Genomic DNA, 56709 nt, shown 5'->3' on the forward strand with positions numbered 1-56709 from the left:
ATCGCCCGGCGGCGCTGCGCTTGCACGGGCCTACGGGGTGTGAGCCTGTGAGAGGATCCTGTAGGCCGGGTCAGGCGCCACCCGCCACCCGGCAGCACCACGGGTACCGTGCATGATGCCATCGCCCGGCGGCGCTGCGCTTGCACGGGCCTACGGGGTGTGAGCCTGTGAGAGGCTCCTGTAGGCCGGGTCAGGCGCCAGCCGCCACCCGGCAAAATCACGGGTACCGTGCCTGATATATCGCCCGGCGGCGCTGCGCTTACCGGGCATTAGGAGATGCAACTCTTTGATATTAAGAGGTTAGCGGCGGTTGCCCATAATACGCAGCAGCATCAGGAACAGGTTGATAAAGTCCAGGTACAGCGTTAAGGCCCCGAGGATCGAGTATTTACGCAGCGTGGCGCTGTCGCGGGTGTCAATCTGCTCGCCGATGTTTTTCAGCTTCTGGGTGTCATACGCCGTCAGACCGACAAACAGCACCACCCCAATGTAGGTCACCGCCCACATCAGCGCCTCGCTCTTCAGCCACAAGTTGACCAGCGATGCCAGCACGATGCCAATCAGCCCCATAAACAGCATGCTGCCGAAGCCGCTCAGATCGCGCTTCGTGGTGTAACCATACAAGCTCATCGCCCCGAACATCCCGCCGGTGACCACAAAGGTGCTGGCGATCGATGAGTAGGTATAGGCGATAAAAATGCTCGACAGCGTCAGCCCGGTCAGCGCCGAGTAGAGCATAAACAGCGTGGTGGCCATCCCGGCGCTCAGCCGCTGCACCATCCCCGACAGCACAAACACCAGCGCCAGCTGGGCAATAATCAGCCCGAAGAAAGTGATTTTGCTCGAAAAGACGAACATCATCACCGCCGGGGTATTCGCCGCAAACCACGCGATAAACGCCGTCAGCAGCAGGCCGACCGTCATCCAGCCGTATACCTGCGCCATGTAAGTCTGCAGGCCGGTACGGCCCTGCACGATTGAATCGGAACGCGGATATCTGTCCATGACTCTCTCCTGATTAACAAAGTTTCACCCTGTAAGCGTATCACACTACCAGCGCTCTGCCGCCTGACGATCGCTGTCGCGGGCGTCGACCCAGCGTTCGCCTTCCGGCGTCGCCTCACGCTTCCAGAACGGCGCGCGGGTTTTCAGGTAGTCCATAATAAACTCGCCGGCGGCGAAGGCGCTGCCGCGGTGGGCGCTGGTGACGCCGACAAACACAATCTCTTCCCCCGGCCACATTTCGCCGATGCGGTGGATAACCGTCACCCGGCCCAGCGGCCAGCGCTCGCGCGCCAGGTTGACAATTTCCGCCAGTGATTTCTCGGTCATCCCCGGATAGTGCTCGAGGGTCAGCGCTTTTACGCTGTCGCCAAGATTGTGATTGCGCACTTTACCGGTGAAGGTAACCACCGCACCGTCTTCATCGCGCTCGGCCAGCCACGGATACTCATCGCCGACGCTAAAGCGTGCCGGGCTAACCACGATACGAGTTTGCGTCATCTTAGCCTCCGGTCACCGGCGGGAAGAACGCCACTTCGTCGCCGCTGGCGACAGGATGGTCAAACGCGGTCAGCGTCTGGTTGACTGCCGCCAGCAGCTTGCCCTCTTCCAGGGCCAGCGCCCAGCGGTCGCCGCGCGCGGCAAGCTGCTGGCGCACGGCCTCGACGGTTGCCAGGTCGCGGGCGTCGAGTGTCAGGGCATCGGTGCCGACCAGTTCGCGCACCTGGGCGAAAAACAGAACCTTAATCATGGCGTTCGTCCACCTTAAAATCGCCGGACTTGCCGCCGCTTTTCGCCAGCAGGCGCAGCGGGCCAATGACCATATCTTTTTGCACCGCCTTGCACATGTCGTAGATGGTCAGCGCGGCAACGGAGGCGGCGGTCAATGCTTCCATCTCAACGCCGGTTTTACCGGTCAGACGGCAGAGCGACTCAATGCGCACCCGGTTATGTTCCGGCTGCGCCTGCAGATTGACTTCCACTTTGCTGAGCATCAGCGGATGACACAGCGGGATCAGCTCCCAGGTACGTTTTGCCGCCTGGATCCCGGCGATACGCGCGGTGGCGAACACATCGCCTTTGTGGTGGCTGCCGTCGATAATCATCGCCAGCGTCGCCGCCTGCATTTCGACATAAGCCTCGGCGCGCGCTTCGCGCACCGTTTCCGCTTTGCCGGAGACATCCACCATATGGGCTTCGCCCGCGGCGTTAATATGGGTCAGTTGTGACATAGATTATTTCTTCAGGTGAGGAATGAAGTTACACGGACGGGTGCGGGCATCCAGCTGCGGGGCAATGATGTTGTCCCACGCCGTGCGGCAGGCTTTGGTCGAGCCCGGCATGGCAAAAATCAGCGTGCGGTTGGCGACGCCGGCCACGGCCCGGGACTGCAGCGTCGAGGTGCCGATCTCTTCGAACGACAGCATGCGGAACACTTCGCCAAAGCCTTCGACCTCACGGTCAAACAGCGGCAGCAGCGCTTCCGGCGCCTGGTCACCCTCGGTGAACCCGGTCCCGCCGGTGATCAGCACCACCTGCACGTCATCGCTGGCGATCCACGCCGACACCTGGGCGCGGATGGCGTAGCGGTTTTCTTTCACAATCGCCTTATCGACGACATGGTGTCCCGCCTCCTGCGCCGCCTCGCGCAGCCAGTGGCCGGAGGTATCATCCTCTTCGCCACGGCGGCTGGAAACAGTAAGAATAGCAATACGGGTCGGAATAAACTCAGCGCTAGCCTGGCTCATCTGAATGCTCCTTTCGAAAACGATTAACCGCCAATATAGGACAGGTTCTGCGTAATACCGGTGTTGCCCTGATGCAGGAAATGGGTCTGCTTTTTATGGGTCAAGGCTTCCGCTATCCGCGCTTCCAGCTCGGCCTGTTGTTCGTCCTCAGCCATCAGGTCGCGCAGGTCGACGCCGCCTTCGCCAAACAGACACAGGTGCAGTTTGCCAACGGATGAGACGCGCAGACGGTTGCAGGTGGCGCAGAAGTCTTTTTCATACGGCATGATGAGGCCGATTTCACCGGCGTAATCCGGGTGACAAAAGACCTGCGCCGGGCCATCGCTGCGCTGGCGGATCTGGTGGATCCAGCCGCGGCGCAGCAGCTCGTCGCGCAGCACCATGCCGGAAAGATGGTGACGGCGGAACAGATCGCTGCCCTCTCCGGTTTCCATCAGCTCAATAAAACGCAGCTGAATACGACGGGGTTGGATCCACGCGAGAAAGGTATCGAGCTGGTGATGATTAACATCACGCATCAGCACGGTATTGACCTTCACCTTGTCAAAGCCCGCGGCGAAAGCAGCATCAATGCCGTCCATCACCTGGTGGAACTTGTCCTGGCCGGTGATGGCATGAAATTGACGGGCGTCGAGGCTATCAACGCTGACGTTAATCGCCGTCAGCCCGGCATCGCGCCAGCGTTCGACATCGCGCGCCAGGCGGTAACCGTTGGTGGTAACCGCAATCTGACGGATCGCCGGGTTTTCACGCACCGCGGCAATGATTTCGGTGAAGTCGCGACGCAGAGAGGGTTCCCCACCGGTGAGGCGAACTTTTTCGGTGCCCAGCGCGGAGAAAGCGCGCGTGACGCGGCGCACTTCGTCTACGCTGAGAAAGCCGTTGTTATTGACGGCGCCGGGTTTGTAGCCGTCCGGCAGGCAGTAGGTGCAACGGAAGTTGCACACATCGGTAATCGACAGACGCAGGTAAAAAAACTTACGCGCGAATGCATCGGTAAGCTGTGAGGCCATATACACCTTTCCAAATACGGGAGGCGCGGTCATTTCTTCCCACGCCCTGGCGACACCCGGAGGGGTCGCGGCCAAACCGCCATATCTTTTGACACAGGCGAAGAGGCTAGAGTGTTAACAGGTTATGCCGATAGTAGCGCGTTACGGACGGTTTCGCCATTTGCGATTTCGTTATATAACATTGTATATATCGCTACCTTCGTGCATTTTCGCTACAGAATAGCCATAAATCATTTTTTTGCCTTGATGTCGGTCAGTTTGTCGGGCTCCTCCCATCGTCTTTTAGGGGTAGATCGGGTAGTGTGTGGCCGTTTATGTGAAATAAGGAATTTCTATGCGCAATCGTACATTCGCTGACCTCGATCGGGTGGTCGCGCTCGGCGGCGGGCATGGTCTGGGCCGGGTGATGTCCTCCCTCTCCTCGCTCGGCTCGCGGCTGACCGGCATTGTCACCACCACCGACAACGGGGGCTCCACCGGGCGGATCCGCCGCTCGGAAGGCGGCATTGCCTGGGGCGATATGCGCAACTGCATCAATCAGTTAATTGCCGAGCCCAGCGTGGCGTCGGCGATGTTCGAGTATCGTTTTAGCGGTAATGGCGAACTTTCCGGGCATAACCTCGGAAATCTGATGTTAAAGGCGCTGGACCACCTGAGTGTGCGGCCTTTAGAAGCTATCAATTTAATCAGAAACCTGCTCAAAGTAGACGCGTTTCTTATCCCGATGTCGGAACAACCGGTGGATTTGATGGCGCTCGATCATGAAGGCCATGAAGTTTACGGCGAAGTGAATATCGATCAGCTCGACAACCTACCGCAGGAGCTGATGCTTACCCCACCGGTACCCGCCACCCGCGAGGCGGTGGAAGCGATCGCCGAAGCCGATCTGATCCTCATCGGCCCGGGCAGCTTTTACACCAGCCTGCTGCCGATCCTGCTGCTCGACGAGATGGCCCAGGCGCTGCGCCGCACCCCGGCGCCGATGGTGTTTATCGATAACCTCGGCAAAGAGCACAGCCCGGCGGCGAGGCTGTCGCTGGCGGAACGCATTGCGATTATGGAGCGCTATGTGGGTAAGCGGGTGGTGGATGCGGTGATCGCCGGGCCAAAAGCCGATATCCGTGGCATCAACGACCGGCTGGTGATCCAGACGCCGCTGGAGGCCAGTGACGTGCCCTATCGCCATGATCGGGCGCTGCTTCGCGGCGCGCTGGAAAAGGCGATTCAGCTTCCTGGCTGACGCTGCGCGCCGGAGGGCCAACCTTCGGTGCACCTTAAAATCTTAAGGTTGTCTTAAAATAGGGCTGGCACTATACGCTTATCTCTTTCTGTGGGTAGGTATTATGTCGTTATTGCCTCTGCGTCGGCCGCTCTTCAGCCGCACGACTTATTTGATTCTCTTTGCTTGCTATATCGGTATCTTTCTCAACCTGGCTTTTTATCGCCAGGTATTCCCGTTACTGCCGGTAAACAGCCTGCATAACTGGCTGGTATTCCTCAGTATGCCGATCGTGGCCATTAGCGTGATGAATATCATCACCACCCTCGCCTCGTTCCTGAAGCTCGATCGGGTGGTCATCAGCCTGTTTATTCTGCTCAGCGCGTCGGCGCAGTACTTTATCTGGAACTTCGGGGTAGTGATCGACCGCAGCATGATCACCAATATCCTCGACACCACTCCGGCGGAGAGCTTTGCTCTGCTCTCCGGCGAAATGATCGCCGTCCTCGGCCTCTCGGGGGTTTTAGCGGTATTCGTCGCCTGGTGGGTGAAAATCCGTAAGCCCGCCACGCGGTGGCGCGGCGCGGCGATGCGCCTGCTCAATATCGCCGTTTCGGCGCTGCTGATTATTCTGGTGGCCGCGCTGTTCTACAAAGATTACGCCTCGGTGTTCCGTAACAACAAAGAGCTGGTGAAATCCCTGAGTCCCTCCAACAGCATTGTGGCGCTGAACTCGTGGTATGCGCACAACCGCATGGACAATCTGCCGCTGGTGAAGATTGGCGAAGATGCCAGGCAGAAACCGGTGATGCATAGCGGCCCCCGCAAAAACCTGACGATTGTGGTGCTGGGCGAAACCTCGCGCGCCGGGAACTTCTCGCTGGGCGGCTACGATCGGGAGACTAACCCACGCCTGCAACAGGACGACGTGGTGTACTTCCCGAAAACCACCTCCTGCGGCACGGCAACTGCGGTTTCCGTCCCCTGTATGTTCTCCAATATGCCGCGCGCGCATTACGATGAAGAACTGGCGCACCATCAGGAAGGCGTCCTGGATATTCTGCAGCGCGCCGGTGTTCAGGTGCTGTGGAACGACAATGACGGTGGCTGTAAGGGCGCCTGTGACCGCGTACCGCACCAGAACGTCACCGATCTGCACCTCAGCGGTCAGTGCATCGACGGCGAGTGCTACGATGAGGTCCTGTTCCATAATCTGGACAGTTACATCGACAACCTGAAACAGGATGGCATTATCGTACTGCATACTATCGGCAGCCACGGCCCGACCTATTACAACCGCTATCCGGCTGAATTCAAAAAATTCACCCCGACCTGCGATACCAATGAAATCCAAAGTTGTACGCAACAACAGTTGACCAATACCTACGACAACACCATTCTGTATGTCGACTATGTTGTTGATAAAGCGATAAAATTACTACAATCCAAACAGGATAAATTTACCACTAGCCTGGTTTATTTGTCCGATCACGGCGAATCGCTGGGTGAAGATGGCGTCTATTTGCATGGTCTGCCGTACTCAATTGCGCCGGATACGCAAAAACACGTGCCCATGCTGCTGTGGCTGTCGCCGGATTACCAGCAACGTTACGGTGTCTCCAGCCAGTGTTTGCAACAACAGGCCAAGACGAAGGATTATTCACAAGATAATCTGTTCTCCACCCTGCTCGGCCTGCTCGGCGTCAGCACCCACGAGTACCAGGCAGCAGATGATATTTTAACGCCATGTAGAGAGGCTGGTTGATGAAAATCTTAGTCATTGAAGACGATGCGCTGCTGTTGCAGGGGTTGATTCTGGCGATGCAAAGTGAAGGATACGTATGCGACGGCGTCTCCACAGCGCACGAAGCGGCGCTATCGTTGGCCAGCAATCACTACAGCCTGATCGTACTCGACCTCGGCCTGCCGGATGAAGACGGTCTGCATTTTCTCACCCGCATGCGGCGGGAGAAGATGACCCAGCCGGTGCTGATCCTCACCGCCCGCGATACGCTTGAGGATCGCATTAGCGGTCTCGATACCGGCGCGGATGACTATCTGGTGAAACCCTTTGCCCTGGAAGAGCTGAATGCGCGCATTCGCGCCCTGCTCCGCCGGCATAATAACCAGGGCGATAACGAAATCAGCGTCGGCGATCTGCGCCTCAACGTCACCCGCCGCCTGGTATGGCTGGGTGAGACGGCGCTGGAATTGACGCCAAAAGAGTATGCCCTGCTGTCGCGGCTGATGATGAAAGCCGGTAGCCCGGTGCATCGTGAAATCCTCTACAACGACATCTACAGCTGGGACAACGAGCCGGCGACCAATACCCTTGAGGTGCATATTCATAACCTGCGCGAAAAGATTGGCAAATCGCGGATCCGCACCGTCAGGGGTTTTGGCTATATGCTGGCTAACCACATCGACACGGAATAGACCATGGCTCTGTTTGCAACCGAAACCTGGACCATGCGCCACCGGCTGCTGCTGACCATTGGCGCCATCCTGGTGGTCTGCCAGCTGATCAGCGTCTTCTGGCTATGGCATGAGAGCAAAGAGCAGATCCAGCTGCTGGTGGCCAGCGCCATCGAAGGCCACAATAACCAGAAACATGTGGAGCATGAGGTACGGGAAGCGGTCGCCAGCCTGCTGGTGCCGAGCCTGTTGATCGTTGGCCTGGCGCTGTATATCAGCATGCTGGCGGTGCGCAAGATCACCCGCCCGCTCTCCCGACTGCAAAGCGAGCTGGAGAGCCGCACGCCGGACAACCTCACCCCCATCGTGCTCAGCGAATCGGTGCCCGAAGTCACGGCGGTGACCACCGCCCTGAATCAGCTGGTTTCCCGCCTCAATCTGACCCTCGACCGTGAGCGGCTGTTTACCGCCGACGTGGCGCATGAGCTACGTACCCCGCTGGCCGGCCTGCGGTTGCACCTCGAACTACTGGCGAAAGTGCACGGCGTGGGCGTCGACCCGCTGATCCAGCGCCTCGACCAGATGACCACCAGCATTTCGCAGCTGCTGCAGCTGGCGCGCGTCGGACAGTCTTTTTCCGCCGGCAGCTATCAGCAGGTGCTGCTGCTGGATGACGTGGTCAAACCGCTGCAGGATGAGCTGGAGACCATGCTGGCGCAGCGTCAACAGCGGCTGCTGCTGACGGATGTCGAAAGCGAGGCCATCGTCTCTGGCGACGCGACGTTAATCCGTGTGATCCTGCGCAATCTGGTGGAGAATGCTCACCGCTACAGCCCGGAAGGGTCAACTATCCGCGTGTCGGTGAAAGCGGGCCTGATGCCGGTGATGGCGGTGGAAGATGAAGGCCCAGGGATTGATGAGGCGAAAAGCGGCGAACTCAGTAAAGCGTTTGTGCGCATGGACAGTCGCTACGGCGGCATAGGCCTCGGACTGAGCATCGTCACGCGCATTGCTCAGCTGCATGACGCCCAGTTCTTCCTGCACAACCGCCAGCCGGGGCCCGGCGTCCGCGCGTGGGTGTTATTCCCGCGGCGCGCGGGTCAGAACGTCAGTACCCACTGATGGAAAAAGGCAACAATAATAACCAGGGCGGTGGCGACCGCCAGATATTCACGGAAGTTGATTTTTTGCATGGGCGCTATCCTCATCATGGGGAGGTTAGTGTCGCCTGGCGAGATTAAGCAAACATTAAGAAGGCCGCAATGCGGCCTTTTTCTTCTCAGGAATTTGACTGGCGGGCGGCGAGACTCGGAAAACAGACCTTTCATCCGAACGTCCGGGAGTACGCCCCTGCCCATCAGGAGGCGGCGATAAACAGCTCGCGCAGCTGATGCAACTGGTCGCGAATTTGCGCCGCCTCTTCGAACTCGAGGTTCTGGGCGTGCTGCATCATCTGCCCTTCCAGCTCGTGGATCTTCTGCTGCAGCGCTTTTGGCGTCATCTCCACGGCGCTAAGCCCGGCAGGCTCAACGGCCTTCGCTTTACCGCGCCCTTTGGCTTTAGTTTTCGCCAGGCCCTGGCCCAACTGCAGGATATCCACCACTTTCTTGTTGAGGCCCTGCGGTACGATGCCATGCTCTTCGTTATAACGCTGCTGTTTCTCCCGTCGACGCTCGGTCTCGCCAATGGCTTTGGCCATGGAAGGGGTGATCTTATCGCCGTAAAGGATGGCCTTGCCGTTGATGTTTCGCGCCGCGCGGCCGATGGTCTGGATAAGCGAGCGTTCGGAGCGCAGGAAGCCCTCTTTATCGGCATCCAGGATCGCCACCAGCGACACCTCCGGCATATCCAGCCCCTCACGCAGCAGGTTGATCCCTACCAGCACGTCAAACTCGCCAAGGCGCAGGTCGCGGATAATCTCCATGCGCTCGACGGTGTCGATATCCGAGTGCAGATAGCGCACCCGCTCGCCGTGCTCCTCAAGATACTCGGTTAAATCCTCCGCCATCCGCTTAGTGAGGGTGGTCACCAGCACGCGCTCGTTGATGGCCGTGCGCAGGCGGATCTCTGACAACAGATCGTCTACCTGGGTGGCTACCGGCCGCACTTCGATGATCGGGTCAAGCAGACCGGTCGGCCGCACCACCTGATCCACCACTTCGCCGCCGGATTTATCCAGCTCGTAGGCGCCCGGGGTTGCCGAGACGTAGATGGTTTGCGGGGCCAGCGCTTCAAATTCTTCAAACTTCATCGGCCGGTTATCCAGCGCCGACGGTAGGCGGAAACCGTACTCCACCAGCGTCTCTTTGCGCGCCCGGTCGCCCCGGTACATACCGCCGATCTGCGGCACCGTAACGTGGGATTCGTCTATCACCAGCAGACCGTCTGCCGGCAGATAGTCAAACAGAGTGGGCGGCGGCTCGCCGGGCCCGCGACCGGAAAGGAAGCGCGAGTAGTTTTCAATGCCCGAGCAGTAGCCCAGTTCGTTCATCATTTCGAGGTCGAACTGGGTACGCTGGGTTAAGCGCTGCTCTTCCAGAAGCTTGTTGTTGGCCAGCAGAACCTTGCGCCGCTCCGCCAGCTCCAGCTTGATCTCTTCCATCGCCTGGACGATGCGTTCCCGCGGCGTCACGTAGTGGGTCTTGGGATAAATGGTGTAGCGCGGCACCGTCGATTCCACGTGGCCGGTGAGCGGGTCGAACAGCGACAGGCGCTCGACCTCTTCATCAAACAGCTCAATGCGCAGCGCGATATCGTCGGATTCCGCCGGGAAGACGTCGATCACCTCGCCGCGCACGCGAAAGGTGCCGCGCTGGAAGGCCTGATCGTTGCGGGTATACTGCAGTTCGGCCAGACGGCGCAGGATAGCGCGCTGGTCAATCAGCATCCCGACCGTCAGGTGCAGCATCATCTTCAGGTACAGGTCCGGGTCGCCGAGGCCGTAGATAGCCGAGACTGACGCCACCACCACCACGTCGCGCCGCTCGAGCAGCGCTTTGGTCGCCGACAAGCGCATCTGCTCGATATGTTCGTTTACCGAGGCGTCCTTCTCAATGAAGGTATCTGAGCTGGGGACGTAGGCTTCCGGCTGATAGTAATCGTAGTAGGAGACGAAATACTCGACGGCATTCTCCGGGAAAAACTCTTTCATCTCGCCATAGAGCTGGGCCGCCAGGGTTTTGTTTGGCGCCAGCACCATCGTCGGCCGCTGCAGGTCGGCAATCACGTTGGCGATGGTGAAGGTTTTACCGGAGCCGGTGACCCCCAGCAGCGTTTGATGCGCGAGCCCATCCTCCAGCCCCTCTTCCAGGCGGCGGATGGCTTCCGGTTGGTCTCCGGAGGGGCGAAAGGCGGAATGCAGAACAAACGATTTACTCATTGATCAAAACCTGAAGATGGATTTAGCGGCCGGTGTTTAATTCTACCCTCCGGCCCATTTTTTGCCAACAAATTATACTGGATATTTAAACAGTGCATCACTATGATAGCGTCAGTAAACGGCTTATTTTGCCGCCATGGTGCGCATAAAACGCGCGCCGGGTGGAATAATCCTCCGGCCGGCAGGGTTATCCCCAGAAATTTTTACCTTTTAACATTTGTCAAGCGGACGGGTGAAAGTTTTATGGCAGTAGATGACGCTTTTCTTACACCCATTGATTTTATATAACACGCTGATATTTAAGTACTTTAACAAAAAGACGCCTTTCGCGCCAATTCAGCCGCAGGCCGCGTACGCTCTAGCTTACCGCAGGTTTTCTAACTCTAATACACAAGGTTATCCACAGGAATAGTGGATAACTGCCTGCAGCCCAAGACCGCCGCCGCCCGGCGCAAATCGACTTTCGCTGTAAACCGTGCGGCGAAAAATTTTTATCGAACTATTTTTGATAACTATCCGTTTAAAGCCGCTCGATTTTTGCTGCTTTTTGCACCACCCTTTAGCGTCGGGCACCGGAAAAGTGCAGCGCCCGCGCTGACTATGCCCGATGGTGTCGGCGTTTCGCGGTTTTTTCCGAGCGTTCTTTTTCCTGGCAAGAGTTTTGCAGCATCTTTCTGTCGCCCTGACGCCAGGATAAGGAGAAAACGTCCATGTTGAATTTACAGGCAGTAAATCATTTTTACGGTAATCAGCACTCGCTGTGGAATGTCGATCTTGAACTACGCCCGGGAGAGTGCATTGGCGTACTAGGACGCGAGGGAATGGGAAAAACCACCCTGGTCAACTGCATTGCCGGCCATCTGCCGGTGGCCAGCGGTCGGATGACCTGGCATGACATTGGCGCCCCGCCATGCGATCTCACCCCCCTGTCCGCTCAGTCGCGCAGCGCCATCGGCATCGGCTACGTGCCGCAGGATAAACGCATCTTTTCCCAGCTCAGCGTGGAAGAGAACCTGCATATTGCCCTGGCGGCCGGGAAACCCGGGGCTAACGCCAGCGGCGGCGAAATTTATGACCATTTTCCCGAACTCTATGCGCTACGGCAGCGCAAAGGCGCTTCGCTAAGCGCCGACGATCAGTACCAGCTGGCGCTGGCCAGGGCGCTGATCGTCCAGCCACGACTGCTGATCCTTGACGAACCCTCACGCGGCGCAGGGCCGCGCTGCCTGCAAAAGCTGGCGGAATTGCTGCTGCGGTTAAATCGCGATATCGGTCTGACGGTGCTGCTCGCCGAGCAGCACCTGCCCTTTATCCGCCGGGTGGCGGATCGGTTCTGTGTCCTTCACCGGGGGCGTAATGTCGCCGAGGGCGATATTATGGCGCTGGATGAACCGCTGCTGGCGCAGTGGATGACGCCAGATCCAGCGCGCTGAGATCCAGATACTGGCCGAGATCGTCGCGCTGCGCGATATCGACAAGCCACGGTATTTCACCAAGAAACGGCGCGGCCAACCGGTTTTTCAGCGTCGCCAGATATTCGCCATGGCGCTTGCCCGGCGGCTGCACGTCATTGGCGATCCAGCCCGCCAGCGGCAGCCCCGCCTGGCGCACCGCCTGGGCGGTAAGCATCGCATGGTTGATACAGCCGAGCTTGACCCCCACCACCAGAATCACCGGCAGCTGCTCCTGCTGCGCCCAGTCGGCGAAGGTCAGGGTGTCCGAGAGCGGCGTAAACCAGCCGCCGGCCCCTTCCACCAGTACCCAGTCTGCCAGGCGCTCCAGTTCGCGTAAGCCACTGGAAAGCGCCGCCGCGGCAATCGGTCGCCCTTCATCGGCGCTAATAATATGCGGCGAGGTCGGTTCGGCAAAAGTATAAGGGTTGACCTGTTCATAGCTCAGCGCCACCCGGCTATTACGCTGCAGAGCCAGCGCATCTTCATTGCGTAACCCTTGTGCGGTCAGGTCGCTACCGGAAGCCACCGGTTTATAGCCGGCGGTGTTAAAACCCAACTGGTTCGCCGCCTGCAGCAGTGCGCTGCTGGCGACCGTTTTCCCGACTTCAGTATCGGTTCCGGTGACGAAAAAACGTTTAGTCACGTTCAATGACTCCTGTAAAAAGATAATACGTCAGCGGGCAGATACCCTGCTGTTGCGGCCAGGCCAGCTGCAGTTCGCGCAGTTTGCCGCGGCCAAGCGGGGCGGATGCCCTCCCCTGGTGCAAATGGGTAGCGCCGATGCCCTTCAGGGAGCGCATAGCGCTCAGCGCATCGGAGAACGGCAGGCTAATCTGATGAACGACGCCTTCGGCGCGCAGGCCGCTCAGTGCGGCCCTTACCGCCGGTTCGCTGAGAAAACGGTTGGCATGTGGCCGGTCGTCGATAGCCTGCCACGCCTGATTGAGCTCCGGCAGCGATCCGGCCAGCAGCGTGGTAAACGCCACCCGCCCGTCGGGTCGCACCACCCGGCACAGCTCGCCGATCGCCGCGCGCAGATCGTCGCACCACTGCACCGCCAGGTTGCTCCATGCCAGATCGACGCAGCCATCCGGCAGAGGCAGCGCTTCGATATCGCCCTGCAGATAATGCTGCGCGGCGTCGTGGCGCTGCGCCTGGGCCAGCATGCCGGCGGAGAGATCCAGCGCGGTCACCACGCTGCCCGCCTCACGCCAGTAGCGGCTCATGCTGCCGGGGCCGCAGCCAGCATCCAGCACCTGAGCAAAATCGCGGCGCGCCAGCTGGCGCAGCAGCAGATCGGCGCTGCGCCGCTGCAGTTCATCATGTTGCGTATAGCCGCTGGCCGCCCGGCCAAACGCCGCGGCCACCGCCTGCTTATTCACCGTGACCATGCAGCGCCTCCAGTAAACGGTTAATGTCCTCAGCCTGATGAGCGGCGGTCAGGGTCAGACGCAGGCGAGCGCTGCCGACCGGCACCGTCGGTGGTCGGATCGCCGTCGCCCAGCAGCCGGCCTCGCGCAGACGGCAGGCCAGGCTCAGCGCTCGCGCGTTATCGCCGACGATCAGCGGCTGGATCGCGCTGACGGAATCGGTCAGCCCCAGCGACACATCGCCCATCCCTGCACGGAACTGACGGATGCGGGCGGCCAGGGTTTCCCGCCGCTGCTGGCCCTCATCGCTACGAATGACCCGCAGCGCCGCGCTCAGCGCCACCGCCTGGGCGGGCGGCATGGCGGTGCTGTAGATCAGATGACGGGCAAACTGCAGCAGATAATCCGCCATCGATTCGCTACACAGTACCGCCGCGCCGCTCACCCCAAACGCCTTACCGAAGGTGACCACCAGCAGCTCCGGGCGCACCCCCTGCGCGGCGCAGCTTCCACGCCCTTCCTCACCGACCACGCCGATGCCGTGGGCGTCATCCGCCAGCAATACCGCCCCGGCGGTCTGCGCTGCGGCGTGAATGGCCGCCAGCGGCGCGCTGTCGCCGTCCATACTGAAAATGCCTTCAGTCACCACTAACTGCAGACCGTCCAGCGGTTTCGCCAGCAGCTGCGCGAGCTGCTGCGGATCGTTGTGGGCAAAGCGCCGCAGCTGGGCCGGGCTGAGGCTCGCCGCTTCCAGCAGGGAGGCGTGGCTCAGGCGGTCGGCGACAATCCGATCCTCTTTTTCCGCCAGCGCGGCAACCAGTGCCTGATTGGCGGCAAAGCCGGAGATAAACAGTAGCGCGCGCGGGTAACCGAGCCAGTCGGCAAGTTCCTCTTCCAGCGCGCGGTGGGCCTCACTATAGCCGCTCACGTGGCCCGATCCGCCGGAGCCGACGCCATAACGTTCCGCCCCCTGCTGCCAGGCGGCGATAATGCCGGCATGCTGGCTCAGGCCCAGGTAATCATTGCTGGAGAAGTTGAGCCAGCGCTCCCCTTCGCGCTCCAGCCAGCGTCCGGCGCCGTGGCTTACCGGCAGGCGGCGGCGAAACGCATCCGTCTGCTGCCGCTCGTCCAGCGCCCGCTCGATTCGTTGCTGCCAGGTCATAGCGCCGCCGCGTTGTAATATTCCTCAGTGTCGGGGGTGAGTAGAGCCTGCTCCAGGCGCTGCTGCTGCTCATTATCGCCTTCCAGTACCGCCGTCTGCTGCGGGTTGATCCCCAGCTTGCGGAACAGCTGCAGGTCTTTGTCCTCTTCCGGGTTCGGCGTGGTGAGCAGCTTGCAGCCGTAGAAAATCGAGTTCGCCCCGGCCATAAAGCACATCGCCTGGGTCTGCTCGTTCATCTGTTCGCGGCCGGCGGAGAGACGCACGTAAGAGGTGGGCATCATGATGCGTGCGATGGCGATGGTGCGGATGAAATCGAAAGCGTCGACATCGTCGTTATCCGCCAGCGGCGTGCCTTTAACTTTCACCAGCATGTTGATCGGCACACTCTCCGGCGGCGTCGGCAGATTAGCCAGCTGCAGCAGCAGCCCGGCGCGATCTTTTACGGTCTCTCCCAGCCCGACGATGCCGCCGGAGCAGACTTTGATCCCGGCATCGCGCACTTTATCCAGCGTATCCAGACGCTCCTGATAGGTACGGGTGGTGATGATGTTGCCGTAAAATTCCGGCGAGGTGTCGAGGTTATGGTTGTAGTAATCAAGCCCCGCGCCAGCCAGGCGCTGCGCCTGGCTGTCGGTCAGGGTACCGAGCGTCATACAGGACTCCAGCCCCAGCGCCTTGACGCCTTTCACCATCTGCTCCAGATAGGGCATATCGCGGTCATTGGGGTTCTTCCACGCCGCGCCCATGCAGAAGCGGGTTGAGCCGGCGTTTTTCGCCTGACGCGCTGACTCCAGCACCTGCTCGACTTCCATCAGGCGCTCGGATTCAAGACCGGTTTTGTAGCGTGCGCTTTGCGGGCAATATTTACAGTCTTCCGGACAAGCGCCGGTTTTAATCGACAGCAACGTACTGACCTGCACCTGACGCGGGTCAAAATGCTGGCGGTGGATTTGCTGCGCTTCGAATAACAGATCGATGAGTGGTTTATTAAATAACTCAGTAACTTGCGACATTGTCCAGCGTGCGTGGTGAGCCATTAGCCTCTCCAAAAGGTTTTGTTAATTTGCGGTTCGGTTTATACTCGTAAACCTAAATGTTTTCAAAATGGTTTACAAGTCACTTATGACACTGGACGATCTCGCCTTCGATCGGCGCCACATCTGGCACCCCTACACCTCTATGACTTCCCCCCTGCCGGTCTACCCGGTGGTTTCCGCCCACGGGTGCGAGCTGTCCCTCGCCGGCGGTGAACAACTGGTTGACGGCATGTCCTCCTGGTGGGCGGCGATCCATGGCTACAATCACCCGCGCCTCAATGCGGCGATGAAAGCGCAGATCGATCAGATGTCGCACGTGATGTTTGGCGGGATCACCCATCCGTCGGCGGTGGCGCTGTGCCGCCAACTGGTGGCGATGACCCCGGAATCGCTGGAGTGCGTTTTCCTCGCCGATTCCGGTTCGGTGGCGGTAGAGGTGGCGATGAAAATGGCGCTGCAGTACTGGCAGGCCAAAGGCCAGCCGCGTCGTCGTTTCCTGACCTTCCGCAACGGCTATCATGGCGACACGTTCGGCGCGATGTCGGTCTGCGATCCGCAGAATTCAATGCACAGCCTGTGGCAGGGCTACCTGCCGGATAACCTGTTTGCTCCCGCGCCGCAAAGCCGCTTCGACGGCGAGTGGGATGAGCTGGATATGGTGCCGTTTGCCCGCCTGATGGCCGCGCATCGCCACGACATCGCCGCGGTGATCCTCGAACCGATCGTCCAGGGCGCCGGCGGAATGCGGATGTACCATCCGGAGTGGCTGAGGCGGGTGCGTAAAATGTGCGACCGGGAAGGGATTTTGCTGATCGCCGATGAGATTGCTACCGGCTTTGGCCGCACCGGCAAACTGTTCGCCTGCGAACACGCTGGTATCGCCGCCGATATTCTGTGTCTGGGTAAAGCGCTGACCGGCGGCACCATGACTCTTTCCGCCGCACTGACCACCCGCGAGATCGCGGAAACCATCAGCAATGGCGAAGCCGGCTGCTTTATGCACGGCCCCACCTTTATGGGCAATCCGCTGGCCTGCGCGGTGGCAAGCGAAAGCCTGCGCCTGCTGGAGAGCGGCGAGTGGCAACAGCAGGTGGCGGCGATTGAAGCCCAACTACAGGCCGAGCTGGCTTCGGCGCGGGGATCTGCGCTGGTCGCCGATGTGCGCGTGCTGGGCGCGATTGGCGTGGTTGAAACCCGGCGTCCGGTAAATATGGCCGCCCTGCAGCGCTTTTTCGTCGAACAAGGGGTGTGGATCCGCCCGTTTGGCCGTCTGATTTATCTGATGCCCCCGTACATCATCACGCCCAAACAGCTGACCCGCCTGACCCGTGCGGTCAACCTGGCCGTGCAGGACGAAACATTTTTTAGCGAATAAACAGCGGATTTGCGCCGCCGGGAAGGCTACACTTCTTTGTTAATCTGCACATTATCAATGAGGATGAAGCATGAAATTGATCAGTCACGATCTCCAGGACGGCGGCAAGCTGCCTAATCGTCACGTCTTCAACGGCATGGGCTATGATGGCGACAATATTTCGCCGCACCTGATGTGGGATGATGTGCCCGCGGGCACCAAAAGCTTTGTCGTCACCTGCTACGACCCGGATGCACCGACCGGCTCCGGCTGGTGGCACTGGGTGGTAGTCAACCTGCCTGCCGATACTCGGGTGCTACCACAGGGTGCCGGCTCCGGTCAGGCGGAGCTACCGGAAGAGGCCGTTCAGACCCGCACCGATTTTGGTAAGGCAGGCTACGGCGGCGCGGCACCGCCGAAGGGCGAAACCCACCGCTACATTTTTACCGTCCACGCCCTGGATATCGATAAGATTGATGTCGATGCCGAGGCCAGCGGCGCGATGGTCGGCTTTAACGTCCATTTCCATTCGCTCGCCAGCGCTTCCATCACCGCCCTGTTCAGTTAATTATCCCCCCGGATAGCGGCTTGCGCCTTATCCGGGCAACCCACGGTGCCGGTATATTGTCGGGTGGCGCTACGCTTACCCGACCTACAATCCCCCAGCCCCGCGCAAACGCAGCGCCGCCGGACATGGGGCCGCTGAAACTGCCGGTGCTGGCGGCCTCAAAATCGCTGAGACGTTCCCGGAAGGCCGGGGCAGCCCGCATGGATGCGGGCTGAGGGCCGTGTTTTGCAGGGACGCTGCCTCGGCCCGACCCGAAGCCTGCAGGGATAAGTCGAAGGCACCACGAAGTGGCGATGTTGCTGGCCGGAGCCCGGGGGTACAGGGGGCGGCGGCGACTGGCCGCCCCCTGTGCGCTCCCTGCGCCATGAGTGACATAACGCAGAAGAAATATTGGGAGCGCAATGTGTCGGAATTAACACAAAGCACATGTTTTCCCCGACCAAAACCGTTGCAAACCGATAACAGTATCTACGGTCCAAACGTAGCCCCGGTAAGCGCAGCGCCACCGGGGAGATTGACCTTACTGTTCAGTGGCCACCTGCAGCGCGGTTTTACGCACCCGCGCGTACCACACCACCGTCAGCAGCCCCAGCCAGACCAGCCCGGCTAACAGCGCCACGCGCGTCTCTTCCACCATTCCCAGCACGGCGATCACCAGCCCCATAAACAGTAGCGTCAACAGCGGGCCAACCGGCCAGAAGGGGATCGGGAATTCGATCTTACTGCGCTCTTCGGCCGACAAACCGCGACGCATCGAGAAATGAGAGAGCAGGATCATCAGCCATACCCAGACGGTAGCGAACGCCGCCAGCGAGGCAATCAGGACAAAGACCTGTTCCGGCATCAGATAGTTAAGCACCACCGCCACCAGCAGCGCCACGCCCATCACCACCACCGTCATCCAGGGTACGCCGTTGCTGGCAATCCGCTGGAAGCACTTCGGCGCAAGCCCCTCTTTCGACATGCCGTACATCATGCGCCCGGCGCCAAAAATATCGCTGTTAATCGCCGAGATACTGGCGCTAATCACGATGATATTCAGCACGGTCGCCGCCGCCGGGATCCCGAGGCCATCGAAGATCAGCACAAACGGACTGCCCTGCTCGCCAAAACTATTCCACGGGAAGATCGCCATCAGCACCGCCAGGGTGCAGACGTAAAACAGAATAATACGCAGCGGAATGGTGTTGATGGCCTGTGGGATGACCTTCTTCGGGTTCTGCGCTTCCGCCGCGGTGACGCCGATAATTTCCACGCCGCCGAAAGCGAACATCACGATGCCAAGCGAGGCGATGATCCCCTGCCAGCCATGTGGCGCAAAGCCGCCGTGGCTCCACAAATTTTCCAGCCCGGTGGCCGGGAAACTATGGCCAAAGCCAAAGAAGATGATCCCCGCGCCCGCCGCCATCATGGCGATAATCGCCACCACTTTAATCAGCGACAGCCAGAACTCCATCTCGCCGAACACCCGCACGTTGCACAGGTTCATCGCGCCAATAAAGAAGATGATGCTGAGGATCCAGATCCAGCGCGGCACATCGGGATACCACAACCCCATATAGATACCGAACGCGGTGACGTCGGCCAGCGCCACGATCACCATTTCAAAGGTGTAGGTCCAGCCGGTGATAAACCCGGCCAGCGGCCCGAGATACTGGCGCGCATAGCTGCCAAAGGAGCCGGAAACCGGATTGCGCACCGCCATTTCACCCAGCGCGCGCATCACCATAAAGACCGCCGCGCCGCCAATCAGATAGGCCAGCAGCACCGCCGGACCCGCCGCCTTAATGGCGGAGGCTGAACCATAGAATAGCCCGGTGCCGATAGCGGAACCGAGCGCAATAAAACGAATGTGTCGGGCATTCAGCCCGCGCAGCAGATGCGGTTTGTGTTGTTGTTGCATATACAGGTGTCCTGATTTTTTTATATGACGACAAATATGCGATGTAGGTCGGCCGGGGGAATGACTTCCCCCGACGCGGGTACAGAGAACAACGGTGATTAATGCAGTACGGCAGGCAGCAGACGCGTCAGGTGACGTGCAGCCAAAAGTGCAATGGCATTTTCAATATCAGGGGCGAAGAAGCGATCCTGCGTATAGTGCGGCACGCGTTCGCGCAGCAGATGACGCGCCTCTTCCAGCAGCGGACTGGTGGTCAGCCCTTCGCGCATATCCAGGCCCTGCGCCGCCGCCAGCCACTCAACGGCCAGCACCCCGCGGGTGTTTTCCGCCATCGCCCACAGGCGACGACCGGCAGCCGGCGCCATCGAGACGTGGTCTTCCTGGTTGGCGGACGTCGGCAGGCTGTCAACGCTATGCGGGTGTGACAGCGCTTTGTTTTCACTGGCCAAAGCCGCCGCTGTGACCTGGGCGATCATAAACCCGGAGTTGACGCCGCCATTTTTCACGAGGAACGGCGGCAGCTGCGACATATGGCTGTCCATCATCAGCGCGATACGACGCTCGGAGAGCGAGCCGATTTCGGCGATCGCCAGCGCGATATTATCCGCCGCCATCGCCACCGGTTCGGCGTGGAAGTTACCGCCGGAGATGACGTCATTTTCGGCGGCAAAGACCAGCGGGTTATCGGAGACCGCATTCGCTTCGGCTAACAGTACTTCCGCCGCCTGGCGGATCTGCGTCAGGCAGGCGCCCATCACTTGCGGCTGGCAGCGCAGTGAGTACGGATCCTGAACCTTGGTGCAATTATGATGCGACCGCGAGATCGCGCTGTCATCGGTCAACAGGTGACGATACAGTGCCGCCGCATCAATCTGCCCGCGCTGGCCGCGCACCTCGTGAATACGCGCGTCGAACGGACGACGCGAACCCAGCGCCGCTTCAGTGGTTAACGCCCCGCAGACGACCGCGGAGGCGAACAGATCTTCGGCTTCGAACAGACCGCGCAGGGCAAAAGCGGTTGAGGCCTGGGTGCCGTTGAGTAGCGCCAGGCCCTCTTTCGCCGCCAGGGTTATCGGCTCCAGCCCCGCCTGACGCAGCGCGTCGGTCGCTGGCAGCCATTCGCCACCGCGAACCCGCGCTTTGCCTTCACCCAGCAGGGTCAGCGACATATGCGCCAGCGGCGCGAGGTCACCGGAGGCGCCGACGGAACCTTTCGCCGGGATCCACGGCGTCACGCCGGCATTGACCAGGCCAATCAGCGCCTGGATCACGCTCAGGCGGATCCCGGAGAAACCGCGAGACAGGCTGTTAATCTTCAGCACCATAATCAGGCGCGCCAGGTCGTCGTCCAGCGGCTCACCTACGCCCGCCGCATGGGACAGCACCAGCGAACGCTGCAGGTTCTCCAGATCGTCCGTCGAGATACGGGTTTGCGCCAGCAGGCCAAAACCGGTGTTGATACCGTAGGCGGTACGCCCTTCGGCAAGGATGGCGTTGACGCAGGCCACGCTCTCATCAATGGCGGCAAACGCGCTGCTGTCGAGGGTAATGTTCAGCGGGTGGCTGTAAACCTCGCGGAGCTGCGACAGGCTCAGTTTCCCCGGAATGAGCGTTAACGATTTCATTTAGCGTTCCCCTGCGTTGCTGCCACCATCGGAAGATTCAGACCCTGTTCTGCTGCGCATTCAATAGCAATATCGTAACCCGCATCGGCATGACGCATCACGCCGGTCGCCGGGTCGTTGCGCAGGACGCGAGCGATACGCGCCGCCGCTTCATCGGTACCGTCACAGACGATAACCATCCCGGAGTGCTGCGAGAAGCCCATACCTACGCCGCCGCCGTGGTGCAGCGACACCCAGGTCGCGCCGCTGGCGGTGTTAAGCAAGGCGTTCAGCAGCGGCCAGTCGGATACCGCATCTGAGCCGTCGCGCATGGCTTCGGTTTCGCGGTTCGGGCTGGCGACGGAGCCGGAATCAAGGTGATCGCGGCCAATCACGATCGGCGCGGAGACTTCGCCGCTGCGCACCATTTCGTTAAACGCCAGACCGAGCTTCTGACGCCACTCCAGACCTACCCAGCAGATACGCGCTGGCAGTCCCTGGAAGCTGATGCGCTCGCGCGCCATATCCAGCCAGTGGTGCAGATGCTTATCATCTTTAATGATCTCTTTCACTTTCGCGTCGGTTTTGTAGATATCCTGCGGATCGCCGGACAGCGCTACCCAACGGAACGGGCCGATACCCCGGCAGAACAGCGGGCGGATATACGCCGGCACGAAACCCGGGAAATCGAAGGCGTTGCTGACGCCCACTTCCTGCGCCATCTGGCGAATGTTGTTGCCGTAGTCGAAGGTCGGCACCCCCATCTCGTGGAAGGCCAGCATCGCCTGCACGTGGTCGGCCATTGAGCGTTTCGCCGCCAGAATGGTGCCCTGCGGATCGGATTCGGCTTTCTGCTGATACTCCTCCCAGCTCCAGCCTTTCGGCAGATAGCCATGCAGCGGATCGTGGGCGCTGGTCTGATCGGTAACCATATCCGGGCGCACGCCGCGCTTCACCAGCTCTGGCACGATATCCGCAGCGTTGCCGCACAGCGCGATGGAGATGGCGCGGCCTTCGGCGGTGTATTTTTTGATGCGCGCCAGGGCGTCATCCAGAGAAGTGGCCTGTTCATCCACGTAGCGGGTACGCAGACGGAAATCGATGCGGCTCTGCTGACATTCGATGTTCAGCGAGCAGGCGCCTGCCAGCGTCGCGGCCAGCGGCTGCGCGCCACCCATGCCGCCCAGACCGGCGGTTAATACCCAACGGCCTTTCAGGCTGCCCTGATAGTGCTGGCGACCGGCTTCGACGAAGGTTTCGTAGGTGCCCTGCACGATGCCCTGGCTACCGATGTAGATCCAGCTGCCGGCGGTCATCTGGCCGTACATCGCCAGCCCTTTGGCATCCAGTTCGTTGAAGTGTTCCCAGGTGGCCCAGTGCGGAACCAGGTTGGAGTTAGCGATCAGCACGCGCGGCGAGTTTTCATGCGTTTTAAATACGCCGACCGGTTTACCGGACTGCACCAGCAGGGTCTCGTCGCTTTCCAGGTTTTTCAGCGCCTTCACGATAGCGTCATAGCATTCCCAGTTGCGCGCAGCGCGACCAATACCGCCATAGACCACCAGCTCATGCGGGTTTTCAGCGACATCGGGATCGAGGTTGTTCATTAACATACGCAGCGGCGCTTCGGTCAACCAGCTCCTGGCGGTCAGCGTCGTGCCTCTCGGTGCACGGACGTCCAGCTGGCGATATTTGCTTTGCGACATCGGGGTTTCTCCTGACAATTAACGTTGTGTACGTAGATACATATACTTGTCTATACAACTCTGCGCAAGCCAGGATTTAACAGAAATGATACAATTTTGTTATATTGCGTCAGCAATCACGTTTTGCTGACGCCAGGGAAAATTACGAGCTGAAATGGCCCTGTAGACGGTAGCGCGCGCCGGGAAACAGCAGGCGAGCGTGTGAGACGATATGCGTCTTCGACCAGGTGCGACGACGAATGAGCAGGCAGGGATCGTGCGGCAGAATGCGCAGCAACGCGCACTCCTCTGACGTCGCCTGCACCGCCTCGACAATATGTTCGCCTTCGGTTAATGGCGCGATCAGCGACAGATAATCATGCGGCGTGGTAGTGGTGTAATCCTGTAACAAGTAATCCGGCACCACCGCGGCATTGACGCAGCGATCTTCGATTTGTACCGGAACCTCGTTTTCGAAATGCACCATCCGTGAATGGAAGATACGCGTGCCTTCGGCGACGGTGAGCGCCTCCGCCTGAATGAGATCGGCTTCGGTCTCCTCCAGCAGCAGCACTTCACAGCGGTGCTGATGGCGACGAGAGACAATTTCATCGGCAATGCTGCGCACTTCAAACAGCGCCGACTGCCCTTTCGGCTCGGCGACGAAGGTCCCGACCCCCTGCAGCCTGACCAGCAGGCCTTCATCCGTCAGCTCGCGCAGCGCGCGGTTGATGGTCATCCGGCTGAAGCCGAACTGGGCAACCAGTTCAGCCTCCGAGGGAATTCGGTCGTGCGGACGCCACTCGCCGCGGTAGATTTTTTCGCTAATCGCCTGCTTCACCTTTTCATAGAAAGGCGCGGGCGCGGAACGAGGTTGTTGTGCAAACATGGCCTGGCTTTCCTTATGCATAATAAGCGGAGCGGCGAAGCGAAAATAATAGCGCGGATCGCTAGCGCCACCAATGGGCGATTTGCCATGCCAGACGGGCCGCCGCGCGGGCACCCTGTCCGTCGATGTCAAATTGCGGATTAAACTCGACCAAATCCACCGCCTGCAGCTTTCCGCTGCGGCACAACGGCTCAACGATGCGCAGCAGGATTGCCAGCGGCACGCCCAGCGCCGCCGGCGCGGAAACCGCCGGCATTTCGCGCGCCGGCAGCACGTCGAGATCGATGGTCAGATACAGACGATCATACTGCGCGATATTGCGCTCCAGCTCCGGCAACACGTGAGTGTCGAAGTCCGCCAGCACCGCCAGATCCTCAACGACAGCCACCTGGCGGCGCGCTGCTTCATCCCATAGCGCCTGGGTGTTCGCCGCCCGGCTGACGCCGATGCAGGTATAGTGAAAACCGCGCTGCTGGGCGTCACACTCCAGCGCCAGCTGGCGGAACGGCGTCCCGGAGCTGGCGCATTCGGCAAAGCGTAAATCCAGATGCGCATCGAGATTAATAATGCCCACTTTTTCGCCCGGGAAGGCATCCAGTACCCCAGCGCCGTGGCCGAAGGCCGTCTCGTGGCCGCCGCCCAGGACCAGCGTACGTTTACCGGCACGCTGGCAGGCGGCCACCGCCTCGCGCAGCGCCTGATGCGCGGCTTCTAACTGTTCGCCATCGACGCTAATCGTGCCCATATCCACGCAGCGGTCGTGGCCCTGATGGCTGGCCATATTGGCCAGCGCCCGGCGCAGCGCTTCCGGACCATGCCCGGCGCCGGTACGCCCTTTGTTACGCCGGACGCCTTCGTCACAGGCGAAGCCGAGCAGCGCGATATCACCGGGCATCTCCTGCGGCGCGAAGCGTTCCGCGCGGGCGATAGTCTGGAACAGGCGCAGCGCATTGGGCGCTTCCGCGCTATCATCGCGTCCCTGCCAGAGACTGGCGGGCGTAGCTTGCCACAGCATCATTGCCGTTCTCCTCGTACCACGCGTCCCCAGAGCGGCGCGCGCCCCGGCTCATACACCATCTCGACCGGATGCTCGGCATCCCAGATGGCAAAGTTTGCGACAAAGCCCGCCGCCAGCTGACCGTGGCTGTCCTGCCGCCCCAGCGCCCGCGCGGCATGGCGCGTTACCCCGGCCCAGGCCTCTTCCGGCGTTAAACCAAACTTGACGCAGGCCATGTTCATCGCCAGATGCAGGCTGGCGAAGGGGCTGGTGCCGGGGTTGAAATCGGTCGCCACCGCCATCGGCACCTGGTATTTGCGCAGCAGTTCCACCGGCGGTTTGCGGGTTTCATTAAGGAAGTAGAACGCGCCGGGGAGCAGAGCTGCCACGGTGCCGCTTTCGCGCATCGCCGCCACGCCCTCTTCCGTCAGATACTCGATATGGTCGGCGGACAGTCCGTGATAGCGGCTCACCAGCTGCGCACCGCCCAGCGACGAGAGCTGCTCAACGTGGCCTTTTACCGGAATGCCCAGCGCCTGCGCCGCCTGAAATACGCGCTCGGTTTGCTGCGGGCTGAAGCCAACGTTTTCACAGAAGACGTCAACGCTTTCAAACAGTCCCTCCTGCCACAGCGTCGGCAGTATGGTCTCGCAGACCAGCGAGATATAGCCATCGGCGTCGCCATGATATTCCGGCGGCGTGGCGTGGGCGGAGAGCAACGTCGCCGACAGTTCCACGCCATTGTCGTCGGCCAGCTGGCGGGCGACCCGCAGCATTTTGCGTTCGTTTTGCAGATCGAGACCGTAGCCTGATTTAATCTCCAGGGTGGTCACCCCTTCACGCAGCAGGCGCGCCAGACGCGGCTGCGCCAGCGCCAGTAGTTCAGCTTCGCTGCTGTCGCGCGTGGCGTGCACGGTGGAATTAATCCCACCGCCGTTAGCGCTGATGGTTTGATAGGAGACGCCGTTCAGCCGCTGCTCCCACTCCTGCGCCCGGCTGCCGCCAAAGATCAGGTGGGTATGGCAGTCGATTAAACCCGGCGTAACCAGCCGGCCTTCGAGATCAATACTGCGCCCGCCGGGGGCGTCAGCGTCGGCGACAATTGCCTCAATGCGGCCATTGCGCACCAGCAGCGCATGGCGCTCCAGCAGACCGTAGGGTTGAGAGTAATCAGGGTTCAGGGTGGCGAGACGCGCGTTTCGCCAGATAACGCGTTCAGAGGTGGCTTGAGTCATAGCGCTTAACTTGTCATGGATTGTATAGACATTTATTTTCATAACGCCGATAAAGTCAACAATAGCGCGGGGAAATGTTATTTTTTTGTGACTAAAGACCATCCAGCAGGACTGCACGTTGCGTAAAGACGGTAAGTTTTTCCGCCCATGTCTTCCCGTTTCGTTCAAGTTAGTATAAAACAGCAGGTTTTAAAGGACTTATACCCTGGCGTCTCAGCCGGGGTATTTCACTACGCTTAATTTTGCCCGGAGCAACATGAACACATATTCCGTTTCCCGTCTGGCGCTGGCGCTGGCCTTCGGCGTGACGCTGTCCGCCTGTAGCTCGACGCCTGCCGATCAACAGCCCTCTACGCAGACTGCACCGGGCACCACCGCGCGTCCCATTCTGAACGCCGATGAAGCGAAAAACTTTACCCCGGCGGCCTATTTCCAGTCGCTGACTCCCAATGCCGCGGCCTGGACGCCATCTGCCATCAGCCTGCCGGCGCAGCCTGACTTTATCGTTGGCCCGGCGGGAACCCAGGGCGTGACCCATACCACCGTCCAGGCGGCGGTCGATGCGGCGATTGCCCGTCATTCAAATCGCCGTCTGTTTATTGCCATCATGCCTGGCGAGTACCCGGGAACGGTTTACGTACCGGCGGCGCCTGGCGCCCTGACCCTGTATGGTACCGGCGATAAACCGATTGACGTGAAAATCAGCGAAGCCATTGATTCTGAAATGGATCGCAACACCTGGCGCCGTCTGGTCAATCCGGGCGGTAAATATATGCCGGGCAAACCGGCATGGTATATGTTCGATAGCTGCCAGAATAAATCCGCGGCCACCGTCGGCGTGATGTGCTCTGCGGTCTTCTGGTCGCAGAATAACGGCCTGCAGCTGCAGAACCTGACCATCGCCAACAACCTTGGCGACAGCGTCGACGCCGGTACTCACCAGGCCGTCGCCCTGCGCACCGATGGCGATCAGGTGCAGATCAACAAGGTCAATATTCTTGGCCGTCAGAACACCTTCTTTGTGACCAACAGCGGCGTGCAGAACCGTCTGCAGGATAACCGCCAGACCCGCACCCTGGTGACCAACAGCTACATTGAAGGCGATGTGGATATCGTGTCCGGTCGCGGCGCGGTGGTATTTGATAACACCGATTTCCGCGTGGTGAACTCGCGTACCCAGAAAGAAGCCTATGTTTTCGCGCCGGCTACCCTGAAGAGCGTGACCTACGGCTTCCTGGCGACCAACAGCCGCTTTACCGCGTCCGGCGATAACGTCGCGCAGCTGGGCCGCGCGCTGGACGTTGACGGCAACAGCAATGGCCAGGTCGTGATCCGCGACAGCGTCATCAATGAAGGCTTTAACATCGCCCAGCCGTGGGCGGCAGCGGTCGGTTCAAACCGTGCCTTTAGCGGTAACGTTGGCGCAGTAGATGCCAAAGGCAATCTGCAGCGCAACCTCAACGACAATAGCGTCAATCGCATGTGGGAATATAACAACCGCGGCGTGGGAAGCACTGTGGTCGCCGAGCCGAAACAGTAACGCGCAACAAGCGTGAACCATAATAAAAGAGAGGGCGATGCCCTCTCTCAGACTGCTGACAACGTGCAATCTTTAGGGATTGCCCGGCGGCGCTGCGCTTGCGCGGGCCTACTGCTAACTGCATAACAGTTTGATATTGAAGTCTTTCGTAGGCCGGGTAAGGCGAATGCCGCCACCCGGCAGAAATGCGAGCACAATGACGAAACAGGTTTGTCGTCAGCCAGAGAGGGGGCGATGCCCCCTCTTCTCTTTTGCGTACTGCACGTCACGCCGTCAGGCGGTTCGCCATTTGCGGGTCAGCGGTTTTTCCAGTTCAACGATCAGGAACATCGCGAAGCCGATGATGAAGGTGATCACCCAGTAGCGGAACGGCAGCCCGGTGGTACCGAACAGCATCTGCATAAACGGCGCATAGATAATCAGCAGCTGCAGCACCAGCAGCACGCCGCTGACAATCCAGATCCCTTTGTTAGCCAGCAGACTTTTCGTCAACGAGAAACCATCCGACACGCGGCAGTTCAGCATATAGAACCATTGGGCGGTGACCAGGGTCTGCAACAGCACGGTACGGATAAACTCCGGCGAATAGCCGCGCGGCTGTAGCCAGGCTTCGAGAATAAATGCGCTGACCGCAATCATCGACCCCACAAACGCCACGCGCCAGATGGCAAAGCCGTCCATGACGTGAATTTTCGGATCACGCGGCGGCCGCCGCATAATATTTTTCTCACCGGCTTCAAACGCCAGACCAAACGACAGCGTGGCGGAAGTGGCCATGTTCATCCACAGGATCAGCACCGGCGTCAGCGGCAGTACGTTGCCCGCCAGCAGCGCGATCACGATCAGTAACCCCTGCGCAAGGTTGGTCGGCATGACGAAGAGAATGGTTTTCTTCAGGTTGTCATACACCCGACGCCCCTCGCGGACCGCGCTGGCGATGGTGGCGAAGTTATCATCGGTCAGCACCATATCGGCGGCTTCCTTGGTCACCTCGGTCCCCTTGATCCCCATCGCCACGCCGACGTCAGCCTGCTTCAGCGCCGGAGCATCGTTCACCCCGTCGCCGGTCATCCCGACAATCTCTTTCTTGCTCTGCAGGGCCTGCACCAGGCGGAACTTATCTTCCGGGCTGGTTCGGGCAAAGATATCATACTGCTGCGCGGCCACGCTCAGCTGCGCGTCGTCCATCACCTCCAGTTCGCGCCCGGTAATGGCATTCCCCGCATTGCCAATCCCCAGCATCTTGCCGATACTCATCGCCGTTTGCGGGTGGTCGCCGGTGATCATCTTCACGCGGATCCCGGCCTGCAGGCAGTCGGCAATCGCCGTGATGGCCTCCGGACGCGGCGGATCCATCATCCCGGCAACCCCTAACAAAATCACCCCCTGCTGCAGATCCTGATGGGTTAGTTCCGTCTGGCCTGCGGAAGCCGGCTTCCAGGCCGCGGCCACCATCCGTAGCCCTTCCCGGGCGTACTCTTCAATTTTGCCTTCCCAGTACGGTAGATCCAGCGGCTGCAATCCGCTGTCGCTCTGTTGATATTGACACAAGCGGAACAGGACATCCGGCGCGCCAGTGACCAGCACCACCTCCTCTTCACCCAGCCGGTAGAGGGTCGACATGTATTTATATTGCGAATCAAAAGGAATTTTACTGCGCAGCTCGCTGGTCAGCGGCGGCAGAGTAACCTTCGCCGCCAGTACCTTCAGCGCCCCCTCGGTCGGGCCACCGGTGATTTTCCACAACCCGCTCTCATCTTTAATAAGCTGACTGTCGTTACACAGATCGATGGTACGCAGATAGCGTTCGAACAGCGTGCCAGGCGCGACCGCGACCGGCGTCGGGTCATCAATGGCGTGGATCTTACCGACCGGCTCATAGCTATCCCCTTCCACCCGATAGACGCTGTCCGCGGTGATCACCGCCTTCACCGTCATTTCGTTCATGGTGAGGGTCCCGGTTTTATCCGAACAGATAACCGTCATCGCGCCGAGGGTTTCCACCGTCGGCAGCTTGCGGATAATCGCTTTCTGGCGCGCCATCGCCTGCACACCGAGCGACAGAATAATCGAGATAATCGCCGGCAAGCCTTCCGGGACTGACGCCACCGCGAGGCTAATCAGCGACAGCATCAGTTCGGAGACCGGCATATCGCGGAACAGCAGGCTAAAGACGAACAGCGCCGCCATCATCACCAGAATGAGGATAAAGATGGCTTTGCCCAGCTTGTCCATTTGCACCAGCAGCGGCGTACGGTGTTTTTCAATGCCCGCCATCATCTGGTTGATGTGACCCAGCTCGGTATCGCCGCCGGTCGCCACCACGATCCCTTTGCCCGCCCCTGAGCTGACGGTGGTACCGGAAAACAACAGGTTGCTGCGATCGCCGAGCGGTAAATCGCCGCTCAGCGGCTCGGTGGTTTTTTCCACCACCGTTGACTCCCCGGTGAGGATGGCCTCTTCCACCCGCAGGTTGTGCGCCTCAATCACCCGTAAATCAGCGGGGATACGGTCGCCGGCGCGGATCACCACGATATCGCCGGGTACCAGCGAGGTGGTGGGGATGGTTTCATGGTTACCCTGGCGGATCACTACCGCTTCGCTGGACAGCATATTGCGGATACTCTGCAGCGATTTCTCCGCATTACTTTCCTGGATGAAGCCAATCAGCGCATTGACGACCGCCACCGCGAGGATCACCGCCATGTCGATCCAATGGCCCATCACCGCCTTCAGCAGCGCCGCCGCCAGCAGCACGTAGATTAGTACATCGTTAAAATGCACGATAAAACGCAGCCAGGCTGGCTTACCCGGCTTCTGCGGCAGGGCGTTTTCGCCATACTGCTGCAGGCGTGTGGCCGCTTCTGTCCCGCTAATGCCCTCCGGCGTACTTTGCACGCTGGCGAGCGTCTCCTCGACGGAACGCTGATAGAAGGGCGCCCCCGGTTTATCTGTATTCATACTCTCTCCCTCGATTTCTGAAGCGGAAGTCAGGACGACATCCCGCCGTCATCAGCGCACAACGAAAACCGGTACATGGGCGTAGCGCACGATGTTTGCCGCTTCAGAGCCCAGAAGATGGGTCTGGATCCCCGGATTGCGCGAACCGACAATCACCACGTCCGCTTTCAGCTCATCGGCCAGGTCAATCACTTGATCGCGAATATTGCCACTGCGCACATAAAGATGGCTGGTCTCTTCCGCCAGAGAATTTTTCTTTACCAGATCGCTGAGTTTTTCCTTAGCGGTAGAAATCAAATGCTCTTCCATCTTTCGCGCATCAGAGATAAATCCACGCGTTAATACCGGTGAAAATGCCGGAATAACATGCACAAGATGAATTTGCCCGGCAGAGTGCTGGGCGAGGAACTTCGCATGAGAGAGGGCTTTGTCGGCCAGGCCTGCATCAAACACGTCAACGGGAACAACGATATTTTTATACATGAGATAATCCTTTTATTACCAATACAATGCGTAGTGATGAATAGCCCCATACTTGGGGAGGAAGCAAATCTCAACAACAGAAGCGGCAAGCGGAATCGATGTTATTAAACGTAGCACAGGAAAATTAACATTAGAAAATGAGCCATTAATAGACTGAAAAATATTATAAAAGCCCGCGAAAGCCCGCAGATCTCCTGCCCTTAACCCCTTGACGCCAACAGCGACGCGGTATTCTCTTTTTTAACACTTCATGTTTTCTCCGACTATGCTGATTACAAGCAGGAGTGCCGCACCGAATGTCCGACGGTCACACATTGTGCCGGGCGAAATGACATTCGCGGTTCGGGTGGGAGTTAAGGGAGAAAATCATGTTTGGTTATAGCCTGTTACGTCTGGGATTGTTTGTCGCGCTGGCCATTGTCGCCTGTACACTGGTAGGACTATTCACCTATCTGGTTGTCGCCGCCCTCGCAGAATAAGCGTGCGCCGCCTAATAAAAACGTAAAATAAATCATGAGTCTGAGGGGAATACTGTGAACCGTTATTTTTCTCTCATCCCGGTTGTTATTTTATTAACAACCGCTTGCGATCAGAAAGCGCCGTCCGTCGAAGCCGCTCCCCGGATGGTCAAGGTGGCGCAAGTCACCGCCGTGGGTAACACCCAGCAGCGGACGTTTCCAGCCCGCATCGAGTCTGGCGACTCCACCGAACTGTCGTTTAAACGGGGTGGTCAGGTGGAGTCACTGGATATTCGCCAGGGTGCAACCCTAACTCAGGGACAAACGCTGGCGCGTCTGAATGCCCGCGAAGCCCAGCAGCGGGTCAATGAGCGACAAACGGCGGCAACCCTTGCCCAGCGTCAGTTTGATCGTTTCCAGACCCTGGCAGGACGTCAGGCGATTTCCCAGGCGGAGATGGACGTGCAGCGCGCCAATCGCGATGCCGCCAACGCGGCCTTGAAAATTGCCCGTGAAGAGCTGGCGCAAATGAGTCTCACCGCCCCCTTCGGCGGGATTGCCGCCGGCGTGCATATCCGTAATCATCAGGTGGTCGCCGCTGGCCAGCCGGTGATTACCCTGACGCGTACCGACCTGCTCGATGTGGTCTTCAGCATTCCGGAAAATCTGTTCACCTCGCTCGATATCCGCAATACCGCCTACCGCCCCGTCGTCAGGATCAATACTCTGCCGGGCCGCGAGTTTACCGCGGAATACAAAGAGCATACCGGCAGCAGCGACAACAGCACCCTCACCTGGCAGATCATTTTAACCATGCCGCGACCAGATGATTTTCCCACCGTCGGCGGGGTTAGCGGCACCGTGACGGTCAATCTCGGCAATTTGCCGGCCAGCGCCGGACGGGAAACCCTCGTAGTGCCCGTGGAAGCAGTGTTTAACCCCGATAACCGACCGAAGAATGAACCGGTCGTCTGGGTGGTAAAAGGCGAAAACGCCCATCTGTATCTTGAGGAGCGCAGAGTCACGGTCGGGGAAGTGACCTCGCAGGGAGTGATGATCACCGAAGGGCTCCGTGCGGGCGAACAGGTGGTTGCAGCGGGGGTAAGCGAACTCCACGACCGGCAGCCGGTGCGGATCTGGACGCGTGAACGAGGATTATAAATGGACATTTCCCGTCAGTTTATTAACAACCCGACCCGCGTCTGGTTAGCCATTTTGCTGTTGGGGGTGGGTGGCCTGTTCGCCCTGCTCAATATTGGCCGCCTGGAAGATCCCGCCTTCACCATCAAAACGGCGGTGATCGTCACCCACTACCCTGGCGCGTCCGCTCAGCAGGTGGAGGAGGAGGTGACCCTGCCGCTGGAAAACGCGATTCAGCAGCTTCCCTCGCTGGATAACGTCAGCTCCATCTCCTCGAATGGCTTATCGCAAATTACAGTGAATATTGCTTCGCAGTACCATTCCAGCGAACTGCCGCAAATCTGGGATGAGCTGCGTCGCCGCGTCGGTGACGCCAGCCGGCTTTTTCCCCCGGGGGTAGTCCCCTCCTTCGTCAATGATGACTTTGGCGATGTGTTTGGCTTTTTCTTCGCCATTTCGGGCGACAGTTTTACCAATCCTGAGCTGGTGCGCTATGCCGAGCAGTTGCGCCGTGAGCTGGTGCTGGTGCCGGGCGTCGGCAAAGTCGCCATTGGCGGCGCGATTCCACAGCAGATCAATGTTGATATCTCGCTGGCGAAAATGGCGGCGCGCGGTATTACGCTTAACCAGCTTGCCGCTATCCTGACCCGGCTCAACGTGGTATCCAGCGCCGGGGAGATCCGCGCCGGCAGCGAATCGATCCGCCTTCACCCCACCGGGGAGTTTCAGAATATCGATGAACTGGGGGATCTTCTGGTCAGCCCTCATGGCGCCAGCGCCACCACCCGACTACGGGATATTGCCACGTTGTCGCGCGGGCTGACCGACTCTCCCTCCAGTATCTATCATGCCAACGGCCGCCAGGCGGTGACCATGGGGGTCTCCTTTATCCCTGGCGTTAACGTCATTGACGTGGGGCATGCCCTCGAAGCCCGACTTCAGCAGATGGCCGCCGATAAACCGGCGGGTATCGACATCGCCATTTTTTACGATCAGGCGGCAGAGGTCGCCCACTCGGTCAATGGTTTTATTACCAACTTCCTGATGGCCCTGGCGATCGTCGTCGGCGTGCTGCTGGTGTTCATGGGGGTGCGCAGCGGGATCATTATTGCTTTGTCGCTGGCGCTCAACGTCCTCGGCACTCTGCTTATCATGTATATCTGGGGGATCGAGTTACAGCGAATCTCCCTCGGGGCGCTGATCATCGCCCTGAGTATGTTGGTGGACAATGCCATTGTCATTGTCGAAGGGGTGCTGATCGCCCGCCAGCAAGGATCTCCGCTGCTGGGCGCGATTAATTATGTGATCCGCCGCTCCGCCCTGCCGCTGCTCGGCGCCACCGTTATTGCCATCCTCGCCTTCGCGCCAATTGGCCTTTCCCAGGACTCCACCGGGGAGTATTGCAAATCCCTGTTCCAGGTGCTGCTGATCTCCCTGATGCTCAGCTGGTTTTCCGCCCTGACCATCACGCCGGTACTCATCAAGTGGTGGTTGTTTAAAAACGCCCCGTCGGCCGAGGCGCCGAAGGAAAAAGCCGATCCCTACCGCGGCCGCTTCTATCGTGGCTATCAGCAGACGCTGCGAATACTGCTGCAGCAAAAGACCCTGACGCTGGTGCTGATGGGCGCGCTGTTAGCCGGGGCGATCTGGGGCTTCACCTTCGTCCGGCAGAATTTCTTTCCGTCATCGAATACGCCCATTTTCTTTGTCGACCTGTGGTTGCCCTACGGTACCGATATTAACGCCACCGAGCAGATGACCCGCGATATTGAGCGGTCGATCGCCAGCCAGCCGGGGGTGGCTACCACCGTCTCCACCATTGGCCAGGGCAGTATGCGATTTATTCTCACCTACAGCGGGCAGCGCCAGTACAGCAACTACGCGCAGATTATGGTGCGGATGGACGACCAGCGCAGTATCGCCCCCGTCACCCGCCACGTCGAGGCCTGGATTGCCAGAAACTACCCGCAGGTGAACGCCAGCACCAAACGCATTATGTTCGGCCCGTCCGGCGATAGCGCGATTGAAGTGCGCATTAAGGGCCCTGATCCGGATACTCTGCGCGCGCTGGCCAGTCAGGTGGGCGACATTCTCGCCGCGGATCCGGCGACCGACAGCGTACGTAACGACTGGCAGAACCGCAGCAAGGTGATCCGCCCGCAATACTCTCTGGCGTTGGGACGTGAGCTGGGGGTGGATAAACAGGATATTGATAGCGCGCTGGAGATGAATTTCTCCGGCAGTCGCGCCGGGTTATATCGCGAGGGCGCCGACCTGCTGCCGGTTATCGTCCGTCCGCCGGAAGCGGAGCGACAGGATGCCAATCACCTGAATAACGTGCTGGTCTGGAGCCAGAGCCGGCAGCAGTATATTCCGTTGAGTAACGTCATCCATGGCTTCTCGCTGGAGTGGGAAGATCCATTGATTCTCCGTCGCGATCGCACCCGCGTGCTTACCGTTCAGACCGACCCCAGCCCGCAAAGCGGCCAAACGTCGGGCGATATCCTTGCCAGGGTGAAACCACGCATTGACGCGCTGACGCTGCCGCATGGCTACCGCATCGAATGGGGCGGCGATGCGGAGAACTCCAGTGAAGCGCAGCAAGGGCTGTTCACGACCCTACCGCTTGGCTATCTGGTGATGTTTATCATTACGGTGCTGATGTTCAGTTCGCTGAAAAACGCTGTTGCCATCTGGCTGACCGTCCCGCTGGCGCTGATCGGCGTCACGCCCGGTTTTTTGCTGACCGGCATCCCTTTCGGCTTTATGGCCTTAATCGGCCTGCTTAGCCTCAGCGGTATGCTGATCCGCAACGGCATTGTGCTGGTGGAAGAGATAGAGCAACAAAAACAGGAGAAAGATCAAAGACAAGCAATCATTGATGCGGCAACCTCTCGTCTGCGGCCGATCCTGCTGACCGCCTTTACTACTGTGCTTGGCCTTGCCCCGCTGCTGCGCGATGTCTTTTTCCAGAGTATGGCGGTGGTGATCATGTTCGGCCTCGCCTTTGCCACCGTACTGACGCTACTGGTTCTGCCGGTAATTTACGCTTGCTTCCACCATAAGGATATGACGCCTCAACGATGAACAGTACCGGTCTCAGCATTATCAAGACATTAGGCTGTATGACAGCGGTGACCTTTTTCACTATCTATAACACCTGGGATCACTATGATTATGACTATCACTGGATCCTCGGGCTGCTGACCTTTATCTCGACCATCGCGACACCGTTATTTTTTGTGGTGGCTGGTTATCTTGATGCACAGACGCGTCACGATGCCAACTGGCAAATCGGCAAAATTAAAAGCGTGGTCATCGTCTTTCTGTTCTGGGTAACGGTCTATTATGTCTGGGAGCCTTATCAGCGCGGCTACCTGATCCAGCCCTGGTTTATTTTCGCCCTGATCGTGATCTATACCTTCCATCCCTTTATCGCCTGGCTCAGCCAGCGGCGGGGCCTGTTTTTCACCGTGGTTCTGACGCTGCTGTGCTGCGCTTATGGTTACGACCTGCTCTCGGTGCTCTACCCGGACAAACATCTCTTCAGCCTGCCGCCGCAGTATCGTCTGTGGACATGGCTACTTTTTTATTTAACCGGGCAGTTGTTTAACGATCCGCGAGTCACGGAGTGGATACGCGACCCGCGGGTGATTAAAGCCTCCATTATCGCCCTGCCCTTTGTCTATTTATTTACCTGGTTTTATGAACGCCATTTTTTCTTCGCGCTGTTTAAAGCCGATCGCAATGCGTTCATTCTGACGGGATCGCAAATTTATATTCTGATCGTCCTGCTGGTGATCGCCGCTAACGCCGTGCAGTTTAAAAAGAACCGCGAACTGAAGGAGGCGGTGCTGGCGACGGTTAGCAAAGCGATGACCGGGGTCTATATTCTGCACTACTCCGTTTTCCACCTGCTGGTGATGCTGATCCCTATTCACTCGTTAGCCACCAAGCTGGGCGTGATTGCGCTAACGTTTATCCTGTCGGTGCTCATTTCTCTCGCTGTGCTCTCCAGCACGCTGCTCAAGAAGGTGATAACCCTGTGACAAACGACGCGGCAACTTAGCGGAAACTCCACTGGATGCTAATCACAAACACGCTGGGAATAATGATGCCGCTCTCAAGGGCGAAATAGTCGGTAAAGTTGTACTGAATGGCATGGTAGATATAGGGGGAAAAGCCGATCCCGGTGGCGTCCTTAAAATCTTTGTAGGAGCCATGATCGCCGCAATGCTCAAAGGCGTCGAAGAAGAATTCGCCGGTGTAGCCGTAGATCCCTTTAAAGGTCCATCCACTGCCGTTGTGGTACCAGTCTCTTCTCACCCCCAGCGCCAGGCAACGATCGTCGAAACTATTGTTCATCGTGCCAATCAGCAGACTATATTTCGAATCTTCCGAGAATTTCCGCTCTACCGAGAAAAAGTGGTTTTCAAAATTCTCAGTATATTGTCCGTGGTTATTGGTCAGATGGTAAACATAGGAACCAGTATTTACCGAATAGAGATTAATTTCTTTCGCCTGCGCGAAAGCGGCTAACCCGGCCAGGAGCATCACGCTTTTACCACGCATCATCCCTCCTCAGTCCTCTATGCCTGTCCATGAACAGAATGCTTTTGCCGTATTTACCGGTCGTTATGCTGGTGCGACACCCGACAGGAAAATGGGGGAAGATAACCGTGCCGAAATGAAAATGGAGTTCCAGAAAAGCGTAGCACACGCCTAATCCGCCAACAAACCGACCATGGCGATAGCGGAGTGGTTGATATTTCTCTCTTTACTATATTGTGCAAAAAACAGACAAAACCTCACCTGTTTTCCGCTATGCTCAGGGTCCGACGCGGAAGTTAGCCACCTGTCGACGACAGAGTTGCTGTGTACCCCTTCCTGCGTCGGCGCTCTTTCTGCTCAAGTGACGTAAACCGACAGAGCCCGTATTCCGATCGTGTCTGCGTCATTATCCCCTGTCTGATTGCCCTGTATCCGCATCCTGCACAGAACCGCTTTTTTGTACAAGTTAATAAAATTAAAAATACCTTTAAAATCAACAAATAAAATTAAAACGAAAAAATAAACCGTCTCGCTGTACATATCGTTATGAAAAAAGTTGTACATCCTGAGATCACCGACTATAGTTTTTGAGTGTTAACTGCTTGTTGCGCAACAAAGCGGGAACGCTAAACGGTTGCGTGGCGAGTCTGGCGGTGGTTCCTGGTTTTGCATTTCCTGTTAGTGACTTTTCGCGTACCACCGGTACGCTGCGACTTTTATGGTCAGTTTGCTTTATACGTGGGAGAGTTCGAGCTATGCATATTAAAAATACCATTCCAGCAGAATTTGTCTTCAATTCAGCCCTGATGAAGAATATTGAAAACACGCTCATGAAGCAGCACAGCACGATCAATAATGAGCGGATGATTACGGAAATCCAGCACCGCCTGCAAACGGAAAGTAATGAAATACTTTCCGACCTCTATCTGCAGGCGTTGGATATGCTGTACAGCAAAAAACATCATCATTAAGTGATCCCACCGCGCCGACAGCAGGGACAGCCCTGCTGTGCCGGCACGCCTGGGTTTTCATCTGCTAACTGGGGCTCAAAAAATGTCACACCATAATACTTGCTATCGTTCTGAGCATTACGATCTGTGGTTTGATAATCGTTTTCTTCTCTACGGGATGTCACTGATCCTGAATACCTTGCCGGCATCTTATTTTCGTAAAAAACATGTTTTTTTTACCAGCGACAATTATTTCGCGGTGCTTGAGCATAACTATAATCGGCGGGATACGTTATTTATTCTGTTAACTGAGGGAAACGATCTTAATTTTCTCAGTGAACTGCCTATGTTGCGCTTACCGGCAAATTCGACGCCGGAAGAATTAAAAATCTTCCTGCATCAGCCCACCCGCTATTACAAAACGCACCCGGCGCCGGGCGCCTCGGTGCAGTTTACCGAACGGGAAAAGAAAGTTATTCAGCTTATCAGCAATGGCGAAGCGGTTGCCAGCATTGGTCGTTCGCTAAATCTGCACATCAAAACCATTTATCAGATCCGGCTGAATCTGATTAAAAAGCTCGGCTGTAGCGGTAGGACCGATTTTTTTAATATCAGTCGTAGTGAAACCTTTAAATCCTGGAGTCAGATTCACCTGTAGTCAGGTGCAATAGCCCCGGCCTGTCCCCCAGACGGGGCTATTGCGTACCGTGAAAATGAATGCTGAAGCCCTGCTCCTGCCAGTGGCTGAGCAGTTCCTCCTGCAGTGGCGTGGCGGCGCGTCCGGTCCAGACAAAGATATGCTGCCCGGGGAAGAGCTCGGGCCGCGGCGACTCCAGCGGTTCAGCGAGAACGTTGACATGCCAACCGCGCTGCGAAAGACGCCATGCCTCCAGCCACAGACGCGTCCGGTCTTCATTGCTCCAGCCCACCAGCAGTGTCTCTTTACCATTTTTTTTACGCGCTTCGGCGAGAAACAGCGCCACGCAGTCAATGAGCAAGCCGTCCAGCAGGCTGCTAATCACCAACGAGGTATTCTGATCGAGCTTGAGACGCTGTCGTACCGGCACTAACAGGCTATCGATAAGGGTATCAACGGGGTGTTGATGGCTCAGCGCCATTAATTTGGCGCGGATTCTGGCGGGCTGCATATAACGCAGAATGGACATCATCTCTTCCTGAAGATGCGCGGATTCGTCGCGCGCCGCCGGCAGATTATCCTCCAGCAGCGCTTTGACTTTCCCTACGGATACACCGCGCTCTATCCAGCGCTTGATCTCTTCTATGCGCAGGATATCTTCTTCATCAAACTGTCGATGCCCGCCTTCGCTGCGTTGCGGTTTCAGTAGACCGTAACGCCGCTGCCAGGCGCGCAATGTAACCGGATTGATTCCGCAACGTTCGGCGACTTCACCGATACTGTAAAACGCCATAGCAGCCTCACATCAACCTGATACTTTTTACCTAAACTAACGAATTCAGGCATCCTGTACAACTCTATTTTCTTGTACAGATAAAGATATCAGGTTGTGGCTCACAGCGCGCGGGGAAAAAGATGAAAAAATAGTAAGCTGATTTCGCGGTGGATCATTTCTTCTCCGGCCAGGCAACGGCGGGCAGGCCCCCCAGGCGGGCACCCGCGAATAAATTGCCCTGAAACTGCGAAATCCCGGCTGATTCAAGCCACATCCACTCTTCAGCACGCTCAACGCCGACGGCTGAGACCGCAATCTCCAGAGAAGTACAGCATTTGATAATCGCCTGTACAATCGACTGGCGCGGCCCGTCCTGGTGGATATTGCGGATCAGCTCATGGTCGATTTTAATTCTGTCGGGTTGGTATTGCGCCAGCAGCGACAGCCCGGCAAACCCGGCGCCGAAGTGATCGATGGCAAGATTAATCCCCGCGCCCTTCAGTTTGCGCACCGCATCGGTAAAATCGGCCATCCGCGAAATCACTTCCCGCTCAGTGAACTCGACAATAATCTGCTCCGGGATCAGGTCATTGCGACTAATTTCGTCGAGCAGGAAAGCCACCGCATTCGGCGCTTTGACCAGGGTCATCGGCAGCAAATTAATGCTTAACGCCTTATTACGTAAACCTAATTTACCCGCCAGAGACAGCGCGACGCGCTTACTGTGCAGGTCGGCGAGATAAATATCATCCCCTGCCAGCCCGGCAAAATAGGCGCCAGGAGACTGGCCGTCCGGTGTACGCAGCAGCGCTTCCCATGAGATAATTTCGCAGGCGAAAGGATCGACGATCGGCTGAAAGGCAAAAGACCAGCTTTCCGTATTATCGATAATGGGGGTGTCCGGATAAAAAGTGTCCTTATCGGGAATAAAAACCCAACTGTCCGCCGAAGGGATCTCAAAATAGTTCGCTTTTTCCGTGGATTCGACAAAAGTACGGAAAAATTGCAGCGCCCGGTCGTCATAGGTGAGCTGATATTTTGTCGTGCCCCGGTCCATCACTTTCTGTAGTACTTCCTCACGATCATGTTCCCGTAAATCAAACAGTTCCATACCGACCTTACCAAATCGACGGGACGGTGCATAATCGCAAAACAACTCCACCAGATTATAATGACGAGGATCGAGGACAATTGTTTGATAAATATCCCTTACCTTTTCTTCCGGTCCTTCAATAAGTTGAAAAAAATGCGTCCCGTTAAACAGTAATATACCGGTGACATCCGCCTGCCCATTTCTCTCGTTTGCCCTGGCAACCATGGCCTCGATCGATTTGAATGAGACATTGTCGCAAATATGGCTGCGATAAATGATGGTGGTAAGCATAGTGATTCCAGATGGGAGGGATAAGCATTCACAGTAGCAGTTATCAGGCTAATCGTCTTGCAAAACTACGTTTTATCTTAACAAAAAAGATACACTAAAAATCCACTCTTTGTGCAAGGTTTTTTTCTTTTTTTCTTTCCTTGTACAACATGCAACGCTAACCCCTACCTTTACAAGCCAGGATCGCCGCAAACAAAAACAAATATTACATTAAAAATCATCATGATAGCAACGATCGCTGCAATATTACGCAACTTTCTATGTACAACTTATTAATTATTGTATAAGTTTATTTGCAGTTAACAGATGAATGAAATGAAAGGAGCACATATGCAGCAGAATGGTTACATTCCAGATACAGCGAACGCAATTGCCCAGTATTTCAACAAAGCATCGTTACCTTCCCAGCAGGAAACGCTGGGTCAGATCGTGATGGATATTCTCAACGAAGGGCGCCATCTCAACCGCAAGGCCCTGTGCACCAAACTGTTGAGCCGCCTTGACAGCGCCCGTGCGCCTGAGGAAGAGAGCCACTATCAAACCTTAATTGGTTTGTTGTTTGCCGGTCAGGAATAACGTCATCGATCGTCGCCTGTTGCAACCGCAGTAGCAGATGAGGGGCGATCGCTTCCATAAACCTGCTGCTGACCTGAATGCCCGTTATCAGATTCAGGAAGAGTGTGGCATGCAGAGAGACGGTTATGAATAGCAGTGATACTGAGGAAATAACCGATGAGATCATCGGCGAGGCGGTGCTCGCGCTTCTGAAAACGAATCGCCCGATTACCACCCCGACCCTGCTGGTTCGGCTTCGGTTGATGCAGGCCACAGAGTCAGATCGCCAGCGAAGGAAAATCATCGCTGCCGTTATTGAAGAAATTTGCGCGAAGCTCGCCCTCCAGCGGAAGCACGCGCCTTTGCAGGTTAAGAAAATCAATGGCCGTTGGGAAAGCAGAGGAATGCTGGCGCAGAGCAGCATGGCGCCGGAAGCTAAAAAAATCCACTGATTGTCCCAACCATGGTGAATAAAACAGAGTGAGAATGTGATGAGACAGACTATGCATCAGCAACCCGATATTTACGCAGGACTGCAGGACACCGCGCTCTCCGACTATTTCCGTACCGCCGGTGATAAACTGGTTGATGAGTCCGCCGTCATGTCGCTCGCCATCAACAGTATTCTTCAGTCCGAGGGGCACCTGAACAATAAGGCCATTATATTATGGCTGATTCAGGCGCTGGAAAGCACCGATGATGTGGTGACCGCCGACGTGATCCGTAAAACGCTGGAGATTGTCGTCGGCTACACCATGGACGATATCTAAAGCCGTCACGCTTCAGGCCCGCCAGGGCAACAGCTTCTCTACAGAGCCTGTCCGCTCTGATCAAAAAACCTCGCTGACGCGAGGTTTTTCTTTTACCGCCTGACCCTTCAGTGGGCGTTGACCACCACCCACATCGGCCCCTGCCCAACCGCATAGCGGCCTTTCTCATGCAGCAGCCCCTGCTCACCCTCAATTTCATACACTGCGATATGGTGCGATTTCTGCCCTGCGGCAATCAGATACTTACCGCTGTGATCGAGGTTAAAGCCGCGTGGCTGAGTTTCCGTCGGCTGATAGCCTTCCACTGCCAGCACGCTGCCATCTTCCGAGACGCTGAACACCGTAATGATGCTGGCGGTACGATCGCAGGCGTACAGATGACGACCGTCAGGGGTGATGTGAATATCCGCCGCCCAGCGCACGCCGGTGAAATCCTGCGGCATCATATCCAGGGTTTGTACACATTCGATGTTGCCATTCGGGTCTTTCAGCTCCCAGACGTCAACGGAGCTGTTGAGTTCATTGACGCAATAACCATACTGCTGGTTCGGATGGAACACCATGTGGCGCGGACCGGCGCCCTCGACGGTGGTCACTTCCGCCGGCTCCTGAGCGGAGAGAAAACCATCCTCGCTAAGGGTAAACAGGCAAATACGATCCTGCTTCAGCGCCGGCACCCACAGGGTGCGGTTGTCCGGGGAGATATTGGCCGAGTGGCAACCTTCCAGCCCTTCCACCACGGTGACGGTTTCGCCCGGCAGGCCGTCCTGCAGCGGGGTCACGCTAACGCAGCCCTGATTGTAGGAAGCGCTGAAGACAAAGCGGCCATGATGATCGGTAGAAATGTGGGTCGGGCTGCCTGGCAGCGCCGCTTCCCCCGCGAAGGTCAACGCCCCGTTATCCGGCGTGATGCGATACGCTAACACGCGAAACTCCGGACGAACGCCAACGTACAGATACTCCTTGTTGGGACTGACCACCATCGGCTGTACCTGTCCCGGGGCATCAACCACCTGCACCAGCGTCAGTTTGCCGTCCGCTTCAAGACTCCAGACGTGGATTTGTTGGCTTTCCGGGCTGGCGGTATAAACGGTTTGTTTCATGACTACTCCTTCCCTCACTGCACGTGGAATTTTCATTTTCAGGATAACAGCACCCTGAAAATTATAAGACATCCGCCCATGATACTCGCAAAGTCCGCTGAATTTCCGACGGACGGCGGCACAAAGGGCATACAGGCATTCACGGCAGATGTGGAAAAATTGGTCCTGACGCCACGGCGGTGTACCATCATGGCCAGGTCACTTTTCAACATCAACCGGAAATAACACATGACAACACGCGTGATTGCCCTGGATTTAGACGGCACCCTGCTCACCAGCAAAAAAACCATCCTGCCTGCTTCGCTGGAGGCACTGGCCCGCGCCAGAGAGGCGGGCTACCAGGTTATCGTCGTTACCGGACGTCATCACGTCGCTATCCATCCTTTTTATCAGGCACTGGCTCTCGATACACCTGCAATTTGTTGTAATGGCACTTATTTGTATGATTATCACGCAAAAGAGGTTTTGGCAGCCGATCCTATGCCGGTAGCGCAAGCGGTAAGCCTGACGGCCATGCTCGCCGAACAGCAGATCCATGGCCTGGCGTATGTGGATGATGCGATGCTTTATGAACAGCCCACCGGGCATGTGATCCGCACCCGCAACTGGGCGCAGGCGCTGCCGGAGGATCAGCGCCCGGTCTTCCGCCAGGTCGATTCGCTGGCGCAGGCGGTCCGCGAGGTCAACGCGGTATGGAAATTTGCCCTCACCGATGAAGACATTCCCCGCCTGCAGCGCTTTGCCCGCGAGGTCGGCGAGACGCTGGGCCTGGAGTGCGAATGGTCGTGGCACGATCAGGTGGATATCGCGCGCGCCGGCAACAGCAAAGGCAAACGCCTGGCGCAATGGGTGGCCAGCCAGGGGCTGTCGATGCAGGATGTGGTGGCCTTCGGCGATAACTACAACGATCTTAGCATGCTGGAAGCGGCGGGCACTGGGGTGGCGATGGGCAATGCGGTGGACGAGGTGAAAGCTCGCGCCAGGGTGGTCATCGGCGACAATGAGTCCACCAGCATCGCCGAGTTTATCTACCGCCAGCTGCTGTAATCAGGCGGCGATCGACACGCTTTTGATCTGAGCAAACACCTGCTGACCTGGCGCTATCGCCAGGTCGTCCCGCGCCCATGGGCTAATCCTGGCCCATAGCAGACGGCCACTCACTCTGAGCTGCACTTCAATCTGTCCGTTGACCTCCAGACACTGAGCCACCTCAGCGCGCAAGATATTGCGGATGCTGGTCCCGGACGGCTGGGCCAGTGTCAGCGAAACGTCCGACGCCTGAATGCGGATCCGTGCGGTGTCGCCTGCGGGACGTTCGAGCCGGTTGACCCACAGCAGCTGGTCACCCAGCGTCAGAGCCGTCATCGCGTACTGCGGATGCTGCGCGGCGACGGTGGCGCTGAGGATCGTACTCTGCTGTTCCGCCGGCAGCCAGGGGTGCATCACGCTGCTGCTCCAGACCTCCTCCAGCGGACCAAAAGCCTTCACCTTACCGGCCTCCAGCACCAGCACGCGATCGGCCAGATGCTGGATCTCATCCAGCGAGTGGCTGACGTAGAGCATCGGAATATGGATCTCCTGCGCCAGCCGCTGCAGGTAGGGCAACAGTTCGCGTTTGCGCGGAATATCCAGCGAGGCCAGCGGCTCATCCAGCAGCAGTAGCTCCGGTGCGGTCAGTAGGGCGCGGCCGATGGCCACTCGCTGCTTTTCGCCGCCGGATAACCGGCCCGGCAGGCGATCCAGCAAGGGCGCGATCCCCAGCAATTCCACCAGCTTATCGAACTGGCTGACCATGGATTTCGCCATCCCGTAGCGCAGATTACCGCGCACTTTATAGTGGGGAAACAGGCGCGCGTCCTGAAACACATAGCCGATACGGCGCTGCTCCGGCGCCAGACAGATACGCTGGGCGGTGTCGTTCAGCACCCGGCCGTTGAGCACGATGCGCCCCGTCTGCGGCCGGGTCAGGCCGCTAATGGCGTTAATCAACGAGGTTTTGCCAGCGCCGGAGACGCCAAAGATGGCGGTGATCCCGCTGGCGGGCAGGGTTTCACGGATCTGCAGGCAGTGACTGCCGAGGGTCTGGGTAAAGTCCAGCTCCAGCATCATTATCCTCCCATGCGCTGGCGGCTCACGCGGGCCAGCCATTCCGAAATCAGCAGCGAAACCAGCGCCAGTCCGATGGCGATGAGGCAGAGGCGAGCCGCCGCCCCCTCCCCGCCCGGGGTCTGGATCAAGGTGTACATCGCCGAAGGCAGGGTGCGCGTTTCGCCGGGAATATTGGAGACGAACGTGATGGTCGCGCCAAACTCCCCTAACGAGCGGGCGAAGGCCAGCACTGTGCCGACAATAATCCCCGGCAGAGTCAGCGGTAGCGTAATCGTCATAAACACTCGCCAGCGGCTGGCCCCGAGGGTTCTCGCCGCTTGCTCCAGTTTGACATCCACCCCTTCCAGCGCCAGGCGAATGGCGCGCACCATCAGCGGGAAAGACATCACCGCCGCCGCCAGCACCGCCCCGCGCCAACTGAAGGCAAAGCTGATGCCGAACCAGTCATACAGCCAACTGCCAATAAACCCGCGCCGCCCCATGGCCACCAGCAGCAGATACCCCACCACCACCGGCGGCAGCACCAGCGGTAAATGGAGAATACTGTCGAGCAGCGCCTTGCCGGGAAAGGTGCGCCGAACCAGCAGCCAGGAAAAAAAGATGCCAAAAGGCAAGCTCAAGGCCACCGCCAGGGAGGAGACTTTCAGGCTCAGCAGCACCGCCTGCCATTCGGGTTCGCTCAGAAACATCAGCGGGTGGTAAATCCGTAACGTTTAAAAATCGCGGACGCTTCCGGCCCTTTCAGGTAGTCATAGAAAGCGCTCACGGCCGCATTGCGATGACCATCGACAATCGCCAGCGGGTACTCGACTTTCTGATGCGAGGCCTCCGGGAAGGTGCCGACCACTTTAACCCCTTTGCTGGCCACGGCATCGGAGCCATAGACAATCCCCAGCGGCGCTTCGTTGCGCTCCACCAGGGCCAGCGCGCCGCGCACGTCTTCCGCCGGGGCAAGTTTCGGCGACAAGGTCTCCCAGGCGCCGAGTTTCTGCAGCGCCTCTTTAGCGTAGATGCCTGCCGGAACGTGCTGCGGATCGCCCACCGCCAGACGGCCTCCTTTCAGCAGGCTGGTCCAGTCGGTTTTCTCATCAATGGTAATCGCCCCCTGCGCGCTGGCTTTCGGCGCGACCACCACCAGGCTGTTGCCAAGCAGGGTGGCTCGGGTTGCCGGGTCGATGGCCTTTTTGTCTGCGGCGTAATCCATCCATTTCTGATCGGCGGAGATAAACAGATCGGCTGGTGCGCCCGCTTCAATTTGCCGCGCCAGCGTCGACGACGAGGCAAACGACGACACGACATCGACGTTTTTCTCTTTCTTATACGCCTGGGCAATATCCTGCATCGCGTTGGTTAACGATGCGGCGGCGAAAACGGTCACTTTCCCCTCTGCCGCCAGCGCCTGACCCGCGACGCACAGCGTGAGTGATACCCCGATAACCCCGCGTAACCAAGAACCTGCCATCTGAATCTCCTGTCAATGCGTTATGTATTCGACAATATAACGATATGCAGAGCATTTTTATAGTGACACAGGACAATAAAACGAAGGGAAATGATACAGGAGGGAAATAGCACAGCGCCCGGTTAAACCGGGCGCCGGGAAATCAATGATTTTGCTGGCTGCGATCTTTGTGGCCTACGCCGGAGAAGAGGTTGAACACTTCGCCAAGACCGTAAATCAGTCCCAGGATGACCGCCATCACCACCGGTACCATGATGACCGCAAAAACCAGACTTTTCAAAAGCTCTAACATGGTTCACTCCAGATAGTATGATTTGCTGATTGTAACGGTTTCAGCCGAAAAAACACGCCCCATTTGTGCGGTGGGTAATGACAAAACCGCGCACAGAGGTTTTGCAAGCGGGTGACTATCGGTCACAATACCCTTTTTTGTCAGGAAACGATTATGCAGGCCGAAATTCTTCTTACCCTTAAGCTACAGCAGCGCCTGTTTGCCGATCCCCGGCGGATCGCCCTGCTCAAACAAATTGACCAGACCGGTTCGATAAGCCAGGGGGCCAAGCACGCGGGTATCAGCTACAAAAGCGCGTGGGATGCCATCAACGAGATGAACCAGCTCAGCGAACAACCGCTGGTGGATCGCGCCACCGGCGGTAAAGGCGGCGGCGGCGCAGTGCTGACCCGCTATGGGCAGCGGCTGATCCAACTGTACGATCTGCTGGCGCAGATCCAGCAGAAAGCGTTTGATGTGCTCAGCGATGACGATGCCCTGCCGCTGGACAGCCTGCTGGCGGCCATCTCACGCTTTTCCCTGCAGACCAGCGCCCGCAACCAGTGGTTCGGCACCATTACCGGCCGCGATCGCCAGCAGGTGCAGCAGCACGTCGAGGTACTGCTGGCCGACGGGCAGACGCGCCTGACCGTCGCCATCACCGCGCAAAGCGCTGAGAAGCTGGGGCTCGATGAGGGCCAGGAGGTGCTGGTCCTGCTGAAGGCCCCCTGGGTCGGCATCACCCTCGACCCCGACGTGGCCCGCCAGGCCGATAACCAGCTGTCGGGACGTATCAGCCATATCGAATGCGGGTCCGGGCAGTGCGAAGTACTGATGACGCTGGCCGACGGTCAGACCCTGTGCGCCACTCTGCCACAGGCGCAGACGTCTGGCCTGGCGGAAGGGACGGAGGCGATCGCTTACTTCAATGCCGATCGCATCATTCTCGCGACGTTATGCTGACCCCATTGACATTACGCGCCCGAAGTCGTATCCCTGATGCACATCGCTGCAAAAAATGGGATACATCATGTCATCATTGCAAATTTCGCAAGGCACGTTTCGCCTGAGCGATACAAAAACCTTAAAAATAGACCAGCTGAACCTGAGAGCGGGTCAAAGCTGGGCGTTTGTCGGTAGCAACGGCAGCGGCAAATCCGCCCTCGCGCGGGCTCTGGCTGGCGACCTGACCCTGCTCAGCGGCCAGCACGAAAGCCACTTCTCCCGCGTAACCCGCCTCTCCTTCGAGCAGTTGCAGAAGCTGGTCAGCGACGAGTGGCAGCGCAATAACACCGACCTGCTCAGCCCCGGCGAAGAAGACACCGGCCGCACCACCGCAGAGATTATCCAGGATGAGGTAAAAGATCCTGCCCGCTGCGCGCGCCTGGCCGAACAGTTTGGCATCAGCGCCCTGCTGGACCGCCGGTTTAAGTACCTGTCGACCGGGGAAACGCGTAAGACCCTGCTGTGTCAGGCCCTGATGACCGATCCGCAACTGCTGATCCTCGACGAACCTTTCGACGGCCTCGACGTCAACTCCCGCCAGCAGCTGGCTGCCCTGCTGGCCGACCTGCACCGCGCCGGCATCACCCTGGTGCTGGTCCTCAACCGCTTCGATGAGATCCCGGAGTTTGTACAATTCGCCGGCGTGCTGGCTGACTGCACCCTCAGCGAGACCGGCGAGAAGTCTTCCCTGCTGCAGCAGGCGCTGGTCGCCCAGCTGGCGCACAGTGAAAAACTGGACGGCATCACCCTGCCGGAGCCGGATGTTCCACCAGCCCGTCATGCGCTGGCAGACTCGGCGCCGCGTATCGTGCTCAATGACGGCGTGGTCTCCTACAACGATCGCCCGGTCATCAATCACCTCTCATGGACCGTGAACCCGGGCGAACACTGGCAGATCGTCGGCCCCAACGGCGCCGGTAAATCCACGCTGCTGAGCCTTATCACCGGCGATCATCCGCAGGGTTACAGCAACGATCTGACGCTCTTTGGCCGCCGTCGCGGCAGCGGTGAGACCATCTGGGATATTAAAAAGCATATCGGCTACGTCAGCAGCAGCCTGCATCTGGACTACCGGGTCAGCACCAACGTCCGCAACGTCATCCTGTCGGGCTATTTTGACTCTATCGGCATTTATCAGGCGGTCTCGGACAAGCAGCACAAGCTGGTGCAACAGTGGCTGGATATTCTCGGCATTGATAAACGCACCGCCGACGCGCCGTTTCATAGCCTGTCGTGGGGCCAGCAGCGGCTGGCGCTTATCGTTCGCGCGCTGGTGAAGCATCCGACCCTGCTGATCCTCGATGAACCGCTGCAGGGGCTGGATCCCCTCAATCGCCAGCTGGTGCGTCGCTTTGTCGACGTGTTGATTGGCGAAGGGGCCACACAGCTGCTGTTTGTCTCGCACCATGCGGAAGATGCCCCGGACTGTATTACCCATCGCCTGGCGTTCGTTCCCAGTGGAGACGGTTACACTTATCAGCTCGGTCCTGTGGCCTGATGCCCCCTGCCGGGGGTCGAAAGATCCCTGGTATTTTTCAGAAAAATAGCGGCAAAACCACCTAACCATCTGTATTAAAGATAAAAAATTTTAATTTATGTCGTTTCACCATCAAGTGTAAACGATTCCACTAACTTGCCCTGTGTCACACTTTTCACTTCTTTGATATGCTATCTTCCTCATACACGATAAGCCGAATGGAGCGAATCATGAAAGTTCTGGTTACAGGTGGTAGCGGTTACATTGGAAGTCATACCTGCGTTCAACTGCTGCAGCAGGGACATGAGGTGGTGATCCTCGACAATCTCTGCAACAGCAAGCGCAGCGTACTGCCGGTGATTGAGCGTCTCGGCGGCAAAGAAGCCACCTTTATTGAAGGCGATATTCGTAACGAAGCGCTGATGACGGAGATCCTCCACGATCACGCCATTGAGGCGGTGATCCACTTCGCCGGGCTGAAAGCCGTCGGGGAGTCCGTCGCCAAGCCGCTGGAATATTACGATAATAACGTCACCGGCACACTGAAATTAGTTTCTGCCATGCGCGCCGCGGGCGTGAAGAACTTCATCTTTAGCTCCTCAGCTACCGTCTACGGCGACCAGCCGAAAATCCCATATGTCGAAAGCTTCCCGACCGGCACCCCGCAAAGCCCTTACGGCAAAAGCAAGCTGATGGTGGAGCAGATCCTGACCGACCTGCAAAAAGCCCAGCCGGAGTGGAGCATTGCCCTGCTGCGCTACTTCAACCCGGTCGGTGCCCACCCGTCGGGCGACATGGGGGAAGACCCGCAGGGGATCCCAAACAACCTGATGCCGTACATCGCCCAGGTCGCCGTTGGTCGTCGCGACTCGCTGGCCGTCTTTGGTAACGACTACCCGACCGAGGATGGCACCGGCGTACGCGATTATATCCACGTGATGGATCTCGCCGATGGCCACGTCGCGGCCATGGAAAAACTGGCTGACAAAGCCGGGGTCCATATCTACAACCTTGGCGCCGGCGTCGGCAGCAGCGTGCTCGACGTGGTCAATGCTTTCAGCAAGGCCTGCGGCAAACCCATTAACTACCATTTCGCGCCGCGCCGCGATGGCGACCTCCCGGCCTACTGGGCGGATGCCGCCAAGGCCGACCGCGAGCTGAACTGGCGCGTGACGCGCAACCTGGACGAAATGGCGCAGGACACCTGGCACTGGCAGTCCCGCCATCCGCAGGGTTATCCAGACTAAGGAACCTTCATGAGCGTATTTAACCCCGTTGACCATCCACATCGTCGTTATAACCCGTTAACCGGGCAGTGGATTCTGGTTTCTCCGCATCGCGCCAAGCGCCCCTGGCAGGGGGCGCAGGAAACGCCGGCAAAACAGACCTTGCCAGCCCACGATCCGGACTGTTTCCTGTGCCCAGGTAATACCCGGGTCACCGGCGACACCAACCCGAATTACACCGGTACCTACGTGTTTACCAACGACTTTGCGGCCCTGATGACCGACACTCCGGACGCACCGGAGAGTGACGATCCGCTGATGCGCTGTCAGAGCGCGCGCGGCACCAGTCGGGTGATCTGCTTCTCGCCAGACCACAGCAAAACGCTGCCGGAACTGAGCCTTGAAGCGCTGGAAGGCGTGGTTAAAGCGTGGCAGGAACAGACCGCGGACCTCGGGAAACGCTACCCGTGGGTCCAGGTCTTTGAAAACAAAGGGGCAGCGATGGGCTGCTCCAACCCTCACCCGCATGGTCAGGTGTGGGCCAATAGCTTCCTGCCCAATGAAGCGGAACGGGAAGACCGTCTGCAGAAAGAGTATTACGCCGGACAAGGTCAGCCGATGCTGCTGGACTATGTTCAGCGCGAACTGGCCGACGGCAGCCGCACGGTGGTGGACACCGAGCACTGGCTGGCGGTCGTGCCCTACTGGGCCGCCTGGCCATTCGAAACGCTGCTGTTGCCGAAAGCGCACGTGCAGCGTATTACCGATCTCACCGACGCCCAGCGCAGCGATCTGGCGCTGGCGTTGAAAAAGCTGACCAGCCGTTACGACAACCTGTTCCAGTGCTCATTCCCCTACTCCATGGGCTGGCACGGCGCGCCGTTTAACGACGAAGACCATCACCACTGGCAGCTTCATGCCCACTTTTATCCGCCGCTGCTGCGCTCCGCGACGGTCCGCAAGTTTATGGTTGGCTATGAAATGCTGGCCGAAACCCAGCGCGATCTGACCGCCGAGCAAGCTGCCGAACGACTGCGTGCCGTCAGCGACGTCCATTTTCGTGAATCCGGAGTGTAATGATGAGTCTGAAAGAGAAAACCCAAACCCTGTTTGCTGACGCCTTCGGTTATCCGGCCAGCCATGTCATTCAGGCGCCAGGCCGCGTCAACCTGATCGGCGAGCATACCGATTACAACGACGGTTTTGTGCTGCCCTGCGCCATCGACTACCAGACGGTGATCAGCTGTGCGCCGCGCGACGATCGTACGGTGCGGGTGATTGCCGCCGATTACGACAATCAGACCGATGAGTTCTCTCTCGACGCGCCGATTATCAGCCACGATACCCAGCAGTGGTCGAACTATGTCCGCGGCGTGGTAAAGCATCTGCAGCAGCGGAACAACCACTTTGGCGGCGCGGATCTGGTGATCAGCGGCAATGTACCGCAGGGTGCGGGGTTAAGCTCCTCAGCCTCGCTGGAAGTCGCCGTCGGCACCGTGTTCCAGCAGCTCTATCATCTGCCGCTGGATGGCGCGCAAATCGCCCTCAACGGCCAGGAGGCGGAAAACCAGTTTGTCGGCTGCAACTGCGGCATCATGGATCAGCTGATTTCGGCGCTGGGCAAAAAAGACCACGCGCTGCTGATCGACTGCCGTTCGCTGGGCACCAAAGCCGTCTCGATGCCGAAAGGCGTGGCAGTGGTGATCATCAACAGCAACTTTAAGCGCACCCTCGTCGGCAGCGAGTACAACACCCGTCGTGAACAGTGCGAAACCGGCGCGCGCTTCTTCCAGCAGCCGGCCCTGCGCGATGTTACCCTCGAGCAATTTAACGCCGTCGCCCATGAGCTGGATCCGGTCGTCGCGAAGCGCGTACGCCATGTGCTGACGGAGAATGCCCGCACCGTGGAAGCCGCCAGCGCCCTCGAAAAAGGCGACCTGAAGCGGATGGGTGAGCTGATGGCCGAATCCCATGCCTCGATGCGCGATGATTTCGAGATCACCGTCCCGCAGATCGACACTCTGGTGGAGATCGTTAAGGCCACGATCGGTGATAAAGGCGGCGTACGCATGACCGGCGGCGGCTTTGGCGGCTGCGTGGTAGCGCTGGTCCCGGAAGATCTGGTCGATACCGTTCAGCAGGCCGTTGCTAAAACGTATGAAGCGAAAACCGGTATTAAAGAGACATTCTATGTCTGCAAACCGTCACAGGGGGCAGGCCAATGGTAACGCAAACCACCGCGCTGGCTCCGGACGGCCAGCCCTGGCAGCAGGTGACCCTGCGCAATAAGGCGGGGATGACCGTTACCGTGGCGGATTGGGGCGCGACGCTGCTCAGCGCCGAGGTGCCGCTGGCTGATGGCAGCCTGCGTCATCCGCTGCTGGGCTGTGCGAAGCTGGAGGACTATGCCCGCCAGGCCGCGTTTCTTGGCGCCTCGGTAGGCCGCTACGCCAACCGTATCGGCAATAGCCGCTTCCCGCTTGACGGCCAGCTCGTCAACGTCACGCCGTCAAACGACGCGGGCCACCAGCTCCACGGCGGCCCGGAAGGGTTTGATAAGCGCCGCTGGCGCATTGTCCGCGCCGACGAGCAGGAAGTGCTGTTCGCTCTGACCTCGCCCGATGGCGATCAAGGCTTCCCCGGCACTCTGCAGGCCACCGCGCACTATCGTCTGACCGACGATAACCGCATCGCGATTACCTATCGCGCCACCGTGGACCAACCCTGCCCGGTGAACATGACCAATCACGTCTATTTCAACCTCGACGGTGACCAGCGCGACGTGCGCCAGCACCAGTTGCAGATCCTCGCCCAGAGGTATCTGCCGGTGGAAAGCGACGGTATCCCGGGTGGTGAACTCAAAGATGTTGCTAACACCAGCTTTGATTTCCGCCAGCCGAAAACCATCGCCGCCGACTTCCTCGCCGACGTCGATCAGCAAAAGGTGAAGGGATACGATCATGCCTTCCTGCTGGATGCCAAAGGCGACGCCAGCCAGCCTGCGGCGCAGGTCTGGTCGCAGGACGGCAAGCTGCAGATGACGGTCTATACCTCCGCTCCGGCGCTGCAGTTTTACTCCGGCAACTATCTCGGCGGCACCCCGTCGCAGACGACGGAGCCCTACGCCGACTGGCAGGGGCTGGCGCTGGAGAGCGAATTCCTGCCGGATTCGCCGAATCATCCGGAATGGCCGCAGCCGGACTGTGTGTTACGTCCGGGCCAGGAGTACGTCAGCCTGACGGAATATCAGTTTATCGCCTGTTAATCGCCAGCGCCCTCCGCCGGGGGCGCTGTTTTTCGTCCCCGCCCTCCTCTCTGTCGCCTCTTTTTTCAGCAACCTGCTCTATTTTCCGTCACCAAAGGACAAAAAAATAACCTGTGTTTTACAAGCACCTTACACTGAGCCACTATTTTCGCTATGGTTAGGGATAAGCATTGCCGTGAGCCAAATCACGGCAATATAATGAGAATAGTTATCAATCAATAACACATACACCAACATATTCAGCGCACCGTTCGCGGCGCGAGGGATGGCGTGTAGAGAGGAGTAAGAGAATGGCTGTAACTAAGCTGGTACTGGTTCGTCATGGCGAAAGCCAGTGGAACAACGAAAACCGCTTCACCGGTTGGTACGACGTTGATCTGTCCGAGAAAGGCGTTAGCGAAGCGAAAGCGGCAGGTAAACTGCTGAAGGCTGAAGGCTTCAGCTTTGATTTTGCTTATACCTCCGTGCTGAAACGTGCCATCCACACCCTGTGGAACGTGCTGGACGAACTGGATCAGGCCTGGCTGCCGGTTGAGAAATCCTGGAAGCTGAACGAGCGTCATTACGGCGCGCTGCAGGGCCTGAACAAAGCGGAAACCGCTGAGAAATACGGTGACGAGCAGGTTAAACAGTGGCGTCGCGGCTTCGCTGTCACTCCGCCGGAGCTGACCAAAGACGACGAGCGCTACCCGGGCCACGATCCGCGCTATGCAAAACTGACCGACGCCGAACTGCCGACCACTGAAAGCCTGGCGCTGACCATCGACCGCGTCGTGCCTTACTGGAACGAAACCATTCTGCCGCGCCTGAAAAGCGGTGAGCGCGTGATCATCGCCGCTCACGGTAACTCCCTGCGCGCGCTGGTGAAATACCTCGACAACATGGGCGAAGACGAGATCCTCGAACTGAACATCCCGACCGGCGTACCGCTGGTGTATGAGTTCGATGAAAACTTCAAGCCGATCAAACATTACTATCTGGGCAATGCGGAAGAGATTGCGGCGAAAGCGGCTGCCGTCGCCAACCAGGGTAAAGCGAAGTAATTCCTCCCGGTAAAAACAAAAAAGCGTGGAAATCTCCACGCTTTTTTTATTGCCTTCGCCAGCGCAGATTCGCTTAGCCGCGGCGGGTTTTCACCGCTTCCGCCAGCTGACGCAGGATCGTTTCGGTATCCTCCCAGCCTATGCAGGCGTCGGTGACGCTCTTGCCGTAGGTCAGCGGTTCACCGCTCTCGAGGCTCTGGTTGCCTTCCACCAGATGGCTTTCAATCATCACGCCCATGATCGCCCGCTCACCGCCGGCAATCTGCTGGCATACGTCCGCGCCCACTTCCATCTGCTTCTTGAACTGCTTGCTGGAGTTGGCATGGCTGAAGTCGATCATCACCTGAGCCGGCAGGCCCGCTTTCGCCAGGCCGATCTTCACATCCGCCACGTGCTTCGCGCTGTAGTTCGGCTCTTTGCCGCCGCGCAGAATAATATGGCAGTCGCCGTTACCGCTGGTATTCACGATAGCGGAGTGGCCCCACTTAGTGACCGACAGGAAACAGTGCGGTGCGCCAGCGGCGTTAATCGCGTCGATAGCCACCTTGATGGTGCCATCGGTACCATTCTTAAAGCCCACCGGGCAGGAGAGTCCGGAGGCGAGCTCACGGTGAACCTGGGATTCGGTGGTACGCGCCCCAATGGCGCCCCAGCTCATCAGATCGGCGACATACTGCGGGGTGATCATATCGAGGAATTCCCCCGCCGCCGGCAGGCCGCTGTCGTTAATGTCCAGCAGCAGTTTGCGCGCGATGCGCAACCCGTCGTTGATGCGGAAGCTGTTATCCATATGGGGATCGTTGATAAGCCCTTTCCAGCCGACGGTGGTGCGCGGTTTTTCAAAATAGACCCGCATGACGATCTCGAGCTCGCCCTTCAATGCCTCGCGCAGGGGCAGCAGACGGGAAGCGTACTCTTTCGCCGCTGCCGGATCGTGAATCGAACAGGGCCCAATCACTACCAGCAGACGATCATCGTCGCCCTTGAGGATCTGATGGATCGCTTTGCGAGCATGCGCAACGGTATTTGCAGCATTTTCGGTAGCAGGGAATTTTTCCAGGAGCGCAACGGGAGGTAATAATTCGTTGATCTCTTTAATGCGTAAATCGTCGTTCTGATAATTCATCTTCTTTCCAGCGTTGCCATACTTATTCAATGAAATGCAATCCCTCCAATCTATCTCTTCGCCGAAAAAGTGTAAACGTGATTTTACAGTAGTGATGGAATAATCCTGGAAATAGGCAAAAATACGCCATAAAGTAGCGAAACCAGGCTCATGCACTACAATAATTAACTGTTAAAGCTAATTAAGTCTTACGTTTCAGGATTATATAGTGACACTGCGATCGTCTGCGGAGTCTTTAACCATAGCGAGTCAGATCCCTGGCACACTCACCGCGGGAAGCGCATTTCCCCTTCCCGGTTTAACAGGAGTATCCGATGAATATGAAAAAACTGACGACCCTTTTACTCACCGCCACCTTAGGTCTTGCCAGCGGCGCGGCCCTGG

At 58.2% G+C, this 56709-nt stretch carries 53 protein-coding genes, 1 pseudogene and 1 riboswitch (1 of these 55 only partly in view); of the genes and pseudogenes, 26 read left to right on the forward strand and 28 right to left on the reverse strand.

Annotated elements, in window-relative coordinates; translation table 11 throughout:
- Nucleotides 1–300: 300 nt before the first annotated feature.
- From NKJ21_RS25185 to moaA, 6 genes are all read right to left on the reverse strand, one after another.
- Nucleotides 301–1005 (reverse strand): Bax inhibitor-1/YccA family protein, encoded by a 705-nt coding sequence (locus NKJ21_RS25185; protein ID WP_004142079.1) that lies wholly within the window; start codon nt 1003–1005, stop codon nt 301–303.
- Between the two features lie 45 nt (nt 1006–1050).
- Complete coding sequence (moaE, locus tag NKJ21_RS25190) at nt 1051–1503, reverse strand: molybdopterin synthase catalytic subunit MoaE (protein WP_008805750.1); 453 nt, start codon at nt 1501–1503, stop codon at nt 1051–1053.
- A 1-nt stretch (nt 1504) separates the two neighbouring features.
- Nucleotides 1505–1753, reverse strand: coding sequence for a molybdopterin synthase sulfur carrier subunit (moaD, locus tag NKJ21_RS25195; RefSeq protein WP_012968665.1), 249 nt, complete (start codon nt 1751–1753; stop codon nt 1505–1507).
- Complete coding sequence (moaC, locus tag NKJ21_RS25200; protein WP_008805748.1) at nt 1746–2234, reverse strand: cyclic pyranopterin monophosphate synthase MoaC; 489 nt, start codon at nt 2232–2234, stop codon at nt 1746–1748. The genes moaD and moaC overlap by 8 nt, the downstream gene beginning before the upstream one ends.
- A 3-nt stretch (nt 2235–2237) precedes the next feature.
- Nucleotides 2238–2750: a molybdenum cofactor biosynthesis protein B gene (gene moaB, locus NKJ21_RS25205; protein WP_008805747.1), complete on the reverse strand. Its 513-nt coding sequence runs from the start codon at nt 2748–2750 to the stop codon at nt 2238–2240.
- A 23-nt stretch (nt 2751–2773) separates the two neighbouring features.
- The gene (gene moaA, locus NKJ21_RS25210; protein ID WP_022065255.1) at nt 2774–3763 is read right to left on the reverse strand and encodes a GTP 3',8-cyclase MoaA; all 990 of its coding nucleotides are present in this window, start codon (nt 3761–3763) and stop codon (nt 2774–2776) included.
- Nucleotides 3751–3889: riboswitch (molybdenum cofactor riboswitch) on the reverse strand. (Overlaps the previous gene by 13 nt.)
- A gap of 208 nt (nt 3890–4097) precedes the next feature.
- Between moaA and yvcK the strand changes: the two genes are divergently transcribed.
- From yvcK to pmrB, 4 genes are all read left to right on the forward strand, one after another.
- Complete coding sequence (yvcK, locus tag NKJ21_RS25215; protein WP_008805745.1) at nt 4098–5003, forward strand: uridine diphosphate-N-acetylglucosamine-binding protein YvcK; 906 nt, start codon at nt 4098–4100, stop codon at nt 5001–5003.
- A 103-nt stretch (nt 5004–5106) separates the two neighbouring features.
- Nucleotides 5107–6747 (forward strand): phosphoethanolamine transferase EptA, encoded by a 1641-nt coding sequence (gene eptA, locus NKJ21_RS25220; protein ID WP_012542393.1) that lies wholly within the window; start codon nt 5107–5109, stop codon nt 6745–6747.
- A complete protein-coding gene (pmrA, locus tag NKJ21_RS25225; protein ID WP_008805743.1) occupies nt 6747–7418 on the forward strand; it encodes a two-component system response regulator PmrA in 672 nt (223 codons plus the stop codon). Before eptA ends, pmrA begins: the two co-directional genes overlap by 1 nt.
- Before the next feature lie 3 nt (nt 7419–7421).
- Nucleotides 7422–8519: a two-component system sensor histidine kinase PmrB gene (gene pmrB, locus NKJ21_RS25230; RefSeq protein ID WP_012968668.1), complete on the forward strand. Its 1098-nt coding sequence runs from the start codon at nt 7422–7424 to the stop codon at nt 8517–8519.
- 235 nt (nt 8520–8754) lie between these two features.
- Here pmrB and uvrB read toward each other — a convergent pair whose 3' ends face one another.
- Nucleotides 8755–10776 (reverse strand): excinuclease ABC subunit UvrB, encoded by a 2022-nt coding sequence (gene uvrB / locus NKJ21_RS25235; protein WP_008805740.1) that lies wholly within the window; start codon nt 10774–10776, stop codon nt 8755–8757.
- 411 nt (nt 10777–11187) lie between these two features.
- Here uvrB and NKJ21_RS25240 point away from each other — a divergent pair.
- Nucleotides 11188–11397, forward strand: a pseudogene (locus NKJ21_RS25240) (hypothetical protein); the annotation flags it as partial.
- 89 nt (nt 11398–11486) lie between these two features.
- Nucleotides 11487–12209, forward strand: coding sequence for an ABC transporter ATP-binding protein (locus NKJ21_RS25245; protein WP_008805739.1), 723 nt, complete (start codon nt 11487–11489; stop codon nt 12207–12209).
- On the opposite strand, the gene bioD is transcribed toward NKJ21_RS25245, so the two are convergent.
- Genes bioD through bioB form a run of 4 tightly spaced genes read right to left on the reverse strand, consistent with a single transcriptional unit; the run spans nt 12151 to nt 15799 of the window.
- The gene (bioD, locus tag NKJ21_RS25250) at nt 12151–12873 is read right to left on the reverse strand and encodes a dethiobiotin synthase (RefSeq protein ID WP_012542397.1); all 723 of its coding nucleotides are present in this window, start codon (nt 12871–12873) and stop codon (nt 12151–12153) included. The two genes, NKJ21_RS25245 and bioD, sit on opposite strands and share 59 nt — an antisense overlap.
- Nucleotides 12866–13621, reverse strand: a complete 756-nt coding sequence (bioC, locus tag NKJ21_RS25255; RefSeq protein WP_155011541.1) for a malonyl-ACP O-methyltransferase BioC — start codon at nt 13619–13621, stop codon at nt 12866–12868. Before bioC ends, bioD begins: the two co-directional genes overlap by 8 nt.
- Nucleotides 13605–14762 (reverse strand): 8-amino-7-oxononanoate synthase, encoded by a 1158-nt coding sequence (gene bioF, locus NKJ21_RS25260; RefSeq protein ID WP_039102985.1) that lies wholly within the window; start codon nt 14760–14762, stop codon nt 13605–13607. Before bioF ends, bioC begins: the two co-directional genes overlap by 17 nt.
- Nucleotides 14759–15799, reverse strand: a complete 1041-nt coding sequence (gene bioB, locus NKJ21_RS25265; protein ID WP_008805734.1) for a biotin synthase BioB — start codon at nt 15797–15799, stop codon at nt 14759–14761. The genes bioF and bioB overlap by 4 nt, the downstream gene beginning before the upstream one ends.
- 85 nt (nt 15800–15884) lie before the next feature.
- On the opposite strand from bioB, the gene bioA reads away from it, so the two are divergent.
- Both bioA and NKJ21_RS25275 read left to right on the forward strand, forming a co-directional pair.
- The gene (bioA, locus tag NKJ21_RS25270; RefSeq protein WP_012542401.1) at nt 15885–17174 is read left to right on the forward strand and encodes an adenosylmethionine--8-amino-7-oxononanoate transaminase; all 1290 of its coding nucleotides are present in this window, start codon (nt 15885–15887) and stop codon (nt 17172–17174) included.
- Nucleotides 17175–17244: 70 nt separating this feature from the next.
- A complete protein-coding gene (locus NKJ21_RS25275) occupies nt 17245–17721 on the forward strand; it encodes a kinase inhibitor (RefSeq protein ID WP_012542402.1) in 477 nt (158 codons plus the stop codon).
- Between the two features lie 520 nt (nt 17722–18241).
- Here NKJ21_RS25275 and NKJ21_RS25280 read toward each other — a convergent pair.
- From NKJ21_RS25280 to hutI, 6 genes are all read right to left on the reverse strand, one after another.
- Nucleotides 18242–19624, reverse strand: coding sequence for an amino acid permease (locus NKJ21_RS25280; protein ID WP_022065242.1), 1383 nt, complete (start codon nt 19622–19624; stop codon nt 18242–18244).
- Between the two features lie 98 nt (nt 19625–19722).
- Complete coding sequence (gene hutH, locus NKJ21_RS25285; protein WP_008805730.1) at nt 19723–21249, reverse strand: histidine ammonia-lyase; 1527 nt, start codon at nt 21247–21249, stop codon at nt 19723–19725.
- On the reverse strand, nt 21246–22934 hold the full coding sequence (gene hutU, locus NKJ21_RS25290) for a urocanate hydratase (RefSeq protein WP_008805729.1): 1689 nt from the start codon (nt 22932–22934) through the stop codon (nt 21246–21248). The genes hutH and hutU overlap by 4 nt, the downstream gene beginning before the upstream one ends.
- Nucleotides 22935–23076: 142 nt before the next feature.
- A complete protein-coding gene (locus NKJ21_RS25295) occupies nt 23077–23802 on the reverse strand; it encodes a histidine utilization repressor (protein ID WP_008805728.1) in 726 nt (241 codons plus the stop codon).
- 61 nt (nt 23803–23863) lie between these two features.
- Nucleotides 23864–24820 carry a formimidoylglutamase gene (gene hutG / locus NKJ21_RS25300; protein WP_008805727.1) on the reverse strand — a complete coding sequence of 319 codons (957 nt, stop codon included), beginning with the start codon at nt 24818–24820 and terminating at the stop codon, nt 23864–23866.
- Nucleotides 24817–26136: an imidazolonepropionase gene (hutI, locus tag NKJ21_RS25305; protein ID WP_232756984.1), complete on the reverse strand. Its 1320-nt coding sequence runs from the start codon at nt 26134–26136 to the stop codon at nt 24817–24819. The genes hutG and hutI overlap by 4 nt, the downstream gene beginning before the upstream one ends.
- A 154-nt stretch (nt 26137–26290) precedes the next feature.
- Here hutI and NKJ21_RS25310 point away from each other — a divergent pair, with 154 nt between their 5' ends.
- Nucleotides 26291–27574, forward strand: coding sequence for a putative acyl-CoA thioester hydrolase (locus NKJ21_RS25310; RefSeq protein ID WP_008805725.1), 1284 nt, complete (start codon nt 26291–26293; stop codon nt 27572–27574).
- 273 nt (nt 27575–27847) lie between these two features.
- Here the strand turns inward: NKJ21_RS25310 and NKJ21_RS25315 are convergent, their stop codons facing one another.
- Entirely contained in the window at nt 27848–30535 is a 2688-nt protein-coding gene (locus tag NKJ21_RS25315; RefSeq protein ID WP_008805724.1) for a cation-transporting P-type ATPase, read from the reverse strand.
- 51 nt (nt 30536–30586) lie between these two features.
- Nucleotides 30587–31018: a universal stress protein gene (locus NKJ21_RS25320; protein WP_008805723.1), complete on the reverse strand. Its 432-nt coding sequence runs from the start codon at nt 31016–31018 to the stop codon at nt 30587–30589.
- Between the two features lie 533 nt (nt 31019–31551).
- Here NKJ21_RS25320 and NKJ21_RS25325 point away from each other — a divergent pair.
- From NKJ21_RS25325 to NKJ21_RS25335, 3 genes are read left to right on the forward strand one after another with little or no spacing between them, the layout of a single operon-like run.
- Nucleotides 31552–32637: an efflux RND transporter periplasmic adaptor subunit gene (locus tag NKJ21_RS25325; protein ID WP_012542406.1), complete on the forward strand. Its 1086-nt coding sequence runs from the start codon at nt 31552–31554 to the stop codon at nt 32635–32637.
- Nucleotides 32638–35703, forward strand: a complete 3066-nt coding sequence (locus NKJ21_RS25330) for an efflux RND transporter permease subunit (protein ID WP_012542407.1) — start codon at nt 32638–32640, stop codon at nt 35701–35703. It begins immediately after the preceding gene.
- A gap of 38 nt (nt 35704–35741) precedes the next feature.
- The gene (locus NKJ21_RS25335) at nt 35742–36665 is read left to right on the forward strand and encodes an acyltransferase (RefSeq protein WP_162493330.1); all 924 of its coding nucleotides are present in this window, start codon (nt 35742–35744) and stop codon (nt 36663–36665) included.
- Nucleotides 36666–36681: 16 nt separating this feature from the next.
- Here the strand turns inward: NKJ21_RS25335 and NKJ21_RS25340 are convergent, their stop codons facing one another.
- The gene (locus NKJ21_RS25340; protein WP_100751296.1) at nt 36682–37188 is read right to left on the reverse strand and encodes a hypothetical protein; all 507 of its coding nucleotides are present in this window, start codon (nt 37186–37188) and stop codon (nt 36682–36684) included.
- Nucleotides 37189–37922: 734 nt separating this feature from the next.
- Between NKJ21_RS25340 and NKJ21_RS25345 the strand changes: the two genes are divergently transcribed.
- Both NKJ21_RS25345 and NKJ21_RS25350 read left to right on the forward strand, forming a co-directional pair.
- Nucleotides 37923–38138, forward strand: a complete 216-nt coding sequence (locus NKJ21_RS25345) for a biofilm development regulator YmgB/AriR family protein (RefSeq protein WP_012968674.1) — start codon at nt 37923–37925, stop codon at nt 38136–38138.
- An 82-nt stretch (nt 38139–38220) separates the two neighbouring features.
- Nucleotides 38221–38775: a helix-turn-helix transcriptional regulator gene (locus tag NKJ21_RS25350; RefSeq protein WP_008805716.1), complete on the forward strand. Its 555-nt coding sequence runs from the start codon at nt 38221–38223 to the stop codon at nt 38773–38775.
- A gap of 37 nt (nt 38776–38812) precedes the next feature.
- On the opposite strand, the gene NKJ21_RS25355 is transcribed toward NKJ21_RS25350, so the two are convergent.
- The gene (locus NKJ21_RS25355; protein ID WP_008805715.1) at nt 38813–39547 is read right to left on the reverse strand and encodes a MerR family transcriptional regulator; all 735 of its coding nucleotides are present in this window, start codon (nt 39545–39547) and stop codon (nt 38813–38815) included.
- 154 nt (nt 39548–39701) lie between these two features.
- Nucleotides 39702–40913: a diguanylate phosphodiesterase gene (locus tag NKJ21_RS25360; protein WP_254733273.1), complete on the reverse strand. Its 1212-nt coding sequence runs from the start codon at nt 40911–40913 to the stop codon at nt 39702–39704.
- A gap of 330 nt (nt 40914–41243) precedes the next feature.
- On the opposite strand from NKJ21_RS25360, the gene ycgZ reads away from it, so the two are divergent.
- From ycgZ to NKJ21_RS25375, 3 genes are all read left to right on the forward strand, one after another.
- A complete protein-coding gene (gene ycgZ / locus NKJ21_RS25365; RefSeq protein ID WP_012542413.1) occupies nt 41244–41489 on the forward strand; it encodes a regulatory protein YcgZ in 246 nt (81 codons plus the stop codon).
- 125 nt (nt 41490–41614) lie between these two features.
- The gene (locus NKJ21_RS25370; RefSeq protein WP_032732711.1) at nt 41615–41920 is read left to right on the forward strand and encodes a hypothetical protein; all 306 of its coding nucleotides are present in this window, start codon (nt 41615–41617) and stop codon (nt 41918–41920) included.
- Nucleotides 41921–41971: 51 nt separating this feature from the next.
- Nucleotides 41972–42238 (forward strand): biofilm development regulator YmgB/AriR family protein, encoded by a 267-nt coding sequence (locus tag NKJ21_RS25375; RefSeq protein ID WP_012542414.1) that lies wholly within the window; start codon nt 41972–41974, stop codon nt 42236–42238.
- 107 nt (nt 42239–42345) lie between these two features.
- On the opposite strand, the gene pgl is transcribed toward NKJ21_RS25375, so the two are convergent.
- Nucleotides 42346–43341 (reverse strand): 6-phosphogluconolactonase, encoded by a 996-nt coding sequence (pgl, locus tag NKJ21_RS25380; RefSeq protein WP_016160516.1) that lies wholly within the window; start codon nt 43339–43341, stop codon nt 42346–42348.
- Nucleotides 43342–43569: 228 nt separating this feature from the next.
- On the opposite strand from pgl, the gene NKJ21_RS25385 reads away from it, so the two are divergent.
- On the forward strand, nt 43570–44388 hold the full coding sequence (locus tag NKJ21_RS25385; protein ID WP_008805709.1) for a pyridoxal phosphatase: 819 nt from the start codon (nt 43570–43572) through the stop codon (nt 44386–44388).
- Here the strand turns inward: NKJ21_RS25385 and modC are convergent, their stop codons facing one another.
- From modC to NKJ21_RS25405, 4 genes are all read right to left on the reverse strand, one after another.
- Complete coding sequence (modC, locus tag NKJ21_RS25390; RefSeq protein ID WP_012968677.1) at nt 44389–45447, reverse strand: molybdenum ABC transporter ATP-binding protein ModC; 1059 nt, start codon at nt 45445–45447, stop codon at nt 44389–44391.
- Between the two features lie 2 nt (nt 45448–45449).
- Nucleotides 45450–46139, reverse strand: coding sequence for a molybdate ABC transporter permease subunit (modB, locus tag NKJ21_RS25395; protein ID WP_008805707.1), 690 nt, complete (start codon nt 46137–46139; stop codon nt 45450–45452).
- Complete coding sequence (modA, locus tag NKJ21_RS25400; RefSeq protein WP_012542417.1) at nt 46139–46912, reverse strand: molybdate ABC transporter substrate-binding protein; 774 nt, start codon at nt 46910–46912, stop codon at nt 46139–46141. The genes modB and modA overlap by 1 nt, the downstream gene beginning before the upstream one ends.
- Before the next feature lie 142 nt (nt 46913–47054).
- On the reverse strand, nt 47055–47204 hold the full coding sequence (locus NKJ21_RS25405) for an AcrZ family multidrug efflux pump-associated protein (protein ID WP_002895156.1): 150 nt from the start codon (nt 47202–47204) through the stop codon (nt 47055–47057).
- Nucleotides 47205–47357: 153 nt separating this feature from the next.
- Between NKJ21_RS25405 and modE the strand changes: the two genes are divergently transcribed.
- The 7 genes from modE to gpmA all read left to right on the forward strand — a co-directional run bounded on the left by modE (nt 47358) and on the right by gpmA (nt 55199).
- Complete coding sequence (gene modE / locus NKJ21_RS25410; protein ID WP_023322245.1) at nt 47358–48146, forward strand: molybdenum-dependent transcriptional regulator; 789 nt, start codon at nt 47358–47360, stop codon at nt 48144–48146.
- A gap of 67 nt (nt 48147–48213) precedes the next feature.
- Nucleotides 48214–49686, forward strand: coding sequence for a molybdate ABC transporter ATP-binding protein ModF (gene modF / locus NKJ21_RS25415; protein ID WP_012542418.1), 1473 nt, complete (start codon nt 48214–48216; stop codon nt 49684–49686).
- A 209-nt stretch (nt 49687–49895) separates the two neighbouring features.
- A complete protein-coding gene (gene galE, locus NKJ21_RS25420) occupies nt 49896–50912 on the forward strand; it encodes a UDP-glucose 4-epimerase GalE (RefSeq protein ID WP_012542419.1) in 1017 nt (338 codons plus the stop codon).
- 9 nt (nt 50913–50921) lie between these two features.
- The gene (galT, locus tag NKJ21_RS25425) at nt 50922–51968 is read left to right on the forward strand and encodes a galactose-1-phosphate uridylyltransferase (RefSeq protein WP_012542420.1); all 1047 of its coding nucleotides are present in this window, start codon (nt 50922–50924) and stop codon (nt 51966–51968) included.
- Between the two features lie 2 nt (nt 51969–51970).
- On the forward strand, nt 51971–53119 hold the full coding sequence (galK, locus tag NKJ21_RS25430) for a galactokinase (RefSeq protein ID WP_012968679.1): 1149 nt from the start codon (nt 51971–51973) through the stop codon (nt 53117–53119).
- The gene (gene galM / locus NKJ21_RS25435) at nt 53113–54156 is read left to right on the forward strand and encodes a galactose-1-epimerase (protein ID WP_131002373.1); all 1044 of its coding nucleotides are present in this window, start codon (nt 53113–53115) and stop codon (nt 54154–54156) included. Before galK ends, galM begins: the two co-directional genes overlap by 7 nt.
- 290 nt (nt 54157–54446) lie before the next feature.
- Nucleotides 54447–55199, forward strand: coding sequence for a 2,3-diphosphoglycerate-dependent phosphoglycerate mutase (gpmA, locus tag NKJ21_RS25440; protein ID WP_002895089.1), 753 nt, complete (start codon nt 54447–54449; stop codon nt 55197–55199).
- Nucleotides 55200–55272: 73 nt separating this feature from the next.
- Here gpmA and aroG read toward each other — a convergent pair whose 3' ends face one another.
- Complete coding sequence (gene aroG, locus NKJ21_RS25445; RefSeq protein ID WP_012542422.1) at nt 55273–56325, reverse strand: 3-deoxy-7-phosphoheptulonate synthase AroG; 1053 nt, start codon at nt 56323–56325, stop codon at nt 55273–55275.
- A 314-nt stretch (nt 56326–56639) separates the two neighbouring features.
- On the opposite strand from aroG, the gene NKJ21_RS25450 reads away from it, so the two are divergent.
- Nucleotides 56640–56709: the start of a YbgS-like family protein gene (locus NKJ21_RS25450; RefSeq protein ID WP_012542423.1), read on the forward strand. The gene runs 308 nt beyond the window's last position; only the first 70 of its 378 coding nucleotides appear in the window; the start codon lies at nt 56640–56642; the stop codon falls past the right edge of the window.

Origin of the sequence: Klebsiella sp. SWET4 (assembly GCF_024296565.1) — a bacterium.
Lineage (GTDB): Bacteria > Pseudomonadota > Gammaproteobacteria > Enterobacterales > Enterobacteriaceae > Klebsiella > Klebsiella variicola.

What these genes read in the sequence shown, in the direction of transcription:
- hutH (WP_008805730.1), bottom strand. Translation starts at nt 21,249, where the DNA reads ATGAAATCGTTAACGCTCATTCCGGGGAAACTGAGCCTGTCGCAGCTC.
- eptA (WP_012542393.1), top strand. Translation starts at nt 5,107, where the DNA reads ATGTCGTTATTGCCTCTGCGTCGGCCGCTCTTCAGCCGCACGACTTAT.
- moaC (WP_008805748.1), bottom strand. Translation starts at nt 2,234, where the DNA reads ATGTCACAACTGACCCATATTAACGCCGCGGGCGAAGCCCATATGGTG.
- hutI (WP_232756984.1), bottom strand. Translation starts at nt 26,136, where the DNA reads ATGGTCTTTAGTCACAAAAAAATAACATTTCCCCGCGCTATTGTTGAC.
- NKJ21_RS25185 (WP_004142079.1), bottom strand. Translation starts at nt 1,005, where the DNA reads ATGGACAGATATCCGCGTTCCGATTCAATCGTGCAGGGCCGTACCGGC.
- pmrB (WP_012968668.1), top strand. Translation starts at nt 7,422, where the DNA reads ATGGCTCTGTTTGCAACCGAAACCTGGACCATGCGCCACCGGCTGCTG.
- moaB (WP_008805747.1), bottom strand. Translation starts at nt 2,750, where the DNA reads ATGAGCCAGGCTAGCGCTGAGTTTATTCCGACCCGTATTGCTATTCTT.
- bioB (WP_008805734.1), bottom strand. Translation starts at nt 15,799, where the DNA reads ATGGCTCACCACGCACGCTGGACAATGTCGCAAGTTACTGAGTTATTT.
- NKJ21_RS25370 (WP_032732711.1), top strand. Translation starts at nt 41,615, where the DNA reads ATGAATAGCAGTGATACTGAGGAAATAACCGATGAGATCATCGGCGAG.
- NKJ21_RS25335 (WP_162493330.1), top strand. Translation starts at nt 35,742, where the DNA reads ATGACAGCGGTGACCTTTTTCACTATCTATAACACCTGGGATCACTAT.
- modE (WP_023322245.1), top strand. Translation starts at nt 47,358, where the DNA reads ATGCAGGCCGAAATTCTTCTTACCCTTAAGCTACAGCAGCGCCTGTTT.
- NKJ21_RS25405 (WP_002895156.1), bottom strand. Translation starts at nt 47,204, where the DNA reads ATGTTAGAGCTTTTGAAAAGTCTGGTTTTTGCGGTCATCATGGTACCG.
- galM (WP_131002373.1), top strand. Translation starts at nt 53,113, where the DNA reads ATGGTAACGCAAACCACCGCGCTGGCTCCGGACGGCCAGCCCTGGCAG.
- modA (WP_012542417.1), bottom strand. Translation starts at nt 46,912, where the DNA reads ATGGCAGGTTCTTGGTTACGCGGGGTTATCGGGGTATCACTCACGCTG.
- yvcK (WP_008805745.1), top strand. Translation starts at nt 4,098, where the DNA reads ATGCGCAATCGTACATTCGCTGACCTCGATCGGGTGGTCGCGCTCGGC.
- NKJ21_RS25280 (WP_022065242.1), bottom strand. Translation starts at nt 19,624, where the DNA reads ATGCAACAACAACACAAACCGCATCTGCTGCGCGGGCTGAATGCCCGA.
- modF (WP_012542418.1), top strand. Translation starts at nt 48,214, where the DNA reads ATGTCATCATTGCAAATTTCGCAAGGCACGTTTCGCCTGAGCGATACA.
- bioA (WP_012542401.1), top strand. Translation starts at nt 15,885, where the DNA reads ATGACACTGGACGATCTCGCCTTCGATCGGCGCCACATCTGGCACCCC.
- bioF (WP_039102985.1), bottom strand. Translation starts at nt 14,762, where the DNA reads ATGACCTGGCAGCAACGAATCGAGCGGGCGCTGGACGAGCGGCAGCAG.
- gpmA (WP_002895089.1), top strand. Translation starts at nt 54,447, where the DNA reads ATGGCTGTAACTAAGCTGGTACTGGTTCGTCATGGCGAAAGCCAGTGG.
- NKJ21_RS25355 (WP_008805715.1), bottom strand. Translation starts at nt 39,547, where the DNA reads ATGGCGTTTTACAGTATCGGTGAAGTCGCCGAACGTTGCGGAATCAAT.
- bioC (WP_155011541.1), bottom strand. Translation starts at nt 13,621, where the DNA reads ATGGTCACGGTGAATAAGCAGGCGGTGGCCGCGGCGTTTGGCCGGGCG.
- modB (WP_008805707.1), bottom strand. Translation starts at nt 46,139, where the DNA reads ATGTTTCTGAGCGAACCCGAATGGCAGGCGGTGCTGCTGAGCCTGAAA.
- NKJ21_RS25310 (WP_008805725.1), top strand. Translation starts at nt 26,291, where the DNA reads ATGAACACATATTCCGTTTCCCGTCTGGCGCTGGCGCTGGCCTTCGGC.
- modC (WP_012968677.1), bottom strand. Translation starts at nt 45,447, where the DNA reads ATGCTGGAGCTGGACTTTACCCAGACCCTCGGCAGTCACTGCCTGCAG.
- NKJ21_RS25275 (WP_012542402.1), top strand. Translation starts at nt 17,245, where the DNA reads ATGAAATTGATCAGTCACGATCTCCAGGACGGCGGCAAGCTGCCTAAT.
- galE (WP_012542419.1), top strand. Translation starts at nt 49,896, where the DNA reads ATGAAAGTTCTGGTTACAGGTGGTAGCGGTTACATTGGAAGTCATACC.
- NKJ21_RS25385 (WP_008805709.1), top strand. Translation starts at nt 43,570, where the DNA reads ATGACAACACGCGTGATTGCCCTGGATTTAGACGGCACCCTGCTCACC.
- hutG (WP_008805727.1), bottom strand. Translation starts at nt 24,820, where the DNA reads ATGATGCTGTGGCAAGCTACGCCCGCCAGTCTCTGGCAGGGACGCGAT.
- aroG (WP_012542422.1), bottom strand. Translation starts at nt 56,325, where the DNA reads ATGAATTATCAGAACGACGATTTACGCATTAAAGAGATCAACGAATTA.
- NKJ21_RS25340 (WP_100751296.1), bottom strand. Translation starts at nt 37,188, where the DNA reads ATGCGTGGTAAAAGCGTGATGCTCCTGGCCGGGTTAGCCGCTTTCGCG.
- hutU (WP_008805729.1), bottom strand. Translation starts at nt 22,934, where the DNA reads ATGTCGCAAAGCAAATATCGCCAGCTGGACGTCCGTGCACCGAGAGGC.
- NKJ21_RS25315 (WP_008805724.1), bottom strand. Translation starts at nt 30,535, where the DNA reads ATGAATACAGATAAACCGGGGGCGCCCTTCTATCAGCGTTCCGTCGAG.
- NKJ21_RS25245 (WP_008805739.1), top strand. Translation starts at nt 11,487, where the DNA reads ATGTTGAATTTACAGGCAGTAAATCATTTTTACGGTAATCAGCACTCG.
- uvrB (WP_008805740.1), bottom strand. Translation starts at nt 10,776, where the DNA reads ATGAGTAAATCGTTTGTTCTGCATTCCGCCTTTCGCCCCTCCGGAGAC.
- NKJ21_RS25350 (WP_008805716.1), top strand. Translation starts at nt 38,221, where the DNA reads ATGTCACACCATAATACTTGCTATCGTTCTGAGCATTACGATCTGTGG.
- moaD (WP_012968665.1), bottom strand. Translation starts at nt 1,753, where the DNA reads ATGATTAAGGTTCTGTTTTTCGCCCAGGTGCGCGAACTGGTCGGCACC.
- NKJ21_RS25320 (WP_008805723.1), bottom strand. Translation starts at nt 31,018, where the DNA reads ATGTATAAAAATATCGTTGTTCCCGTTGACGTGTTTGATGCAGGCCTG.
- NKJ21_RS25330 (WP_012542407.1), top strand. Translation starts at nt 32,638, where the DNA reads ATGGACATTTCCCGTCAGTTTATTAACAACCCGACCCGCGTCTGGTTA.
- moaE (WP_008805750.1), bottom strand. Translation starts at nt 1,503, where the DNA reads ATGACGCAAACTCGTATCGTGGTTAGCCCGGCACGCTTTAGCGTCGGC.
- galT (WP_012542420.1), top strand. Translation starts at nt 50,922, where the DNA reads ATGAGCGTATTTAACCCCGTTGACCATCCACATCGTCGTTATAACCCG.
- pgl (WP_016160516.1), bottom strand. Translation starts at nt 43,341, where the DNA reads ATGAAACAAACCGTTTATACCGCCAGCCCGGAAAGCCAACAAATCCAC.
- NKJ21_RS25360 (WP_254733273.1), bottom strand. Translation starts at nt 40,913, where the DNA reads ATGCTTACCACCATCATTTATCGCAGCCATATTTGCGACAATGTCTCA.
- NKJ21_RS25345 (WP_012968674.1), top strand. Translation starts at nt 37,923, where the DNA reads ATGCATATTAAAAATACCATTCCAGCAGAATTTGTCTTCAATTCAGCC.
- NKJ21_RS25295 (WP_008805728.1), bottom strand. Translation starts at nt 23,802, where the DNA reads ATGTTTGCACAACAACCTCGTTCCGCGCCCGCGCCTTTCTATGAAAAG.
- moaA (WP_022065255.1), bottom strand. Translation starts at nt 3,763, where the DNA reads ATGGCCTCACAGCTTACCGATGCATTCGCGCGTAAGTTTTTTTACCTG.
- galK (WP_012968679.1), top strand. Translation starts at nt 51,971, where the DNA reads ATGAGTCTGAAAGAGAAAACCCAAACCCTGTTTGCTGACGCCTTCGGT.
- pmrA (WP_008805743.1), top strand. Translation starts at nt 6,747, where the DNA reads ATGAAAATCTTAGTCATTGAAGACGATGCGCTGCTGTTGCAGGGGTTG.
- ycgZ (WP_012542413.1), top strand. Translation starts at nt 41,244, where the DNA reads ATGCAGCAGAATGGTTACATTCCAGATACAGCGAACGCAATTGCCCAG.
- NKJ21_RS25375 (WP_012542414.1), top strand. Translation starts at nt 41,972, where the DNA reads ATGCATCAGCAACCCGATATTTACGCAGGACTGCAGGACACCGCGCTC.